Annotated in this window: 48 protein-coding genes and 1 pseudogene; 42 read left to right on the forward strand and 7 right to left on the reverse strand. The window is 43.4% G+C overall.

Annotated features, from left to right (window positions below; all coding sequences use genetic code 11):
* The 9 genes from ABIN22_RS22005 to ABIN22_RS22045 all read left to right on the forward strand — a co-directional run.
* Positions 1–435 (forward strand): hypothetical protein (locus tag ABIN22_RS22005; RefSeq protein WP_346911264.1); only part of this gene is annotated, 435 nt, incomplete at its 5' end.
* Between the two features lie 354 nt (positions 436–789).
* Positions 790–2,178 (forward strand): MATE family efflux transporter, encoded by a 1,389-nt coding sequence (locus ABIN22_RS22010; RefSeq protein WP_346911266.1) that lies wholly within the window; start codon positions 790–792, stop codon positions 2,176–2,178.
* Positions 2,179–2,250: 72 nt separating this feature from the next.
* Positions 2,251–2,607 carry a winged helix-turn-helix transcriptional regulator gene (locus ABIN22_RS22015; RefSeq protein WP_346911268.1) on the forward strand — a complete coding sequence of 119 codons (357 nt, stop codon included), beginning with the start codon at positions 2,251–2,253 and terminating at the stop codon, positions 2,605–2,607.
* Between the two features lie 83 nt (positions 2,608–2,690).
* A complete protein-coding gene (locus ABIN22_RS22020) occupies positions 2,691–3,107 on the forward strand; it encodes a pyridoxamine 5'-phosphate oxidase family protein (RefSeq protein ID WP_109731931.1) in 417 nt (138 codons plus the stop codon).
* A gap of 331 nt (positions 3,108–3,438) precedes the next feature.
* Positions 3,439–3,924, forward strand: coding sequence for a hypothetical protein (locus tag ABIN22_RS22025; RefSeq protein ID WP_346911269.1), 486 nt, complete (start codon positions 3,439–3,441; stop codon positions 3,922–3,924).
* Between the two features lie 99 nt (positions 3,925–4,023).
* Positions 4,024–4,863 carry a helix-turn-helix domain-containing protein gene (locus ABIN22_RS22030; RefSeq protein ID WP_346911271.1) on the forward strand — a complete coding sequence of 280 codons (840 nt, stop codon included), beginning with the start codon at positions 4,024–4,026 and terminating at the stop codon, positions 4,861–4,863.
* Between the two features lie 523 nt (positions 4,864–5,386).
* Positions 5,387–5,902: a type III toxin-antitoxin system ToxN/AbiQ family toxin gene (locus ABIN22_RS22035; RefSeq protein WP_118619464.1), complete on the forward strand. Its 516-nt coding sequence runs from the start codon at positions 5,387–5,389 to the stop codon at positions 5,900–5,902.
* A gap of 222 nt (positions 5,903–6,124) precedes the next feature.
* Positions 6,125–6,874: a GNAT family N-acetyltransferase gene (locus ABIN22_RS22040; protein ID WP_346911273.1), complete on the forward strand. Its 750-nt coding sequence runs from the start codon at positions 6,125–6,127 to the stop codon at positions 6,872–6,874.
* Positions 6,875–6,968: 94 nt separating this feature from the next.
* Positions 6,969–7,799: a class I SAM-dependent methyltransferase gene (locus ABIN22_RS22045; protein ID WP_118619460.1), complete on the forward strand. Its 831-nt coding sequence runs from the start codon at positions 6,969–6,971 to the stop codon at positions 7,797–7,799.
* Positions 7,800–7,904: 105 nt separating this feature from the next.
* Here the strand turns inward: ABIN22_RS22045 and ABIN22_RS22050 are convergent, their stop codons facing one another.
* Positions 7,905–9,353, reverse strand: a complete 1,449-nt coding sequence (locus ABIN22_RS22050) for a GntR family transcriptional regulator (protein ID WP_346911275.1) — start codon at positions 9,351–9,353, stop codon at positions 7,905–7,907.
* A 272-nt stretch (positions 9,354–9,625) separates the two neighbouring features.
* Here ABIN22_RS22050 and ABIN22_RS22055 point away from each other — a divergent pair, with 272 nt between their 5' ends.
* The 8 genes from ABIN22_RS22055 to ABIN22_RS22090 all read left to right on the forward strand — a co-directional run bounded on the left by ABIN22_RS22055 (position 9,626) and on the right by ABIN22_RS22090 (position 22,950).
* On the forward strand, positions 9,626–11,734 hold the full coding sequence (locus tag ABIN22_RS22055) for a putative bifunctional diguanylate cyclase/phosphodiesterase (protein WP_346911277.1): 2,109 nt from the start codon (positions 9,626–9,628) through the stop codon (positions 11,732–11,734).
* Positions 11,735–11,757: 23 nt separating this feature from the next.
* On the forward strand, positions 11,758–15,150 hold the full coding sequence (locus ABIN22_RS22060; protein ID WP_346911279.1) for an EAL domain-containing protein: 3,393 nt from the start codon (positions 11,758–11,760) through the stop codon (positions 15,148–15,150).
* A 66-nt stretch (positions 15,151–15,216) separates the two neighbouring features.
* A complete protein-coding gene (locus ABIN22_RS22065; protein ID WP_346911281.1) occupies positions 15,217–18,438 on the forward strand; it encodes a hybrid sensor histidine kinase/response regulator in 3,222 nt (1,073 codons plus the stop codon).
* 78 nt (positions 18,439–18,516) lie between these two features.
* The gene (locus tag ABIN22_RS22070; RefSeq protein WP_346911283.1) at positions 18,517–20,664 is read left to right on the forward strand and encodes a sensor domain-containing phosphodiesterase; all 2,148 of its coding nucleotides are present in this window, start codon (positions 18,517–18,519) and stop codon (positions 20,662–20,664) included.
* A 207-nt stretch (positions 20,665–20,871) separates the two neighbouring features.
* Entirely contained in the window at positions 20,872–22,119 is a 1,248-nt protein-coding gene (locus ABIN22_RS22075) for a methyl-accepting chemotaxis protein (protein ID WP_346911285.1), read from the forward strand.
* A gap of 2 nt (positions 22,120–22,121) precedes the next feature.
* Positions 22,122–22,256, forward strand: coding sequence for a hypothetical protein (locus tag ABIN22_RS22080; RefSeq protein ID WP_346911287.1), 135 nt, complete (start codon positions 22,122–22,124; stop codon positions 22,254–22,256).
* Between the two features lie 128 nt (positions 22,257–22,384).
* Positions 22,385–22,579 carry a hypothetical protein gene (locus tag ABIN22_RS22085; RefSeq protein WP_346911289.1) on the forward strand — a complete coding sequence of 65 codons (195 nt, stop codon included), beginning with the start codon at positions 22,385–22,387 and terminating at the stop codon, positions 22,577–22,579.
* A gap of 29 nt (positions 22,580–22,608) precedes the next feature.
* Positions 22,609–22,950 (forward strand): MFS transporter, encoded by a 342-nt coding sequence (locus tag ABIN22_RS22090; RefSeq protein ID WP_346911291.1) that lies wholly within the window; start codon positions 22,609–22,611, stop codon positions 22,948–22,950.
* Between the two features lie 84 nt (positions 22,951–23,034).
* On the opposite strand, the gene ABIN22_RS22095 is transcribed toward ABIN22_RS22090, so the two are convergent.
* A complete protein-coding gene (locus ABIN22_RS22095) occupies positions 23,035–23,607 on the reverse strand; it encodes a flavin reductase family protein (RefSeq protein WP_346911293.1) in 573 nt (190 codons plus the stop codon).
* Between the two features lie 132 nt (positions 23,608–23,739).
* Between ABIN22_RS22095 and ABIN22_RS22100 the strand changes: the two genes are divergently transcribed.
* The 8 genes from ABIN22_RS22100 to ABIN22_RS22135 all read left to right on the forward strand — a co-directional run bounded on the left by ABIN22_RS22100 (position 23,740) and on the right by ABIN22_RS22135 (position 28,827).
* Positions 23,740–24,075 carry a winged helix-turn-helix transcriptional regulator gene (locus tag ABIN22_RS22100; RefSeq protein ID WP_118619734.1) on the forward strand — a complete coding sequence of 112 codons (336 nt, stop codon included), beginning with the start codon at positions 23,740–23,742 and terminating at the stop codon, positions 24,073–24,075.
* Positions 24,076–24,136: 61 nt separating this feature from the next.
* Positions 24,137–24,469 carry an inorganic diphosphatase gene (locus tag ABIN22_RS22105; protein ID WP_118619446.1) on the forward strand — a complete coding sequence of 111 codons (333 nt, stop codon included), beginning with the start codon at positions 24,137–24,139 and terminating at the stop codon, positions 24,467–24,469.
* Between the two features lie 61 nt (positions 24,470–24,530).
* Positions 24,531–25,043, forward strand: a complete 513-nt coding sequence (locus tag ABIN22_RS22110; protein WP_346911295.1) for a GNAT family N-acetyltransferase — start codon at positions 24,531–24,533, stop codon at positions 25,041–25,043.
* 40 nt (positions 25,044–25,083) lie between these two features.
* Entirely contained in the window at positions 25,084–25,419 is a 336-nt protein-coding gene (locus ABIN22_RS22115; RefSeq protein WP_118619442.1) for a hypothetical protein, read from the forward strand.
* A gap of 48 nt (positions 25,420–25,467) precedes the next feature.
* Positions 25,468–26,103: a CatA-like O-acetyltransferase gene (locus ABIN22_RS22120; protein WP_346911297.1), complete on the forward strand. Its 636-nt coding sequence runs from the start codon at positions 25,468–25,470 to the stop codon at positions 26,101–26,103.
* A 16-nt stretch (positions 26,104–26,119) separates the two neighbouring features.
* Positions 26,120–26,695 carry a DUF6434 domain-containing protein gene (locus tag ABIN22_RS22125; protein WP_346911299.1) on the forward strand — a complete coding sequence of 192 codons (576 nt, stop codon included), beginning with the start codon at positions 26,120–26,122 and terminating at the stop codon, positions 26,693–26,695.
* Positions 26,696–26,701: 6 nt separating this feature from the next.
* The gene (locus ABIN22_RS22130) at positions 26,702–27,148 is read left to right on the forward strand and encodes a GNAT family N-acetyltransferase (protein ID WP_346911301.1); all 447 of its coding nucleotides are present in this window, start codon (positions 26,702–26,704) and stop codon (positions 27,146–27,148) included.
* 206 nt (positions 27,149–27,354) lie between these two features.
* Positions 27,355–28,827, forward strand: a complete 1,473-nt coding sequence (locus tag ABIN22_RS22135) for an MATE family efflux transporter (RefSeq protein WP_346911303.1) — start codon at positions 27,355–27,357, stop codon at positions 28,825–28,827.
* A 45-nt stretch (positions 28,828–28,872) separates the two neighbouring features.
* Here ABIN22_RS22135 and ABIN22_RS22140 read toward each other — a convergent pair whose 3' ends face one another.
* The gene (locus tag ABIN22_RS22140; protein WP_346911305.1) at positions 28,873–29,751 is read right to left on the reverse strand and encodes a LysR family transcriptional regulator; all 879 of its coding nucleotides are present in this window, start codon (positions 29,749–29,751) and stop codon (positions 28,873–28,875) included.
* Positions 29,752–29,939: 188 nt separating this feature from the next.
* Between ABIN22_RS22140 and ABIN22_RS22145 the strand changes: the two genes are divergently transcribed.
* The 7 genes and pseudogenes from ABIN22_RS22145 to ABIN22_RS22175 form a co-directional block, all read left to right on the forward strand.
* Positions 29,940–30,173 carry a hypothetical protein gene (locus ABIN22_RS22145; RefSeq protein WP_109731859.1) on the forward strand — a complete coding sequence of 78 codons (234 nt, stop codon included), beginning with the start codon at positions 29,940–29,942 and terminating at the stop codon, positions 30,171–30,173.
* Positions 30,174–30,192: 19 nt separating this feature from the next.
* Positions 30,193–31,167, forward strand: a complete 975-nt coding sequence (locus ABIN22_RS22150; protein ID WP_346911307.1) for an alpha/beta hydrolase — start codon at positions 30,193–30,195, stop codon at positions 31,165–31,167.
* 547 nt (positions 31,168–31,714) lie between these two features.
* Positions 31,715–32,467 carry a Fic family protein gene (locus tag ABIN22_RS22155; RefSeq protein ID WP_346911309.1) on the forward strand — a complete coding sequence of 251 codons (753 nt, stop codon included), beginning with the start codon at positions 31,715–31,717 and terminating at the stop codon, positions 32,465–32,467.
* A 12-nt stretch (positions 32,468–32,479) separates the two neighbouring features.
* The gene (locus ABIN22_RS22160; RefSeq protein WP_346911311.1) at positions 32,480–33,148 is read left to right on the forward strand and encodes a response regulator transcription factor; all 669 of its coding nucleotides are present in this window, start codon (positions 32,480–32,482) and stop codon (positions 33,146–33,148) included.
* Positions 33,145–34,236, forward strand: a complete 1,092-nt coding sequence (locus ABIN22_RS22165; protein WP_346911313.1) for a sensor histidine kinase — start codon at positions 33,145–33,147, stop codon at positions 34,234–34,236. Before ABIN22_RS22160 ends, ABIN22_RS22165 begins: the two co-directional genes overlap by 4 nt.
* 216 nt (positions 34,237–34,452) lie before the next feature.
* Positions 34,453–34,608 carry a hypothetical protein gene (locus ABIN22_RS22170; protein ID WP_181368730.1) on the forward strand — a complete coding sequence of 52 codons (156 nt, stop codon included), beginning with the start codon at positions 34,453–34,455 and terminating at the stop codon, positions 34,606–34,608.
* Positions 34,605–35,075: pseudogene (locus ABIN22_RS22175) on the forward strand (ABC transporter ATP-binding protein); the annotation flags it as partial. The gene ABIN22_RS22170 and the pseudogene ABIN22_RS22175, both read left to right, overlap by 4 nt.
* A gap of 322 nt (positions 35,076–35,397) precedes the next feature.
* Here the strand turns inward: ABIN22_RS22175 and ABIN22_RS22180 are convergent.
* Both ABIN22_RS22180 and dinB read right to left on the reverse strand, forming a co-directional pair.
* The gene (locus ABIN22_RS22180) at positions 35,398–35,976 is read right to left on the reverse strand and encodes an SOS response-associated peptidase (RefSeq protein ID WP_346911315.1); all 579 of its coding nucleotides are present in this window, start codon (positions 35,974–35,976) and stop codon (positions 35,398–35,400) included.
* A gap of 22 nt (positions 35,977–35,998) precedes the next feature.
* Positions 35,999–37,249, reverse strand: coding sequence for a DNA polymerase IV (dinB, locus tag ABIN22_RS22185; protein ID WP_346911317.1), 1,251 nt, complete (start codon positions 37,247–37,249; stop codon positions 35,999–36,001).
* Between the two features lie 359 nt (positions 37,250–37,608).
* Here dinB and ABIN22_RS22190 point away from each other — a divergent pair, with 359 nt between their 5' ends.
* A complete protein-coding gene (locus ABIN22_RS22190; protein WP_346911319.1) occupies positions 37,609–38,049 on the forward strand; it encodes a hypothetical protein in 441 nt (146 codons plus the stop codon).
* Between the two features lie 246 nt (positions 38,050–38,295).
* Here the strand turns inward: ABIN22_RS22190 and ABIN22_RS22195 are convergent, their stop codons facing one another.
* Both ABIN22_RS22195 and ABIN22_RS22200 read right to left on the reverse strand, forming a co-directional pair.
* Positions 38,296–38,550: a helix-turn-helix domain-containing protein gene (locus tag ABIN22_RS22195; RefSeq protein ID WP_346911321.1), complete on the reverse strand. Its 255-nt coding sequence runs from the start codon at positions 38,548–38,550 to the stop codon at positions 38,296–38,298.
* A gap of 409 nt (positions 38,551–38,959) precedes the next feature.
* Positions 38,960–39,196 carry a helix-turn-helix domain-containing protein gene (locus ABIN22_RS22200; protein ID WP_109733544.1) on the reverse strand — a complete coding sequence of 79 codons (237 nt, stop codon included), beginning with the start codon at positions 39,194–39,196 and terminating at the stop codon, positions 38,960–38,962.
* Positions 39,197–39,315: 119 nt separating this feature from the next.
* On the opposite strand from ABIN22_RS22200, the gene ABIN22_RS22205 reads away from it, so the two are divergent.
* The 9 genes from ABIN22_RS22205 to ABIN22_RS22245 form a co-directional block, all read left to right on the forward strand.
* On the forward strand, positions 39,316–39,720 hold the full coding sequence (locus ABIN22_RS22205) for a hypothetical protein (RefSeq protein ID WP_346911323.1): 405 nt from the start codon (positions 39,316–39,318) through the stop codon (positions 39,718–39,720).
* Positions 39,721–39,749: 29 nt separating this feature from the next.
* Positions 39,750–40,124, forward strand: coding sequence for a DUF5720 family protein (locus tag ABIN22_RS22210; protein ID WP_346911325.1), 375 nt, complete (start codon positions 39,750–39,752; stop codon positions 40,122–40,124).
* 158 nt (positions 40,125–40,282) lie between these two features.
* Positions 40,283–41,191, forward strand: coding sequence for a ParM/StbA family protein (locus ABIN22_RS22215; RefSeq protein ID WP_346911332.1), 909 nt, complete (start codon positions 40,283–40,285; stop codon positions 41,189–41,191).
* A 29-nt stretch (positions 41,192–41,220) separates the two neighbouring features.
* Positions 41,221–41,466: a plasmid segregation centromere-binding protein ParR gene (locus ABIN22_RS22220; protein ID WP_430517212.1), complete on the forward strand. Its 246-nt coding sequence runs from the start codon at positions 41,221–41,223 to the stop codon at positions 41,464–41,466.
* 185 nt (positions 41,467–41,651) lie between these two features.
* Entirely contained in the window at positions 41,652–42,119 is a 468-nt protein-coding gene (locus ABIN22_RS22225) for a hypothetical protein (RefSeq protein ID WP_346911327.1), read from the forward strand.
* A gap of 123 nt (positions 42,120–42,242) precedes the next feature.
* Entirely contained in the window at positions 42,243–43,445 is a 1,203-nt protein-coding gene (dcm, locus tag ABIN22_RS22230) for a DNA (cytosine-5-)-methyltransferase (RefSeq protein WP_346911336.1), read from the forward strand.
* 68 nt (positions 43,446–43,513) lie between these two features.
* Positions 43,514–44,473 (forward strand): amidoligase family protein, encoded by a 960-nt coding sequence (locus ABIN22_RS22235; protein ID WP_346911338.1) that lies wholly within the window; start codon positions 43,514–43,516, stop codon positions 44,471–44,473.
* Between the two features lie 7 nt (positions 44,474–44,480).
* A complete protein-coding gene (locus ABIN22_RS22240; RefSeq protein WP_430517213.1) occupies positions 44,481–44,993 on the forward strand; it encodes a gamma-glutamylcyclotransferase family protein in 513 nt (170 codons plus the stop codon).
* Positions 44,994–45,068: 75 nt separating this feature from the next.
* The coding region (locus ABIN22_RS22245) for a SpaA isopeptide-forming pilin-related protein (RefSeq protein ID WP_346911329.1) at positions 45,069–49,088 on the forward strand (4,020 nt) is incomplete at its 3' end.

Genomic DNA, 49,088 nt, shown 5'->3' on the forward strand with positions numbered 1-49,088 from the left:
AAAGTAGAGACCTTGGACAACAAAGTAGAGATCTTGGACAACAAATTTGTGGACTTAGATAACAAGGTTGGAACCTTAGACAACAAAGTAGTAGATTTAGGCAATAAAGTAGAGACCTTGGACAATAAATTTGTGGACTTAGATAACAAAGTTGTGGTTTTAGATGGCAAATTTAGCACCTTGGACAACAAAGTTGATACTATAAAGCAAGAACTCATTGACCGTATGGAAAAGATGGAGGCAGACATTCTGAATACTTGTCTGGGTTATACAGACGATCGAAATGAGATTATCATGAAAAAGCTTGACAATATCCAGAGTACGGTCAATACGTTAACTAGAATGGAAACAATCGATAATGACGTTTACAAATTGGTAAATAAGCGAATTGATGAGCTTGCTGAAAGAGTTGAGTGTTTAGAGCACGTATCATAGTCAGCGACTACATATACCACGCAATCAATGAGTGTAAAGTCTATTAAGTTATCAAGCAAGTTTTAATTCTTTTATAATTAATCCATTAAAAAGATGAAAAGGGGTGAGTACAATGTTGCTATATGGGAAGTTTTGCATTGGATCTGGCTCTGCACGATCACATAAAACAGGACATTGTGCGGAGCCCAATCAGATAAACAGGTTTCTTTGAAAGGCAGGGCTGTATAAATCAGATGATTCTGGTTTAAGAGCCTTATTTGTGTTACCTTTTTTGATGAACTGAAATGATTGGAAATTTGGCCGTGGACAATGTTTTGTCTGCGGCCTTTTGCTATTTTGAAAGGATTATTTAATATGGAAAATCAGGAACAGGATTTAACGGTGGGGAGTGTTCCCCAAAAACTGATACGATTTGCGATTCCTTTATTGGGCGCAAATTTATTACAGTCACTTTATAGTATTGCGGATATGCTGGTGGTGGGGCGTGTTGTAGGAAAGGCCGGGCTTGCCGCTATCAGCAATGCATCCATGTTAAGTTTCATAATTAATTCTATTTGTATTGGTGTCACAATGGGAGGGACCGTTTTAGCAGCCCAATATAAAGGGGCAAATGATGAACAGGGGCAAAAGGAAACGATTGGAACCTTATTCAGCTTGTCTTTTATTGCTTCCATCCTTGTTACGGCTGCCGGCTTACTTTTATATTCTCCTCTTTTTTCGCTCCTCCATGTACCTGTGGAGGCGATGAAAGATGCCTGCGGTTATATGCAGATCATCTGCATGGGAACGGTATTCGTTTTTGGATATAATGCGGTTTGTTCGCTTATGAAAGGATTTGGAGATTCCAAAAGCCCGTTATACTTTGTGGCCGTGGCTGCAGTTATAAATGTTTTTTTAGATTTGCTGCTAGTCGGCCCGATGGGGATGGGTACAAAGGGCGCTGCTTATGCTACTATTTTTTCACAGGGGATATCCCTGGTTGTTTCAGTTATACATTTGAAGCGAAAGGATTTTATATTTGATTTTAAGCTGGAAAGTTTTGCCATGCAAAGAGAGAAATTAATTATCATTTTGAAGGTAGGCCTGCCTGCTGCTGCCCAGATGGTAATTGTAAACATCTCGTATCTGCTGGTCACCGGCATGTTGAATACCTTTGGGGTTTCGGTGGCGGCGGCTTCCGGCATAGGACTAAAAGTAAATACCTTTGCAGGCATGCCGTGCTGGGCGGTCGGACAGGCTGTAACTGCTATGGCAGGACAGAATATGGGAGCAAAGGATATGGAACGAGTAAAGAAAACTACACGGTACGGATTGTTGATAAATATTTTTATTACGTTTATTACAGTTGTATTCGTCCAAATTTTTTCGGAAGCCATCATTATGCTTTTTGACCCGGCCAGTACGGACGTCATCACAGAGGGAGTCATGTATCTTCGGATCTGCTGCAGTATAAACAGTCTGGTTTATGCGGTGATGTATACGCTGGATTCCTTTGCGATTGGCGTGGGCTCTGCGAATATTGCTATGTGCAATGCTTTTTTAGATGCCATGATCGTGCGCCTGCCAGTTTGCTGGTTTCTGGCATTTCCCATGCAAATGGGTTTTATGGGAGTTTATATTGGTCAGGCACTTTCTCCTATTCTACCTGCGCTGGCAGGTGTGATCTACTTTAGAGGTAAGTCATGGGAGACAAAAAAACTAATTAACAGTGAAGAAAATCATAGAAAAAAATGGAAAAGGTAGAGTGGGGACTTTTAATCTGCTACAATAAAAACAAAATCACATTAATATTATTTAATTTACGGAGGTATTTGTATGAAAATGCGGGACAGTTATACATGCCCATTGGAATTAACGCATGATATTATACGTGGAAAATGGAAGCCCATCATTTTATGGCAGCTGGGGAAGGGGGCCGTTTCCCTTTCAGCTTTGCAGAATGATATCGCCGGGATCGGACAGAAAATGCTGTTGCAGCATCTGGGGGAACTGCAGGATTTCGGTATGGTACAAAAAGAACCATATGAGGGCTATCCTCTTAAGGTGGAATACTCCCTTACAGATAAAGGCCGGCGGATGCTGAGTGTCATTACTGCAATGCAGGAAATCGGAATTGAGTTAATGAAAGAGGACGGTAAGGAAGAATTTTTGAAAAATAAGGGATTGATATAGGTGCACACAAAAAAGTGTGTAATGTACAATCGTTCCGTGCTCTGTTAGAATAAAAATAAAAAACAGGGGAGGGTTTTACCATGATGAAAAATCCAGAGCAGACCATAGGAAATATGGCAGATAAAAATAGTACGGCTTTTATCTGCTATATTGATAATGAGGGATTCCCGGTAACAAAGGCAATGCTGAAACCGAGGATACGGGAGGGAATCAAGGTGTTTTGGTTTCATACAAATACATCCTCAAATAAAGTGAAATTTTTGCGGGAAAACCCAAAAGCCAGCGTTTATTTTGTGGATAAACGATTTTTCCGTGGAGCAAGCCTGATGGGAACTGTGGAAGTATTAGAAACAAATGAGGCGAAAGAAATGTTATGGCAGGAGGGTGACACGATGTATTACACAGAAGGTGTAACAGACCCTGATTACTGCGTCCTGAAATTCACGGCCGTTAAAGGCAGATATTATAGTAATTTCCATTCAGAGGATTTTGAGATTTAACAGACACAGCGAAGCGGATTGTCAATATCCTGTTATTTTTACGGAACAAACAGTAAAAGCAGGCGGGCCGGTCAATGGCAGATAAGTGGGCATATGCCAGTCATTGACGGCCCGCCTGTCTTTTATTAGTGGAATATAAAATGTGGAAACAATTTTTAATTTAGTGGAAAAATAAGATCTGGAAACAATCTCCTGCTTTACAGGATAGGGGAGGATGATAAAATACATTATACGACCTATCCGAAAGGTGCAGTAAAAGAGAGGTAATATTCTGCTATTTAAGTTATAATCAGAAAAATACAGACAAAAAAGCAGAGAGGAATTAATGATTATGGAGAAGACAGAGTTTAACGATTTTATTGCCACGGTTCCGGCGGAGAACCAGGATTTTGTAAAAGAGTTACATGACAGGTTAATGGAGCATGGATGTAAGATAGAGATTAAGACTGCCAAAAGCGGTTACATGGTTTCTTACATATATAATAAGAAGACAGTCGCCAATTATGTATTCCGGAAAAAGGGCATGCTTGTGCGGATTTATGGAGTTCATGTGAATGAGTATGAAGAGGTTTTGGAAACACTGCCGGATGAGATGGCCCGCTCGATTCAGAAAGCGCCTATATGTAAGCGTATGGCAGATCCGAATGCCTGTAATCCGAGATGTTCAATGGGCTATGACTTTTGGATGAAGGGTGAGCACTACCAGAAATGCCGCAGCAGCGCTTTTATGTTTCTTGCCTGCCCTGAAAACAATCCGTTTATCCGGACATTATTATTAAATGAAGTGGAAGCATGGGAAAAATCAAACTACGAGTAGCGAGATGATGGGAATTCTCTACTTGTGCCATATCTTGCAAGAAAAATTTACGCCGGGATGGTAAAATTATTTAATATGAAGCATAGGAGGTAAGCTGGCATGAGTGGAAATCAGGAACAGCGCCATATTTATTATGACCGTGATCTGGGAATAGAGGCATATCAGTTAAGCGGCATTGTACAGAAGTTTCCAAATCATTTTCATGAATATTATGTGATTGGGTTCATCGAGGGCGGAAAGCGCCACCTTTGGTGTAAGGGGCAGGAGTACGATTTGAATGCCGGCGACCTGATTTTATTTAATCCAAGGGACAACCATTATTGTGCGCCTATAGGCAGGGAACTGCTGGATTACCGTGCCGTGAATATTCACACCGATGTCATGCTCGGCATTGCCAGAGAAATCACAGGGAAGGATTACATTCCTCATTTCACACAAAATGTCGTTTATCAAAGTGAAATTGCGCTGTCAGTAGCAGAGGTGTATGAAGCGATGCTTTTGGATATGCCAAAACTGAAAAAAGAAGAGTCCTTATTTTGCCTGATAGACCAGATTCTGCAGGAATATGCCGCCCCGTTTGAAATGGTTGGAGATGACGGGCCGGGAGAGAAGACAAAAATGCTTTGCAGCTACATGGAACAGCATCTGGCTGAAAATATTGCATTGGACGATCTGGCGTCCATGATTGGGGCCGGAAAATCTTACCTCCTGCGGTCTTTTACAAAAGAAGTGGGGGTATCACCATACCGTTATTTGCAGACCATACGCATAGAGAGGGCAAAGAAACTGCTGGAACAGGGGATTGGACCGATCGATGTCGCGGGAATGACGGGCTTTTCCGATCAAAGCCATTTTACAAACTATTTTAAAGAATTTATCGGGCTGACGCCAAAGCAGTACCAGAGGATATTTAGTGATACATTGCCGGCTGGGGAATAAAGGTATGTGGTTCAAGGGAATCTATGGTGCGCTAAGAAGGTATCCTTAATAAAATTTTTATTGATTTTTCCAGAGGAACTTCATATAATATAAGTGAGCAAAGAAATTTGTTCGGTTTAAGTGCATTGTTACTTTGAGTGCAAACCCTTAATTTAAGTGCTTCACTACTTTGAATGTGAACCTTTAATTTAAGTGCTTCGCAGCTTAAAATGCGAATCGATAATTTTCGGGGAGATAAGTAGCTTATCTCCTTGTTAATTTTATCAGAAATCTCAAAAACGTCCATATATCATAAATAAAATATTTTTCTTTAAATTTCATTTACAACAATGTTGTATTTTCCCGTATTGAAATGTTCAGCTTTTAAATAGTTTTTATTGTCAAAGTTGGTTGTTTTATTATACCAAAATAGCGTGTTATAAAGAGGAACAATATCATCAGTATAGTTTGTGCAGTCTGGTTTTCATACACTAATACTGCCCCTTGTAAAACGGTATGTGTGATTATACTATGGAGGATAAAAATGGATTTTTACCGTATAAATGAGGAATACACTAGGTTTCTACAAAGATACGAAAAGGAAAAAAGAGGAGTTACGAAAGTGCCGAATACCTGGTATACAGGCCGTAATAAGTTTGCATTTGGTGCTGTTATGCAAGTAAATAATATGAATTATTATGTTTCTGTATCATCTTTTGATAAGAAGCAGGAGGCAAATATTTTGATTCGTGTGCCAGGAGATGAAAAAGAAGTAAAAGGTTCCTTGCGATTTAATTATATGGTTCCTGTACCCGATGAATGTCTTGAAAAATTAGTAATCAAGGATGTTGAAGACGAGAAATACCGACTATTGTTAAATAAAGAATATCAATTTTGTATGCACAATGCAGAGAAAATTCAGAAGAAGGCTAATAAAATATATGCGATGGTTACATCAAATCGTAAGCAGATTTTAACAAACAACAGTTGTGCATTTCATATTTTAGAAGATGGATGTCGGGAGTACATAGAGAAATACTTGAAAAGAGATTTTAAATAGTTGAGTCTGTAAGATGCATTTTAGTTCCTCCCTGAAAGTTGAAGGCTATGAGAAACAAAGAATTGTATATAAGAGTAATTGATAATTAGTAGTTAAAGAAATAAAGGACGGATGCCATTAAATATTAAGACAGAAAAAAATTTCTATGATAAAATAAAAGAATATAAGTTCCGGTTCTCTCCGCCCAAGGAAATTATAATTGAAAACGAGGTAAATTGAAATATGAGTGAAGAGTTTGTAAATTTGACGGCAGAAAATCTCGCCAATGAACATTTGTGCTGCATTATCCGTACCAAAAAGCTGCATCCGGGTGTGGAGGCTAAAAGACAATGGATTTCTGAAAGGCTAAAAGAAGGACATACTTTTAGAAAACTGGAAGTAAAAGGGACCGTATTTATTGAGTATGCCCCTTTGGAAACTGCATGGGTCCCCATTACGGGAGATAATTATTATTATATTTATTGCCTGTGGGTTTTAGGCGATTATCGGGGGAAGGGGTATGCAAAATCGTTAATGGAGTATTGTATTGCGGATGCGAAGGAAAAAGGGAAATCCGGAATATGTATGCTTGGGGCGATAAAGCAAAAAGCATGGCTTTCAGACCAGTCTTTCGCGAAAAAATGTGGTTTTGAGGTTGTAGATACCACTGACAGTGGATATGAGTTACTTGCGCTTTCTTTTGATGGAACAGTTCCGGCGTTTAATCAGAATGCAAAGTTGTGTGCGATTGAGAGGGAAGAACTGACCATTTATTATGATATGCAGTGCCCTTATATTTATCAAAATATTGAAATCTTAAAAGAATATTGTTTTGAACACGATATCCCGTCTTCATTTATTCAGATAGACACGCTGCAGAAAGCAAAGGAGCTGCCTTGTGTTTTCAATAACTGGGCAGTATTTTATAAGGGGAAATTCGAAACGGTAAATTTGTTAGATGTTGCACATTTGAAAAAAATACTGAAGAAGTGAAAGAAAAGAGGCGGTGGTACATTATGATAAGTGGTAGCGCGCTCACAGAAGCACCATTGTATAAGAAAAAGCGAATGCTTTTGGAGGAAGTATTATGATGAATGAATTAAGTGGTTATTTAAAGAAACCACAGCTATATGCTCCAAGTACAGGAGATTTCTGGAATGACATACATATATCAAAGGGGATGCTGGCGGCGCATTTGAATCCACTTGAGGACGCGGCAACCCGCAGGCATGAATTTCTAAACAAATCAGTCGAATGGATTTCTAAAATTGCCCCGCCGTCCCAATACAAATTCTTACTTGATTTGGGATGTGGTCCCGGTTTATACGCCCAGCGTTTTTACAATGCAGGATACTCTGTGACAGGAGTGGACTTTTCCAAACGTTCTATAGATTACGCAAAAGAACAATCATTACTGCATAACGCTGCAATCGAATATTTTTATCAGGACTACCTGACGATTGATTATACAGAGCAGTTCGATGTAATAACGTTAATTTACTGTGACTATGCAGTGATGCCGGTATCTGACCGGCTTCATTTATTAAAGAAGATTTATCGGGCATTAAAGAAAAATGGGAAGTTTATTGTTGATGTTTTTACACCGATTATGAGACAGAAAGAAAGCCGGTCATGGGAATGTTGTGAGGCAGGCGGGTTTTGGTGCGAAAAACCACATATTTGTTTGGAGTCTGTATACCAATATGATGACGAGGATGCTACGGAACTTCGCCAATGTGTTGTTTTAACTGATGAAACTATAAGCTGTTATAATGTCTGGGATCATTTTTTTACTAAAGAAAAGCTGCTGTCAGAAATCCAGGGTGCAGGTTTCTTTATGTTTGAAATTTATGGTGATGTAGCAGGAAAGGAATATTCAGACACAGGCGAAACGATTTGTGGTGTTTTTACAAAGTAAAGGTTTGAAACATTGTTATATCTTTCGTGTAATAGAAAAAAAGCAGAGGGCCGCGCCTGTGGGCGTATGGCTACTCTGCTTTTTTGTTTCCTAATAGATTAACCCTTAATCGAAGGTCGGCAGCATGATGGCATCGGCTTCATGAATACCACCGGCAATGAGTTTTTCTTTTCCAGCCTTAAAGATATCAAGGGCCAGATGCTGTAGTTCTGTGGCAAACAGCTCAGAATCTCTTTCTTCCAGACTTTTCAGCAGGATTATGGTTGACCGGGAATCAAATCTAAAATCGTATGGTTTCATATCATTGAGCGGATACCCCAGATACTGAAAGTACATCAGTCCGCCCAGTATCTGACGTAAAGCTGGCGATTGTGCGTTCTCTTTCAGCAGGACGAAACAGATACCGAATGTCATGTAGTAGTCCTTGGACATCTGAATATTTTTCAGCCAGGATATGGTACTTTGAATGGAAGTATCCGCCAGCGTAGGAAAAACAGACCGGGCTGCATCTTTACAGATTATCAGGATAATCTGCATGCTTTGTAAATATTGCAGCAGGGCTTTTTTCAGGTTGGGGGTAGAGAGTTTGGAAATCGGCGCCGGGTTATCAAATCCCACCAGTACCCGTGTCCCTTTTCCGGGGATCGTCTCTACAATTCCGATGTCGCTGAGTATTTTCACTGCCCGGCGCACTGTAATTAATGGCATAGAATACTGTTTCGCCAGAGCAGTAAACGAGGGGAGGAATTCCTGATTCCCCAAAGAAGAGTAAATTTGCCGGAGAAGTTTCATGGCCAGATTAAAACTGACCAGCGGACGTTCCGAGAAATAATTCCACTCATAGGGGATCGGCTTGGCCGGATTCTCAGGCACAGGCAGCGTATCATAATACAGGCGTACCCCTTTGATATGCTTCTGGTACAGACGGGTCAGCAAATCTTTTAGCTGTACATAATCAGATGCTTTACGTAGGGAAAGTATCTGTGCAGTTACCTTTTTTAAATAGGTCATATAACCATATGTATACGCGTTGTCCCCCAGATGCATAATCGTGGGGTGTCCGAAGAAATTTGTGCTCATATATAAGTTGAGAAACAGAGGATTTCCCAGGGCTTTCAGGATATGAAGAAAGAAATCAAAAAACGGATATTCATTGTAAGGTGACATTCGTTCAAAAATTTCTGTCAGCTTTTTCAAATCTTCTTTATCGCATAATTTCAATCCCTGCAGCATAACCTCCGGCCATATCAGCAGCATCGTATTACACAGGTCCAGCAGTGCATCTTTTGTAGCATAGCTGTAAGCCCTGTATTCTGTCCGGCATTCCTCTTCTTTAATATCATAAGTAACAATCGCACTCCGCCCCTGGCTCAGAGATACATAATTCTCTTCCTCCAGAAGCCTCAGGGCGTTGTGAATGGTGGCACTGGAAACATTAAAGGTTTTGCAAAGATCGGGCACAGTAGGAAGACTCGATCCGGTAGGATATAAGCCGAAAAGAATACAGTTATACAGATGTTTGTAGGCTATATTGTATAGATTTAATTCATCCAAGTTTAATTCATCCTCCTAAAGATAACATTTTCTTTAATATACCACATATTCTCCGAAATACAAAGAAATGGGAAAGCCGTAACTACAAAGATATTTATATTTTAACATTTTTAACACCATTAAAGGGACTATTTTATTGAATAATTTATAAACATAGCTTATAATAAAAAATATTAAATGAGCACAATAAAAATTAATAAGAACAGTTTAAACGATGGATAGATATACAGAAATAACTATTATAACCCTACATGAAAGGGGAGAATGTGAAAATGAAAAAGTATGAACACAGCCCATCGGGAAGTAACTTTGTGGAAAACGATGAGTATAATCTTCTGATGACTTCCATGCGTGTTAGTGTAAGCAAACATCTTCTGGATGATCATTTTACGGTTGTGTGGGCGAACGATTTTTATTATGACCTGATTGGATATCCGAAAGAAGAGTATGAGGCGGTATTTGAAAACCAGTGCGACCGCTTTTTCCGCAGTAATACAGACGATTGGGATGGGATCGTGGCAGCTGCTATGGGGGCGTTCGAAGCCGGTGAGTTACGATACGAGCATATCACAAGAATGCGCCATAAGGATGGCCATATGATCTGGGTCAGGCTGGTTGGAACATACACGGAAGATGTCATTGACGGATACCACATTGCTTATACTGTGATGAGCGATATCAGCGATATCATCCGGATGCAGAAAGAACAAACAGTTACCTACAACAGCATCCCCGGTTTTATCGCAAAATTCCGGATCAGGGAAAGTCAGATTGAACTTGTGGATGCCAATGAACGATTTCTTTATTTTTTTGATCATCGGGAGCAGAATGCCCTGGTAAACTTAAATACACCGGAAAATGAGGCGGCACTAAGGGAGTCCTTTCCTATCATGCGAAAGGGAAAACCAGTCCGGTTTACGATGGAAGCACGGGATAAAGAAGGACATGCTGTCTGGCTGCAGTTAAACGGAGATTGTATTGATACGATTGACAGAGACCCGGTCTATCTGATGGTTTATATAGACATTACTGACCTTACACGGCAGCGGGAATTACAGAAGGAAACCAATATGCGGCTGGAGCAGCTGGCATTTGTGGACCCGGTGACCGGCGGCTTTAACCGTACCTGCTTTGAACTGAAAGCCGAGGAGGCGATAAAAGCAGCACCGGCCGGAACTTACGCCTTGGTCTGGATGGACGTACAGAAATTCAAGCTTCTCAATGAAATGTTTGGTGTTGAAAGCGGAAATGAGGCGTTGAAATACATACATGGCGTGATCCGCAGTTCTCTGGAGGAGGGGGAATATGTGAGCCGCACTTCTGCGGATAACTACAGCCTTCTGCTCAAAGCTGCGCAAAAAAGGGAAATAGAGGCGCGTCTGAATGATATTGCAGAAAAGGTCAACCACTTTAACAAGGATGCGGAACAGAAATATATCCTTTCCCTGACAGCAGGCGTCTATTATGTGGAGGATCCAAAGCTGCCCATCATGCAGATTCAGGACCGGGCAAACGTAGCCAGGGAGAATATCGTCAGGAAAGCAGATGCAAAGCTGTGTATCTGCATGTTTTATTCTGAGCTGGATCAGCTACGGCTGATGAAGGAGAAAGAAATCGAAAACCGGATGCGTGATGCGCTTGAAAAAGAACAGTTCGTCGTGTATCTCCAGCCGAAACAGTCGCTGCGCGATGGGACCATTGCGGGAGCAGAAGCACTGGTACGGTGGCTTGACCCGGAGAGAGGTCTGATCCCGCCCAATGATTTTATCCCTTTGTTTGAAAAGAACATGTTTATTGTAAAGCTGGACCTCTATGTGTTTGAGCGTGTGTGCGCACTGCTGCGGAAATGGATCGGTCACGGTGAGAAGCCGGTGCCGGTTTCCGTGAATATGTCCCGGGCACATCTGCTGGACCGGGATTTCCTGAAGCGGTACGAGGATATCCGCCAACGGTATAACATTCCGGCAGAACTGCTGGAGATCGAACTGACGGAAACACTGGTATTTGAAAATCCGGACGTGCTGATGCAGGTCATCGATACGTTCCACAGAGGCGGGTATCACTGCTCTATGGACGATTTTGGCAGCGGTTATTCTTCGCTCAATGTGCTGAAAGATATTGACATTGATTCCATCAAGCTGGACAAGGCGTTCTTTGGTTCTGAAGAAATGGACAACCCGCGGGAACGGGATGTGGTCACTTCTGTGCTTGAGCTGGCGGCCAAGCTGAAGATGACTACGGTTGCAGAAGGTGTAGAAACGGATGCACAGAAGGATTTTTTGAAAGGGACGACCTGCGATCTGCTGCAGGGATATATCTTTTCCCGCCCAGTACCACCGGAGGAGTTCGAGCGGATGACTTTTGGAAGAACGCTTTCATAAAAGCGGTTTAAGGAGGTGTTCCTATGGATTTGTTCGATATAGACTCTGACCGGATGGAAATGTTTTTATATAATGCAGTAGCATCGATCAGCAGCGATTATATATATGTCTGGGATCTGGAAACGGATGTCCTCTCGGCATCCCCCAATATGGTCTCTGACCTGGGGCTTGCCGGAAACCGCATGACCAACTGTCTGAAAACGGGGATTAAGTGGATCCATCCCCATGACCGGGCAAGGGTGCGGGATCTGTATGGGGCGTTTATCAACTCTGAAGAGGACACCCTGGATTTGGAGTATCAGGCATTGACGGCAAACGGCACCTACATCTGGCTGAGTGGCCGAACAAAGATCAAACGCAATAGTGCAGGTAAGCCGCTGCTGATCGTAGGCACACTGCGCAATATGGAGCAGTATGAGGGTGTGGATCAGGTGACCGGTCTTTTGCGGCACAGTTACAGCCGTGAAAGGTTTGAAAGTACACTGGAAGGCAGGGCAGGCTTTCATGGGGAGCTCCTGATTTTAGGAATCGATGGATTTAAAAATATCAATATACTCAACAGCCACAGCTTTGGGGATCTTGTGCTGCGCACAACAGCCCAGGATATCCTAAAGATGCTCCCTGAACAGGTGAAGCTCTATCGGTATGATGGGGATCAGTTCCTACTCTCTGGAAATAATGTCCGGCGGGAGGAGATGCTTCAGATCTACGAAAATATCCGGCAGTATGCCTCTGAACCGCATCGGACAAACGGCAGCACCTACCGGTTTACGGTGTCCGGAGGGATCATCGCATATCCGGAGGAAGCGCACAGCTGGGTAGAGCTGGAGAAAGGGGCCTGTGCCGCGCTGAGACAGGCAAAGGAAAATGGGAAGAACCAGTGTGTGGAATTCACAGCAGGGCTGCTTGATGAACTGCAGCTTTCCCATTGCCTGGCACAGAGCATAGACAATGGTTATCAGGGATTTCGTCTGGTTTTCCAGCCGATTTGTGGAACAGATACTCTGGAGATACTTGGAGCGGAGGCCCTTTTGCGGTACCGGATGCCGGACAGCAGGGAGATATCACCGGCAGAGTTTATCCCCCTGCTGGAGAGCAGCCGCCTGATCCTTCCGGTGGGATTGTGGGTGCTTGAGCAGGCCATCCGTGTCTGTAAAGTCTGGACGGAACTAAAACCGGATTTTGTAATGGATGTCAATGTGTCCTTTGTGCAGCTGCGTGATTCCGGATTTTGTGATAAAGTGGCGGCATTGCTGTGGAAGTATGGCCTGCCCGTGCGGAATCTGGCCTTGGAATTGACGGAGAGCTATTTCATAACGGATGATGCCAGGGTGAATGCTTCGCTGGAACGCTTAAATGAAATGCGTATAGAGCTGTCTATGGATGACTTTGGCACCGGCTATTCCTCCCTCGGGCGCCTGTCTGAGATCGGCATGGATGTTGTGAAGATCGACCGCTATTTTGTCAAGGCACTGCATATCAGCCAGTATAACCATGACTTTGTGGAGTCCGTTATCCGGCTGTGCCACAATCTGGGAAAAGCGGTCTGCATGGAAGGCGTTGAGACAAAGGAAGAGTGGGAGACTATCAGCCTGCTCAACGCAGATATGGTTCAGGGTTTCTATATTTCCAGGCCGGTGGAACAGGAGGAATTTTTTCAGAACTATCTTACCTCTGCCTACGACAGCAGGAACCTGATAAGTTCTATTAATAAGGAGAAGCTACAAAGGGAACTGGAAAACAGCAAGGAACTGCTGTTTTCCATGCTGAACGCGACGCCTCTGTGCCTCATGCTCTGGAACCGCCAGTTTGAGATCATGGCCTGTAATGAAAAGGCAGTCCAGCTGTTTGGAGCAGAAGGGGAAACGGAGGTGGCCGAATACTTCTACCGCTTTTCTCCCCTCCGTCAGGCAGACGGCCGTACTTCCGTTGAAGTTGTACATGAAAAGCTCATGGAGGCCTTTGTGACCGGACGTTCTGAATTTAAATGGATGCATTGTGATAAAGATGGAGGCAGTATACCGGTAGAGGTAGTATCAGTACGGATCCCGTACAGGGGGGACTTTGTTGTGGCCAGTTATACGCGGGATCTCCGCGGAGAAATCGAATTAACGGAAAAACGATGGAAGTTTAGGATGCGGCTCAAGGCGCTGCTGGACGCGACTCCACTCTGTCTGAACCTCTGGGATAAAGAGTTCCACAACACTATGTGCAACCGCGAGGCAGTGGAACTTTTTGAACTGGAAAGTGAACAGGAGTACCTCGATCATTTTAATCTGTTGTCCCCTGAACGGCAGCCGGATGGCAGTCTGAGCTCTGAGCGGTCGAAAGAGAGGATCCAGGAGGCGATGCAGATGGGACGCATCCAGTTTAACTGGATGCACAAAAAACTGGACGGAGAACTGATCCCCGCTGAAATAACGTTGGTGCGCATTGAAGGGCTGGAGGAGGACGGCAGCGTAATGGTGGCTGGTTATACCAGAGACCTCCGTGACCAGATCAGAGCTGAAAAGGCAGAGCGTCTGATGGCAAGGCGTGTTCGTGCAATGGTGGATTCCTCACCCCTCGCCTGTGTCCTGTGGAACATGTGTCAGGAAGCTCTGGACTGTAATCAGATCGCTGTTGAGATGCTGGGAGCCAGGGATAAAGAGGAAGTCCTCCATGACTTTGACAGTTTTATGCCGCTTTATCAGCCGGATGGTTCTATCAGCACAGAAAAGAGAAAGAAAACGATGAGCGAGATCCAGGAAAACAGGCGCTATGTTTTTGAATGGGTTTATATGAACCGGAGTGGGGAGCACATCCCATGCGAGGTCACACTGGTGAAGGCGGTAATTGGAGATGATGATGAAGATATTATTATCGCCTACAGTCGTGATCTGCGTGAGCTGAAGCACTCTCTGGACCTCATTGAACGGCTGAGGCAGCAGGCCTGTTACGATGCTTTGACTGGCTGCTTAACCCGGAAATATTTTATAGAACTCCTTTCCGAGCGGCTTCAGAATAGAATGAAGGAGACTCCTGTTGTACTGGGACTCCTCGATTTGGATGGTTTTAAGAATGTCAATGATACCTATGGACATGAGGCAGGTGATATGACCCTGAAACGTGTCATAAAAAGAGTAGGAGAACTGTTGCCGGAAGACGCAGTGATCGGAAGGTTCGGCGGTGATGAATTCCTGCTTCTGCTATATGAAACAGAGCAGGGGAGTGTCTCCAAGTTGCTGCAAGGTCTTGTGGGGCGGATATCACATATGCAGCTCGAATATCAGGGGAATCTTTTTGCAACCTCCGTCAGTATTGGAGCTGTTTTCCAAACCCCGGATGATATCTGTCCGGATGACCTGATCCGCCGGGCAGATGATGCCCTCTATCAGGCTAAGAGAAACGGCCGTAACAGAAGCGTTCTAATTTAAGGGTGTTTAGAGTTACTACTATAGTTGGAAAAGCGGCTTACTTCCGCTCAGCTGTTTTCAAACAGAATGGATCCAGTTATTAAAATAAAGAATACGATGGAGGAGAGCCAGGTGGAGATTAATCTAAGTTATGAGCAGCTCAATAATGAATACAGTATGCTGATGGGAGTTTTAGGTGCCAGTGTCAGTAAGCATCTTGTTGACGAGCATCTCACATGCATTTGGGCCAACGATTATTATTATGAGCTGATCGGTTACAGCAGGGCAGAGTATGAGGAACGGTTCCAAAATCAATGTGACCGGTACTTTGAAAATAATCCGGAAGGGTGGAAAATACTCACAGATAAAATAGAGGCCAGCCTGTCGGACGGGAAAAAAGGGTACTCGGTTTATCTGCCAATGGTCCATCCGGACGGCTCCTCATTTTGGATCAGGCTGCAGGCTGTCTTTACAGAGGAATATATAGAGGGGTATCGGGTTGCCTATACCACAATGGTGGATGTGACGGAAATGATGCAGGTGCAGAAAGAGCAGCTACGCGCACAGAAAAACTATGAGACGATGACGCGCGAACAGGAAATGCTTATGAGTGCACTCAATGTCAGTGTTAGCTCCCATTTGCTGGACGAGCACTTTACCTGCATCTGGGCGAATGAATTTTATTATAAACTGATCGGTTATCCCAAGTCAAAATATGAATCCCTGTTCCACAACCATGCGGATGAATATTATAGCAATAACCCTGAGGGCTGGGACATGCTTGCCAAAAAAGTCGCATCTGTTTTAGAGAAGGGGGAGGACAAATACGAGCTGATCGTCCCAATGAAATATGAGGATGGCACCAGTTACTGGGTAAAACTGGTCAGTTTTTTTACAGATCAGTATGTGAACGGCTACCGTACATCCTATACCGTTATGACAGATGTGACAGAGCTTGTACAGACGAAGAATGAACTGGAAATGATGATGCAGGCAATGAAGGTCAGCGTCAGCAAGCACAAGGTGGATGAACATTTCTCCCTGGTCTGGGCCAATGAATTTTATTATCAGCTCATCGGGTACACCAAATCCGAATATGAGGCCAGATTCCATGACCATTGTGACGAATATTTCATGGATAATCAGGAGACCTGGGACATCATCTGCAGCAAGGTTGACAGCATGTCTGCGGCGGGAGAGGATAGTTTTGAAGCATATCTGCCGTTAAAGCTGCCGGGAGGATCTTCAAAATGGGTAAAGATGGTGGATTTCTTTACAAATGAATTTCAGGATGGGAAAAAGCTGGCTTATACCACCATGATTGACGTCACTGAACTGCTGCAGGCACAGCAGGATAAAAGCGTTGCTTATGAACACGTACCCGGTTTCATTGTAAAATACCGGATCTTACCGGACCGGTTCATGATGATCGATGCCAGCAGCCGCATAAAGGATTTTTTTGATATGGATCTGGACAACCTGTCTGCTGTTGATTTTATGGAAGTGTTACATCCGGAGAGCCGTCAGACTATTGATTCCCTGCTTCCGGATTTACGGAACAGAGAGGCGCTGGAGCTGGATGAATCCATCCGTGTCAAAGACAAATTTGGCAGGGACTGCTGGCTTCAGCTCCACGGCACCTGTATTGATCCCATTGCCGACGACCCGGTTTATCTGGTGGTCTTTATTGACATTACGGATATTACGGAACTGAGAAAGCTCCAGCACCAGCTGGAGGAGCGCACGGAGATGCTCAACACAGCACTGGAGTCTGCGAAACTGGCAAATGCGGCGAAGTCGGATTTCCTTTCCCGCATGAGCCATGATATCCGCACACCTATGAATGCGATCGCCGGGATGACGGAGATCGCGGATGCCCACCTGCAGGAACCAGAACGCGTAAAGGATTGTCTGCATAAGATCCGGCTCTCCAGCCATCACCTTCTGGACCTGATCAATGACGTACTGGATATGTCACAGATTGAAAGCGGCAAGGTTTCCATTCATGCGGCCTCTTTTTCGCTGCCGGATCTGATCAGGGAGATCATTATGATCACTCTGCCAAATGTGCGTACAAAATATCATGATTTCAAGGTTCATCTGCGGAATATCCGGCAGGAACATTATTATAGTGATGAGCTGCGTCTGCGTCAGATATTGCTGAACCTTTTGTCTAATGCCTCGAAATTCACACCGGAGTATGGGCAGATCGTATTTGAAGTGGAACAGATTCCAGAAAACTCGACACTTTCCTTTACTATCGCAGACACCGGCCCCGGCATAAACGCAGAATTTCAAGAACATATTTTTGAGACATTTGCAAGGGAACGTGACAGCCGTACAGACCGGATCGAGGGCAGCGGCCTTGGACTTGCCATTGTGAAACGGCTCACTGAGCTGCTGGGCGGTAACATTCAATTGAACAGTCTGCCCGGACAGGGCACCACTTTTTATGTGACACTGCCTATGCAGCCCATCGGGCATTCGACTGTTGATTTTACCGGTATAAACGGTATGCTCCTGCTGGTGGATGCAGACCCGGTTGTCCTTATGGATGCACAGCAGGCTCTGAGTGATCTCGGAGTTGGGGCAGACTGTGCGGAAAGTGTTAATGAGGCATTATCCCATATCCGTGACAGGCATCAGGCAGGCGAAGAATATCAGATGATCATTATGGATTGGAGAATGCTCCGGATGGATGGGCTGGATGTGTCAGAGCAGATTCGAAGAGAATCTGTAGGTGAGCTGCCGCTTCTGGTCGTGTCCGCTTATGATTGGAGCGAGATCAAAAATGAGATGACCACGGGGATTGACGGATATATAGAAAAGCCCTTTTTCCAGTCTACATTCAGGAATTGTATGCTGAAGTACCTGAAGGGTGAAGAAGCATCAAGTCATGAAAATGTGGTATACGATTTCCGAGATAATACATTTCTGCTTGTAGAAGACAACGAGCTGAACCGTGAAATTGCTTTAGAACTGCTGGGAAGCTTTGGCGCCCGGCTGGAGGTTGCTGTAAATGGAGAGGAAGCAGTCAGGCTTTTTCAGGCCAGCGCTCCCGGTTACTATTCTCTGATATTGATGGATATTCAGATGCCGGTGATGAACGGTTATGAGGCTGCCCGTGCGATCCGGGCACTGAGCCGTCCGGATGCCGGGACAGTACCGATTATTGCAATGACAGCGGATGCTTTTGTTGAGGATATCCGAAACACAAAGGCTGCAGGGATGAATGGCCATATGGCAAAGCCATTGAGCTTTGATACTCTGGCCCTGGAGATCGAAAAGTATTTGATTTCTGCGGAATGATTAAACGAGGTTTCCATTCTGTTATATGCCAAAGAAGGCAAAGATTAATTACAGATCTGATGATTAGGGGGGTATACTGTGAGAGAATCTTTCTTTGAACAAGCTATCATCAACCAGCAAAATTTGGTAGCGTATGCTACGGATACGGCTACCAATGAAATAATATATATGACTCAAGCAGCAGCGACCCTATATGGATTTGAGGATGTGCAGGAGATATACGGAAAAAAATGCTACGAGTTGATTCAGGGTCTGGATACGGTCTGTCCATTCTGTACAAACAGTAAATTGATACCAGGACAGCCCTATCATTGGGAGCATTATAACGAAAAGATTCAGATGTGGTTTGATATTACAGATATTTTAGTTACATTTGAAGGCAAGAACTGCCGGCTTGAGATTGCGCGTGATATCACGGACGAGAAAGAAAGGTTTGACCGTGTTTCCAACCGGCTCACAATGGAAGAAACCTTGGTTGAATGTATTCAAACGCTTTCCAGTGAACCGGATGTGAACACGGCGGTGAACCACTTTCTGGAGATTATCGGCCATTTTTATATAGCGGACCGGGCATATATTTTTGAATACGAAAAGGATCATATCAAAAATACCTTTGAATGGTGCGCTCCCGATATTCTTTATCAAATGGATATGCTGCAGGAAATTCCCATTGAATATGTTAGTGAGTGGAACGATAAATTTGAGCTTGACGGAGAGTTTTTTATCACGTCATTGGACAAGGATCTGTCTGTGGCTTCACCAGAGTACCGCATCTTAAAGGACCAGGGGATTGAAAGCCTTGCCGTTGCTCCGCTCAGAAAAAATGGTCAGATTATCGGCTTCCTTGGCGTAGACAATCCTACGGAAAGCACAGAGGATCTAACGCTTCTGCGCAGTGTATCCAGCTTTGTGTTGGAGGAAATGGAGCGGCGCAGGCTGATTCAGAATCTGGAGCAGTCCAGCTATACGGATTTACTCACCGGCCTGCAAAACCGGAACAGCTACATAAAAATGCTGGACAGGCTTTCTGAACAAACTCTGCAGTCATTAGGCGTTATCTATATCGACATCAATGGGATGAAAAAGATAAATGACAATAACGGTCATGAGTATGGGGACAGAGTGATCAAAAAGGTGGCAGATACCCTGAAGTCTCACGTAGGATGTGATGCATACCGGGTAGGCGGAGATGAGTTTACGGTGCTCTGTGTTGATATCAGTGAACAGGATTTTCATCGGCTTACAGAAAGCCTGATCCTGGATTTTGGCAGGAACAAAAAATATGATGTTTCCATTGGCCATACCTGGAGGGAAGGAAATGTATCCCCCGATGAAGAGATCCTGAAGGCTGATGATCTGATGTATGCAGAAAAGCAGCGGTATTATCACGCAATTCTGCAAGGAAAGAAAACGGCACGCACTGGTATCGCCACGGAGCTTTTAAGGGATATATCTGACCACCGCTTTGAGGTCTATTACCAGCCGCAGATCTGCCTGAAAACAGGGCGGATCATTGGTGCAGAGGCTTTGGTACGGAAAAGGGATAAGCAGGGAAAGCTGATCCTGCCGGACCATTTCATTCCCAACTATGAGAGGGAGCGCGTCATCCGCCATTTGGATCTGTTAGTATTCCGGATGGTTTGTGCCGATCTGCAGAGATGGAAAAGCCAGGGGATTGAAACCCATATCTCCTCAAACTTTTCACGTATTACGCTGATGGCCTCTGATATTATGACACAGATCAGGCAAATCTGCCGGGAATACGGTGTCCCTGCGCAGAATATCACCATAGAGGTGACCGAAAATATCAGTAAGCTGGAGCCACAGCAGTTACTCAAGCTAATGAAACAGATAGCTGCAGAAGGATTCTCTGTTTCCCTGGATGATTTTGGTGCCAAATATTCCAATCTGTCGATCCTGACTACACTTGAATTCAGTGAGATCAAATTTGATAAATCCCTGGTGGATAAATTAAGCAGTGACGTCAAAAGCCGTATTATTATGAAGAATACGATGCAGATATGTAAGGAGCTTCCGATGACACGTTCTTTGGCAGAAGGAATTGAGACGGCAGAGCAGCTGGATCTGCTGCATCAGTATCATTGTGACTATGGACAGGGTTATTACTTTGCCAAACCCATGAGTTCGGATGCGTTCTTTGAATTAATAAGGAAGGAACACATGCATAAGGGTACCGGATTACTAACAGGAGGAAAAAATCTGTGAAGAATTTGAAAGTCAGTAGGAAACTTATTATCTCTTACGCATTTGTTTTGACATTATTGGTCATTTGTATTGCAGTGAGTATTGGAAACCTGGTAAGGATAAGGTCAAAAGTAGAGAACTTTTATAAGGGGCCCTTTAAAGTGCTGAACGCAGCTAATACCGTGAATTCCAACTTTGAGGCAATGCAGAAAGGAGGCTGCCACCTATATGGAAGCCAACAATGTTATCACCATCCATAAGGCACAGGCAGAATTGGATGAGCTCATTGACATTGCAGATAAGAAAGCAGATGCTCTGATTGTCAACCTGCGTGCTGAACAGACGAAATTCATTGTTATGTTGTCGGCGTTGGGGGTTGCCAGTGTACTTGTGAGCATTCTATTTGGTATTTATATAACCCGCAGTATTACCAGACCGATCAAGGAGTTGGAAGCAGCGTCCAGGCAGATGGCACTGGGACACTTGAAAGTCGATATTAAATATATCTCAAAGGATGAACTGGGAAGCCTTTCCAACAGTATGCGTGAAATGTCAGATAAGATTTTCTATTATATGGATGAGATTTCCAAGGCTATGCAGCAGCTGGCGGAGGGGAATCTGGAGATACCCAGTTACGAAACATTTCAGGGGGATTTTCTGCCTGTACAGGAGGCTCTTCTTATTGTGATTAATTCTTTGAATGAGACTATGACAGAGATTAATATGTTCTCTGACATGGTAGCCAGCGGATCCGATCAGGTTTCCAGTGGTGCACAGGTGCTTTCTGAAGGTGTAATCTCCCAGGCCGGCTCGGCAGAAGAACTGGCAGTAACCATGTCAGAAATATCACAGCAGGTGAGTGAAAATGCGGAAAACTCACAATCGGTAAAAGAAGCTGCAGGTGAGATGGCTGCAGATCTTCTTGAGTGTAATCAGCAGATGCAGGAAATGAAGGATGCAATGGAGGAGATCAATGGATGCTCTATACAGATTAGAAGTATCATTAAAATGATCAATGATATTGCATTCCAGACGAATATATTGGCACTCAATGCTGCCGTGGAGGCGGCCCGGGCAGGGGAATCAGGCAGGGGCTTTTCAGTTGTGGCCCAGGAAGTGCGTAATCTGGCCGGTAAGTCATCGGAAGCATCAAAGAGTACAGAGGTGCTGATCCAGCAGTCTCTTTCAGCTGTTGATCTTGGAACGAAAATAGTGGAAAAGACGGCAGCGTCAGTAATGAATGTTGTTAATGGCACTGATGAAATGATAGCTAAAATAAACCAAATCGCGGAGGCATCTAAAAAACAGGCTGCCGCGACGGAAATGGTATCCGCAGGCATCGACCAGATATCCGACGTAGTACAGACAAACTCTGCCACAGCAGAGGAGTCAGCCGCTGCGTCTGAAGAACTCTACGGGCAGTCTCAGCTTCTGAAAAACAAGGTGAGCCGCTTTAAATTGCATGCTAACAAATAGATATGGCAGGGAAGAATGCGATTCCGATGCTAATGCCTGCTGATTCCTCTCCTCCTATTCTGGGCGTCTTTTTCCCGACTGGGGTTCTGAAAGATGTTGTCCCCAATGACTTCCTCATTGCCATCCAGAGAAACTGACCATCAGGAATTTAGAATTGTTGGGTGATTGATTATTTTATCTGGAGTTGACAGATTATCCGGTATCTGTCATTCTAAACATAAAGCTATTTATGACCCTGTAATTCATGGCTTAATTAAAGGCATTATTGGGGGAATACTATTCATTTATCGGTTATGCAGCAGGGCTGGTTTACAGACTGGCATTAATCTTCGCCGGATCATGGTCGGGTATTCTGTTTGCAAGAATCGTTGACTGTTTTGGAAAAGGCATTCGAACCGCTCCGAGAGATGTTATGGCGGCAGACAGTGCTGATGCAAAAGAAGATGGTCAGATAAAATAGGAAGAAAGAATGTACTGATCTTAGGCTATATGATATTTGCAACGGTATATGCAGTGTTTGCATTAGCAGCAAATAAGGCTATGATCGTATTTGCGTTTATTCTTTACGGTATTTATACGGCGGTTATCAGTGGGGTAGAAAAAGCATTTATATCTGAAATAGCTCCAGAAGGGTTAAAAGGTACTATGCTGGGGCTTCACTCTACGTTAATCGGTGCTGCCTTACTTCCAGCAAGCATTATTGCTGGATTGCTTTGGGATAATGTTGGAACATTTGCACCATTTTTGTTCGGCGCCAGCCTGTCGCTTATGTCCGCTGTTGTCTTAAAATTTGGATTAAAAGAAAAACGGGTATTGCATAAATATGAATGACATAGGGAAGCTAAGAAAAACTGTCATTCATTGCAAAATGCAAAGGGACACCTCATTATGTGAAGCGTCCCTTGTGTCCAGTTTTTATTTTTTCATCAGTGGTGCTCCGGTACTCCAGGCCTGCCCTACTTTTTCCCCAATAGCGTAATAACCATTCTGGAACTGATCAAAAACGAATGCATTTAGTTTTGACGGGTCAACCTTTCCGCTCTCGTCCAGTACAGATTCATCTGCAAGGACACCTACAATCTCACCAATTACATGAAAGCCGTATACCTCGTCTCTTGCTTCGACAACCTTACACTCCAGCGTGAGCGGGAATTCATTCACGATAGGGGCATCTACTTTCTGGCTTTTAGTGGCAGTCAGTCCGGTACGCTCAAATTTATCGGACATTTTATTGCCAGTTGCGATACCGAAGAAATCGGCGGCCTCAATGTGAGGAATATCGGCAATACTGAGGGTGAAAGCATTTCGCTTCTGGATATTTTCAGATGTTTTGTGCCCTTTACTGATATTCAGGGATACCATATTTTGTGCACAAATACCACCCCAGGCCATATTCATAACATCAACTACATCATTATCACCGTAAGTTGAAATCATCAGAACAGGCATCGGAAATAAATACGGCTTTACTCCTAAATCTTTTTTCATAAACAACCTCCATTTAAAAATAATTGAATCAATACTTTACATATCTGCTGAGACCATTATAATATAGATAGAAGTAAAAACAAGTACCTACATTAAAGTAAGGTACTTACCTAAAAGAAAGTGGTAATGTTTATGATATCAAAATATATAGAGAATGCGAATTTCGAAGAAACCGGATTTAGCTATACCTTATCGCTGATATCTGGTAAATACAAAATGATTATCCTATATTGTCTGATGGAATTTGAAACTGTCCGTTTCAATGAACTTCAGCGATATTTGAAGAAAATATCTGATAAAACATTAAGCCAGAATCTTAAGGAATTAGAGTCTGACGGCCTTGTACTGCGGAATGTATACCCACAAATCCCTCCAAAGGTAGAGTACAGCCTGTCAGAAAAGGGGAAATCTCTAATGCAGGTGCTTGACCAGTTATGCATCTGGGGGGAAGAACATCGTGAAGATTAGTTGAATATGTGTTTATTCCCGCGAGCGGCGAGCATTAGGCGGGGCTACAGAGGGACTGACTATGATTGGTGATATTGTAAAAGTAACAGTTGACAGACCATTAGGGACCTTCCATCCTGTACATAAAGATATCTATTATCCAGTTAACTATGGTTTTATAGAGGGAGTTATGGCACAGGATGGAGAAGAACAGGATGCCTATATATTGGGTGTCAATCATGCTGTCAAAGAGTTTACCGGAAAAGTAATTGCAATCATACATAGATATGATGATATTGAGGAAAAATGGGTTGTCGCACCAGATAACTGTCATTTTACGGAAGCGGAAATCTGGGAGCAGGTAAAGTTTCAAGAACAGTATTTCAAATCGGAGGTCATAATGACCAGAATATAAATCCTGTTTTCTTCTCAAAAAATTCATTCGGACTATTCAAAAAATGTTATGGTGATAAAAAATGAACTTAGCAGCAAAAAATATTCATAAGAAAATGCCGGATTATACGGCTATTAAAAAACTGTACAAACGCTCTTTTCCCCGTAAGGAACAGATCCCTTTATGGATTCTGAGAATCATGGTACATCGTAAGACTATTCACGCAAAAGCATTTTACGATGGCGATAAGCTATGTGGATTCGCTTATGTTATTGAGCAGGAAAAGATACTGTATATTCTATATCTTGCTGTTAGTAACGCATTGCGGGGGCAGGGACATGGCTCGGAAATTATAAAATGGTTAAGGGATAGATATCCGGATAAAACTATTTTACTTGAAGTGGAAGCACCTGATGAAAATGCGGATAATGCTGAAGCGAGGAACAGGCGCATAAAGTTTTATAAAAAGAATGGAATTTATGAAACGAACGAGTTTTTCTCAATGCGTGGTGTAAGATATGAGATATTATCGTCTGAGGAGAACTTCGTGCGGGAAGATTATGATGCTTTTTGGAAGAAGCTATTTAGAAGTTGATGCCGGTATGTTATATTTACGGAACCAAAAAGGAGGGAATATGACTACTTTTATATGTTTTGCAATTGCAATGGCTATATTGTATATAATGCAGGTATTTAGTGGTGGATTTGATTTTGAAGAATTATTATCATTTATAATAATGATGGCATTATTGGGGGGACATGTTTATTTATCTACCAGAAGAAAGGTTTTTCTAGGAGGAGTAATCCCGACACTTCTTATACTATCGTTTTATCCGGTTTGTAAAATGATAAATCCTGTTGGCAGCCAGTTGTTTATTTTAATTGGCGGCTATCTTGTAGCTATAGGATGTTGCCTTTATATTTGGTATAAAGCACGAAAGGATAACAGAAAAAGGAACGATAAAGTATAAATATTCCAGTGTGCAGAACTGATTAATTTAATTTTGGAGGGAAAAGATATGTCTAATCAGTACAGAGTGATTGATGAAAAAACATGGGACAGGGCAATGCACTGTATGGTTTTCAGGAACAGTATTGAACCAGCATTTTGTGTGACATTTGAGGTGGATATTACAAACTTTAAACGCGTGGTGAAAGAACGGGGGCTTTCTTTTACAATGGCGATGGTTTATGCTGTCTGTAAATGTGCAAATGAGATTGAGGCATTCCGCTATAGGTTTGTAGATGGACAGATTGTACTGTTTGACAGGATTGATACAGCATTCACGTATTTAAATAAGGAGACAGAACTGTTTAAAGTAGTGAATGTTCCATTTATAGATGATTTGGAAGAATATTGCGGAGTTGCACTGAGGACAGCGGAGGAACAGAAAGAATATTTTACGGGGCCGTTGGGAAACGATGTATTTCAGTGTTCACCTATGCCGTGGGTCACATATACGCACATTTCACATACGAATTCAGGAAAAAAAGACAATGCAACACCTCTTTTTGACTGGGGAAAGTATTATGAAAAAGATGGAAGAATCATGATGCCTGTCTCTGTTCAGGCGCACCATTCTTTTGTGGATGGTCTACATATAGGACAATTTGCAGAAGGTTTGCAGAGTTATTTGGATAAAAATATACTATAGAGGAAAGAGGATAAATATGACGGAAAGACCTGTTTTGGACAGAAATTTAAATAGTAAAACATTTCGTGATTTCTATTATTTGAAAGAAGAGTTGGTGGATTTTTGCAGGAAAAATGGTTTGCCCACTTCCGGGGGCAAGATAGAGATAACAGACAGGATTGCATATTTCCTTGATACTGGAAAGATATTATCTGCGGCAGCCGCCAAGAAAAAGGCTGTGGTGATATCCGATATTCGGGAGGATACAAAGATTGAACCTGACTTTGTCTGTTCAGAAAAACACAGGGCATTTTTTAAAGAACAAATTGGGAATAGTTTTTCTTTTAATGTTGCTTTTCAAAAATGGTTGAAAGGCAATGCAGGCAAAACTTACAGGGATGCGATTGCGGCTTATTATCAAATTATAGAAGATAAGAAAAAAGGGAAAACAAAAATTGACAGGCAATTTGAGTATAACACTTATATACGTGACTTCTTTGCAGATAATCAGGGAAAATCATTGGAGGATGCTATTAGGTGCTGGAAATATAAAAAACAGCTGCAGGGGCATAATCGCTATGAGCAGTCGGATCTTGCAGCATTGGAGGATTAGAGGTGTATGATGCAGAATATAACTGTCAGGGAACTAGAGAAAGAAATGGAGGAGGAAGCGCTGTCACTGGTTTGGAAGGTTTTCAATGAATACGAATCACCAGATTACACAAAAGAGGGAATAGATGAATTTTATAAGTGCATACACGATATAAATTTTATAACTCAACTTCGTTTATTTGGCGCTTTTGACCGTGAAAAATTGATTGGTGTTATAGCATCGCGTAGCGAAGGGACACATATCGCATTATTTTTTGTGGATGGAAAATATCACAGACAGGGAATCGGCAGACAGTTGTTTCAAACATTACGAAAAGAGTGCCATTCTGATAGAATGACAGTAAACTCGTCGCCGTATGCGACCCCAGTATATCACAAACTTGGCTTTCGGGATCTTGATAAAGAGCGGGTAGTAAACGGCCTGAGATTTATACCGATGGAATTGCGGCTATAGTAGAAAATAAGGATAAATTTTAATATCCCTCCCAAAAAACCTGCTTGACTTTTCTCGAAAAATTATGTTATTCTAACTGGGCTGGACAGCTTAGTGCGTAGAAATTCCAAACGATTTCTACGCACTATTTTTTTGTCCTTCGCAGTTTTTAGGCAGCTTTTCTCTGATAAAGACTCCGCAATATGTATAACAGGAGGATTATAATCATGGAACTATCAAATCAAAATCGTACACTAGGTGAGGAGAAAATATCAAAGCTACTGGTGAAATTTTCGATTCCCTGCATTCTATCGCTGCTTATCAGTGCGCTCTACAATATTGTCGACCAGATTTTTATCGGTAATAGTGACCTAGGATATCTCGGCAATGCGGCAACAGGAATTGTCTTTCCCATTCTCATTATCGCACAGGCCTTTGCATGGTGTATCGGTGATGGCAGTGCCGCCTATCTCAGTCTCTGTCAGGGGAAAAAAGATACGAAGAATGCACATCGCTGTATTGGCAGCGGTGTTACTGTCACGCTGGTACTCAGTATAATCATGCTTGTTCTCTGTGCCATTTTTAAGGAGTCGCTGCTTCGGCTGTTCGGTGCTTCTGATCAGACCATCTCGATGGCGGTGGAATATTTCACCATCGTACTCAGTTTCTTTCCGGCCTTCATGCTGATGAACATGATGAACGCTGTCATCCGCGCGGATGGAAGCCCGGCAGTTTCAATGGTATCTATGACGCTTGGGGCAATATTGAACATCATTCTCGACCCAATATTTATCTTTGTCTTAAACCGGGGGATTGCAGGCGCTGCCTGGGCGACAGTCATAGGGCAGACGTTTTCTTTCCTTGTCTGTGTGCTATATTTTTTCAAAACAAAGAGTTTCCGCCTGACTAAAGAGAGCTTTGTACCGCATTTTAAAATATTCAGTAACGCTCTGAAATTAGGTGCCTCGTCTTTTATTACACAGATGTCCATTGTCATGATTTCTCTGGTCTGCAATATCATGCTGGCAAGATACGGTGCCCTGTCGATTTATGGGCAGGATATTCCCATATCAGTGATCAGTATTGAAACAAAAGTATTTACCATTGTCATTAATATCGTTGTAGGTATTGTCCTTGGAGGGCAGCCAATTCTCGGTTACAATTTCGGTGCGAAAAAATACGTACGCGTCAGGGAAACATACCGCACAATCCTGACTGCAACGCTTGTTGTCGGAGTCATTGCTACCCTGATCTTTGAGTTTTGCCCGCAGGTTGTGATCAACATCTTTGGCTCTGGAAATGATGCACTTTATCTTGAATATGCACAGCGTACATTCCGGGTATTCCTGTCACTTGTCATCTTTACCTGCGTGATTAAGATGTCTTCCATTTTCTTTCAGGCTGTAGGCAGACCGGTTATGGCGGTCATTGCTTCTCTTACCCGTGATATTGTGTGTTTTGTGCCGCTTGTAATCCTGATGCCCTCTTTATTTGAACGGAACCAGCCGGGCAGCGGCATCAACGGAATCCTGTTTGCCGCACCTGCCGCTGACATCATTGGGATGATTGCTGCCATGTTTCTGACTGTACGCTTTTTCAGAACATTGGGAGACGAGAAAGGAACTGAGTCTCTTTTAGAAGGAGGGAAGAATCATTCATTACAAAAGAGTGCTATTGTTACAGCAGCCTTTAAAGAGTAACATCAGGTTCGCTACAGATAGTGTATTGAAGGCAAAAACATCCTGTCATTCCGGCAGGATGTTCTTCAGCTCATTAATTAGCAAGTTTGCGATTGGTGTAAAAACCTGATACTTTTTCCAGATTACATACATTTTTGTCTCCAAAGCGGGGGATAAAGGGCGGAAGCATAAACCACTGTCAGCCCCTGTATCTGCGAGCCTGTCAAATGTCAGCATAGATCCGAGCCCTTCTTTTACAAAAACGGAACCATTATAAAAGAGGTTCGTGGTACCGGTAAAATTCAGCATATCAACTTTTTCACCGCACCATCTCGGGATATCCACCTTAATTGCCTGATCAGAGCAAATCAGGTCTAATCCCAGCAAGTCATCAACGACAATCGTCTTTTTCTTTGTCAATGGATTGTCTCTTTTCATTAACAGCCCCCATACATCACATCCCGGAATTTCAATATAGTTATATTTTGACAAACTTGGGGGTTCTGCAATGACGGCAAAATCAAGCAGGCCTTTATCAAGCTTTTCTGTCACCTGTTCCGTATTCCCACTTGAAAGGTGATAGCGGAGCAATGGATAGTCAGCTTTAAGCTGGCCGATTGCTCTTGCCAGATATTTTATTAGGTAGGATTCTGCACACCCAATCTGCACGTCTCCCCCCATGATATTATCAAGTGCCTTGAATTCATCGGTTGTCTTATCTACCATTTCCAGAATATCTTCGGCCCTCTTCCTCAGGAGCATGCCTTCATCTGTGAGGGTGAGTGTCGTACTTCCGCGTTTAAACAGTTTTTTTCCCAGTTCCTTCTCTAATTCCTTCATCTGTTTTGATAAAGTCGGCTGAGAGACATGAAGTGTCTCAGCTGCCCTTGACATATTGCCTTCTCTGGCGATTTCTATAAAATAGCGCAATACCCTGATTTCCATAAAAGACACCTCTATTCTGCTTAAATTTATGAATGTGGATGATGTTCTGAACAGATACGTGTGCTGTCAGAATACAGGATCATTATAACACGCCGCAATATTCTTTAAAAGAATAACATGATATGAATTATAAATATTAGACATATCATCAGGCGCTGCCTATAATAAAACTAAAGGAGGTAGTGAATATGGCGGAAGCATCGGATACGCTTGGAATCCTGTATCAAAACCTATTGGATGCAGGCTGTGATGAAAAAACGGCAGAATGTTGTATGGCTTATGCGAAATGCGGGGAATGGAGAAAAATGCTGCCATTGCTTTCCAAACATAAAACAATACTTCTGGAAACTGTCCATGCAGGACAGAAGCAAATTGACTGTCTTGATTTTCTGATTTACAGAATTAACAGGGAAGACTTTTAGTAGAAAGAAGGGACTTATAATGATGGAAAAATTAAGTTTAGTAAAAGAATGGGATAAGACTTTTCCGCGCAGTGAAAAAGTAGACCACAGCAAAGTGACTTTCCATAATCGTTATGGTATCACACTGGCGGCAGATATGTATGTACCGAAAGATGCGGAGGGCACTCTTGCGGCCATCGCAGTATGCGGGCCTTTTGGTGCCGTCAAAGAGCAGGCTGCCGGATTGTATGCACAGACGATGGCAGAAAGGGGATTTTTAACGATTGCTTTTGATCCCTCTTTTACAGGAGAAAGCGGCGGAATGCCAAGATATGTTGCCTCACCGGACATCAATACAGAAGATTTTCAGGCGGCAGTGGATTTCCTTTCCATTCAGGGAAATGTTGATCCCGAAAAAATCGGTATCATCGGTATCTGCGGCTGGGGAGGAATGGCATTGAATGCGGCGGCCATTGATACCAGAATCAAAGCGACGGCTGCTTTGACCATGTATGATATGAGCAGGGTCAATGCCAAAGGGTATTTCGACTCAGAGGACAGCGAAGAAGCAAGATACGAGAAACGCAAGGCTCTGAATGCACAGAGGACTGCTGATTATAAGAATGGAAAATATGCACTTGCCGGGGGCGTGGTCGATACACTGCCTGAAGATGCACCTTTCTTTGTAAAGGATTATTTTGATTATTATAAAACAGACAGAGGATACCATGCAAGATCACTGAATTCCAATGGTGGCTGGAATGTTACGTCATCCCTGTCATTTCTTAACATGCCTATCCTGCAGTACAGTCAGGAAATCAGAAATGCAGTGCTGTTAATTCATGGTGAAAAGGCCCATTCCTGCTATTTTAGCAAGGATGCCTTTGAAAAACTGAACGGTGATAACAAGGAACTTATGATTATACCGGGGGCAGTCCATACGGATTTGTATGATCAGACGGATATCATTCCGTTTGATAAGATGACACAGTTCTTTAAGGAATATTTAGTATGAAAACGAAATACTGTTCATCCTTACTATCAGGAAAATGATGTGATTCCCTACATCCGGATTTACTTAAGCTTCTTTTTGATAATATGCATTATAATAAGAAGAACTGCGATAATTATGGCGGTGAACACCCCTCTTATCTCAATACTCAAATACCAGGGGGCTGACTGCCATGCGTATAAATCAGGGTGTGTTTTATAATCGTAGTATTGATAAATACTGCTCCCAATGAAGACTCCTACGAAACACCACGATACCATTTTCAATATATTATATAGCTTCCTCATTAATCACTCCCACTTTTCGTAATGTATTTTGGGCAATACTCTATTAATGACAGTATATTATTTACAGAGACTATCGTCAATCCCTTTAAATAGTAGAGGCAGGCGCATATGCAGGGGGTAAACCGCAACTATACGAAAGCCGGTACCGGGAAAGTATAGGATTCCAGTTGATTAAAGATAAACCTTTGGCTATAATAGGAAATAAATCATAGGAAGAGATACAATAGTCTGTTTGAATATATATTTGTAAAGGAGTGTGCTATATGGATGATATCAAAATGACGGAACTGCTGAAAGAGCGGTTCCGTATTGAGATGGAAAAACAGGATAGGGGAGGGGTATATGCACTCACACAGAGGAAGATGGCATATAATTCTAACCGCATAGAGGGAAGCACGCTGACAGAAAAGCAGACGGCCTCTATTTTTGAAACAGGAACAATCCGGGCAGACGGAAGTGTTTTTAGGACAAAGGATGTGGAGGAGATGACCGGACATTTTACAATGTTCAATTACATGCTGGATACTTGCGAGGAAATACTGTCCCAAAGACTGATTAAGGAATACCATTACCGCTTAAAGGCAGGTGTGTTTGAAGATATTGCAAATGGATATCCCATAGGGGAATATAGAAACAGAAGAAATATGGTTTCCGATATTATGACCTCAACTCCAGAAAATGTTGAGGAAGATATGAAAGTACTTTTGGAAGACTATAATAGCAAAGAGCCACATTCTTTAAAGGACCTCGCAAAGTTTCATGCCCGATTTGAAAAAATTCATCCATTTCAGGATGGGAATGGGCGGGCAGGCAGGATGATCTTGTTTAAAGAATGCCTGCGAAGCTGTGTAATGCCGTTCATTATAGGGGATGACAGGAAAGCAGAATATTATGAATGTCTGAATAATGCCCAGCAAAATGAGGATTATGAACCACTTATCCGGTATTTCGGGCAGGAGCAGGAAAGGTATGTTGAAATGGTAAAAGATTTTATCATTCCGGTTGCTAAAAAGTAAAAAGGAGCTTGTATGGCAAATGTTTTAGTAGTTGAAGATGAAAAAAGTATGCAGGATATCATTGTCGAATATATGCAGAGGGGCGGACATACCTGTTTCACCGCTGACGACGGTGTGGACGCTTTAATGGTTTTGAAAAATAATCCAATGGATTTGATGATACTGGACGTGATGATGCCCCATCTGGACGGTTTTTCCGTCTGCAGGATGGCGCGTGAAATGAGCAGTATACCTGTGATTATGCTGACGGCCAAAGGCGGCGAGGACGATAAACTAAAAGGCTACGAGTATGGAGCCGACGATTATATGACAAAGCCTTTCAGTCCAAGGGTGCTGCTGGCAAAGGCAAATGCCCTGCTCCGCCGTTCTTCTTCCGCACCCTTGGATGCATTGAATGCTGGAAAAATTACGATGGTGCCGTCCTCCCACAAGGTATTCATAGACGGGCAGGAAATCACGCTTACCCATAAGGAATACGAACTGCTGCATTTCTTCATGGTAAATCCCGGACAGGTTTTTACCCGTGACCAGCTGCTGAATAGGATCTGGGGTTATGACTTTGAGGGGACCACTCGGACAGTAGACACCCATATCAAAACCCTGCGGCAAAAATTAGGCGGCGAGGGGAAATATATCGTTACCCTCATACGTTCGGGCTATAAATTCGAGGTGGCAGTATGAAATTAGATGAGATATTTACATTGCGTACAGTCCGTAAGAAGATACTATTTGTTTCTAAACTGGCAGGCATCCTGCTTATTCTTTCTTATATTCTGTCAACCAAGTTGGAAATAGATACGGATGTTTCATTTGCCATTTGGTTTGTCTTCGTCATTGCCATTGTTCTTGTCGTCGATTTTCTAATGGGGCACTTTATTTCAAGGCCTGTTTCTAAACTTAATCAAACGGCCCGAAAGATGGCAAAACTGGATTTTTCCGCCCCTTGTACCATCACGGCCAATGATGAATTTGGACAACTGGCAGCAAGCCTCAATACGATGGCTGATAATCTGCAGCAGGCTCTTGCAGAACTAGGAGCGGCTAATGAACAGCTTGAAAAAGACGTTGAACAGGAGCGGCGGCTGCTGGCCGAGCGCAAGGAGCTGGTCGATAACCTGTCCCATGAAATGAAAACTCCGCTGGGTATTATCCGTGCCTATGCCGAGGGGCTGCAGGATGAGACAGATGAGGCCAAAAAACAAAAGTATTCCGCAATCATTATAGCGGAGACCGAACGAATGGGCAATCTAATTACGACCCTGCTGGATTTATCTGCCCTTGAAACAGGAGTCTGCCCGCTTGCTCCTGAACGGTTTGACTTTGTAGAGTTTTTAGAAACTGTCGCAGGGAGGCTGCTGATCGATACACCGGACGCCAATTATATTCTGCAATATGAACTTCCTGAACACAGCGCCTATGTTGATGCAGACAAGGCCCGTATGGAACAGGTTTTAGACAATCTGCTCGTAAACGCTAAAAAGAATGTCCGGCCGGGCGGTATTTTAAAACTGTCTCTTACAGAACAAACGGGAGTTTTACATTTCTCTATCTACAATCAGGGCCCTGTTATCCCGCAGGAAGATCTGACTAAGATCTGGACAAAATTTTACAGGGACGGCAACTCAAAATACAGCGGCTCCGGTCTGGGTCTCGCTATTGTTGCGCAGATACTGTCTATGCAGAAGCTGGAATATGGCGTAAAAAATCTTTCCGACGGCGTTCAATTCTACTTTTCAATTCCTACAATTGAGTTAAAGACCCCAAAGTGAGCTGTGGGAGTATATTAATTTAATTTACAGCCCTGCTTTCGTATGTGAAAGCAGGGCTTTTTCCGCGTAGAATTGGTTACAATACACCCCTGTGGGCATGCACAGTAACCAGAATTTCACACCAGTTTCACCGCGGCCTCACACGGACTTCACTGCATTTTCTTAAATTTACTTCAACAAGAGGACTTTGATTCCCGAATAAAAGGAGGTCATACTATGGAATTTTTAGGTTTAGCATGGTACTGGTGGTTAGTAATCGCGGTGGTGCTGGCAGTCTCTATCCCATTTAAAGTCAAGTTTATGAGGTGGTGGAACAAGCGCCGGCAGGAAAGGAAAGAGGAGCAGCACGGGAAGTGGGGTGATGAAGAATGATCGAAGTAAAAGATTTGACATTCTCCTATGGAAAAGATAAGCAGGCTCTGCATGGCCTGAACTTCACTGTGGAAGATGGGGAAATCTTTGGATTTCTGGGTCCGAACGGCTCCGGAAAATCAACGACCCAAAAAATTTTGACCGGGATTTTGAAAGGGCACGGCGGCAGTGTGTCTCTGTTTGGACAGGATATTTCTGCAGCGCATACGCAGGAGTTTTTTCAGAAGATCGGGGTATTGTTTGAGCTCCCGTATCTGTATGCTAACCTGAGTGCCATTGACAATCTCAAATATTTTTCTTCTTTCTATCCCAAAGGACAGCTGCGGGATATTGAGGAGGTTTTGGACGAATTGGAGTTTAAGCCTGACTTTTTAAAGAAGCCAGTTTCTTCCTACTCGAAGGGGATGCGGCAGCGGGCGAGTATGGCGCGGGCACTGATTAGCAACCCCAGACTCTTGTTTCTGGATGTAAACTGGGGTAACAGTTTTGGCTGTGTATCAAGTGTATAGAGTTAAAAAGAATGGAATATAGGTACTGTATACACAGTTGATAGGAAAATATGTGTATGAAGTAATGTAGTATTTAAATATCTGGTATGAGAGAATATAGTCTCATTACCAGCTTTTTTATTGTTAGATATTCACAGAATGAGTGTTTCCTGTTTGATGTATTCTGTGGATGAATAATCAAGTAGGAATGCAGCAGTGTTGTTTTGCAAACACCAGGTTTGAACAGAACTTCATACCTACTTATTTAGTGTAAAAGTGAGAGGGACATTTCCGTATTTAATTAGGCAGATACTTCTCGTTGTAACACCGGCATAGTGGCATGGAGGTATGACAGAGCAAACTCTTCAGACATAATCCAATCTTCAGCCATTTCCTTTTTCAAAATGACAGGCATGCGGTTATGGACATCCGCAATCGAATTGTTGGCATTGGTTGTCAAAATGACAAACTTGTTTTCACCATTAAACTCATTAAATATGCCTGCCATATAAAGTGTATGATCATTGGGAAGGTTAAAAAGGTACTTGGTTTTTGTACCACTCTGTGACCATTCATAAAAGCCTGTGCTGGGAACCACACATCTGCGCGTATGCAGACTCTTTTTAAACATGGGACGGCTGTCTGCAGTTTCAGAGCGGGCATTAATGATGACACCTTTTGCCCCAAACCGTGGGAATCCCCATGTGCTGAGTTCTGGTTTTATACCGTTTTCTTCCAGACATAGGATTGGTGCTGTGTTTGTAGGAAAAATTTCACCATGTTTCATATTGTTTCCGGGATATCGATTGTCGAGTGATTTGACAAAACGCATAATTTCCTGATTTTCTTCTTCTGTAAATAAACTATATCTTCCGCACATCGTTATGTCCTCCTGAGATTTATTATTGGGATTGCCCTTTTAAAAATGCTTCTGGATATATTGTATGCTCTGCAATCGGATCAAGGCGGGAAAGTTTATCATCCATGAGCATAATACCACGTTGTATGGAGTAATGACCATAGCGCTGCCGTATCTTATCAATGCTCCGCTCTAGATCCTCCTGCCTCTGATCTTTAGCTGCCTCTTCTAAAAAGGAAAGCTGACGGTACTCCATATACGAAAGCTTGCAGGCGCGTACACCCAGACTGCGTACCGGATTTGCCGGACGGTTATCCTGGTACAATGCAAAGGCTTTTTCAAAAATCGACTGTGAGGTACAGGTGGGGATATGAAGCCTTCCCTGCCGTTCATAGGAAGTGAGCGTATTGTCCCGGATGCTGATCTGGACGCTGCGGCAATAAAAATTCTCTTTACGCATTCGCTCCGCCACGCTCTCGGACAGTATATATAAAATGATTTTTATATCTGTATCAGTAACCAGATCATGGGGCGTTGTGGTGCTGTTGCCTATGGTTTTAATGATACGGTGGGAATAGGTATGTGAGACAGGAGAACGGTCAAGACCATTGGCAAATGCCCAGAGCATCAGTCCATTTTTCCCAAGTAACCGCTCTATAAACATAGGGTCTGTACGTGCTAAATCACCAATGGAACGGATGCCATGTTTTAATAGTTTAGCGTAGGTTGCTTTCCCTACATAAAGTAGCATGTCGGCCGGAAGCTCCCAGATTTTTTCTTTAAAGTCCTGCCCAATCACGGTGGTGGCATCCGGTTTTCTCATGTCACTGCCCAGTTTTGCGAAAATCTTATTATAGGAGACTCCAATACTTGCAGTAATACCAAGTTCCTGTTTAATCCGGGTACGGATTTCATCAGCGATAACCTTACCATTCCCGAAGAGGTTGGTGGATTCACTCACATCCAGCCAGCATTCATCCAGACCAAAAGATTCTACCCTGTCTGTGTATTCCTCATAGATTTGGCTGGCAGCCTGGGAAAATTCAATATATCGGTCATATCTTGGTGGCGTAAATATAATATCAGGGCATTTCTGTCTGGCCATCCATAGAGGTTCACCTGTTGTAATCCCATATCTTTTCGCTTCATAATTCTTTGCCAGGACAATCCCGTGACGTGCATCTGGATCACCGGTCACTGCCATAGGTTTTCCACGCAGGCTGGGATTGTCCAGAGATTCGACAGAGGCGTAAAAATTATTCATATCGGAATGAAGGATTACTGACTGTTGCATATTAATCTGTTGCTCCTCAAAGTTTTATAAGAATATTATTTGGTATAACTCAGATTTTTATGTGATAGAATACGAAGATACTTAAAATGAAAGCAAAAAATTAGTAATAGCGTAATGCGGAAGGAAGAAATTTGGCATACTGTATCAGTGATTCTGAGGGGATGTTGGTTGTGCTGTAATATAGCTCCAAATTATTGGTAGATAGTGTGAATAGCTTTTATTTTTCAAAGTAGTATAGTAATTGCTGAAAGTGATAATCAGAGGTTCACTCAATAAGAGAGAAATCTAACAGTAAGATATAATTGTTGTTATGGTAAGTGGAGCAGAAGCAAAAAATTTGAAATTAACGGGGTGAAAAAATGTTAAAAGATATCGCTCTTATATCAGAGGAAATTCGGTTGTGTGAAGCCAATGACGTCGAAATTCAATATTACAATCTGAAGGGGGAGACCCCAATTTTACACATGTGCCCAGGAGATTTATATGTTATTTGTAATGTACTACACGATTATGTTTCCTTATTAAAAGAATTTATGGAGTGTGTAGAGGAAGAGAAAGAATATACCCATGCTTTTTATGGGTACCATGCTACCCGATGCAAGAAGATTCAGGAAAAAATAGAGGTAGCATTGAGCTATAGTACAGAGGAGGCTATAAGAAAGTGTAGGAAAAAGAGAAAGAGGGAAGATGACGTAGGGGAAGACGCACTGGTCATTATAGCCAAAAAGCGCGCTAATCGTGCCCAAATAGAACCGGAAGAGAAAGGTGAACTAGGTAACGAGGTTAACAGAACCAATTAAAGCGACAACCGAAGTAGAGCAGAAGAGAGCGCCATAATAATTGGATTCTTTGCTGTTTTAATTTTAGCATGGGGACTAAGGTAGTTCCCTACAACGGATTTATTGTATTTAAAGATGTGGACTAAAAAAGCTAAGTATAATTTATATGGTTGATCTTTCTAAAATATAAATTATTTAGGCGGAATTTATAATACAACACTATTTTTATATGAATTGTGGATGTCAGGGATAAGATGGCTAGGAAGATTAGTCACTGTCCCTTCCATCAATCAGGTATTCATAGGATACATTGAAAATTTCACTAAGGGCTTTCAGTTCCAAATCCGTAACATACCTTTTATTTGTTTCAATTCTGGTAATCACGTTCTTGTCCATATCATAGCCTGCCAACTGTAATTTTTCAGCTAAATCCCTCTGGGAAAGACCATTCTCCCTGCGGAGCTCAATCAGACGCTGGCTGATCAGATTCTTTTCACCCGTTTTTGTACGTGGTTTTGGCATAATCCATCCTTTCCTGCAATATTCCAAAAAAATCTTGTCTCACTTTTTGCACTTTTCTATTGATTTTACACGGAAAAGATTGTAAAATCGGTTGTAAAAGTGAGACAAAATGCCAGACAGGAGAAAAAACGGATGAAGAGAGTTGAAGATATGAGATATGGTGAAAAAACCTAACAGACAAATGGAGAAGAGTTATGGGGATAATATTGTGACAGAGGCGAGAACACAAATAAGTTTGAAAATGATCTTTTATAGTATGGGCAATGTGGATGTACTTAATACCCATAGAAGTGCTACGTCAAAAGAGATATAAATATAAAGAATAGTAACAGCCGACTGGTATAAAATGTGCAGTCTCTTGCTGCAAGCAGACAAATATCAACTGCAATCAAAGTGTTGAGTCAAGTTTTTATAGCAGACCACGGAAGAAGGCATTAATGTCAGTATCAAAAATTTTGGAAAGAGCGACCAGCTCGCTGACTTTGATATTCATGCGATTTGTTTCCAACTTTGCATATGTGCTTTTTGAAATCTCGATGCCCATTACGCCCAGTTTTGCGATTACATCATCTTGTGTCAGTTTGCACTGGTAACGTATGGCTTGAATATTTTGTCCGATATCCATGTCCGGTCTTATTTTCTGCATAATGTAACCCCTTTATAAGAAAAATGTTTCGCAATAAGGAAACTTTAGTATTGATTTTACTGGTTTTATTTTCTATAATGTTTCGTAATAACGAATTATTTGTAGCAGGGAGGAAAAATATGCAGCAGGTGGATATGGAACGGTTTGCATTTCTGTATTTATGTGGTTATAAAGATGAAGCAATCTTAACAGAAAATGAGAGGATGACTTTCATGGACTTTGACAGACTGACTTATCTGACGGACATTCTGGGCTTTACTTATTACAACCTAGAAATCTGGAATAAATATGTAGGCCAGTTCAAAGAGCAATTTAATGCACTGATACAACTCATCAATGACGATTATCCTGATGAACTGAAAAGCCCTGATCAAGATCCCGGGTACAGGCTGCATGATATGTGGCTTCATGATTTCTGTAACAACGCACCAACGGAAGAGTTGCAGGAATGGCTGACACATTATGTGGAAGAAATCTGTGAAGAAAATGGATTGGAATACGAGGAAGAAAACTCTGAAGACTGATAAATATAAGTAGTGAAACAGGCAGGCACATGGTTAGAAAAACCAAGCGTGATGCCTGTTTTTTGTTGGGGATTCGAGAGGAGGTGATAAATCTGAAGAAGATGGAAATTAGTGTATACGAATTGCTGGCGGCCGCCAGGGGAGCACAGGGAGTGGACTATGTGAAAGGGGATGGAATACTCTGTCAAAAACGCTTCCGGGAAGACACAGCCCATATGGTCGAGTTTCTAATTATAGAGGATCAGTCTGCTCTGGTAAGAAAAGGTGAATACCATAGACGGTTCTTAACAGAGGAGGAATACCAAAACATGTTGATGTTGAATAAACATGGAAGTATTCAAATCAAGAAACATGCAGAGAGATGTGGGGAGTTTCTCCACTATTTACCTGTTCCAGGCTCATAATGCATCGAACCAGCACTTACAAGACCCTACCTACTGGGAAAAAAGAAAAAGGCCTCCCCCAACACGAAATTTACTAAAAGGCAATAGGAACTGGGTAGTAGTTTGAGAGGAGGGGAAAATTCTTCCATACCTAAAATGACAGAAAGGATGTGATAACAATTATTATTGGAATAGATCATGGATATTATGCTATGAAAAGCTCCCATGTTTGTTTCTCAACAGGGCTTACCGCTTATGATTATGAGCCTTATACGATGCAGAATGTCCTGCAGTATCAGGGAACATATTATGTCTGTGGTACGGGACGGCAGGCGCTAATGAAAGATAAAACAGCCAATGACAATTATTACCTGCTGACTATGGCAGCAATCGCGCAGGAGATCCGGTACCGGAAAGCAGAAAAGAAGACCAGAGTTGTCCTCGCAGCCGGTCTCCCTCTTGCCGGCTTCGGCAGGGAGAAACAGCCGTTCCGGGAATATCTGTTCCGCAAAGAACAGCCACTGTGTTTCCACTATGAAAATGAAGGCTATGAAATCCAGATTGAAGATGTAAAACTGTTCCCCCAGGGATATTCTGCCCTGGCACTGCACCCGGAGTTTATAAATGGAGAGCCTTCTGTGCTTTTGATCGATGTAGGGGGATGGACGGTGGATCTGATGAGGCTGGATAACGCTGTTCCCAATGCGGGCACATGCCGCAGCCTGGAACTGGGTGTCATACGGTGCATTGACGAGATCATGGAGCAGGTACGAAGACGGACAGGACTGTCTGTAACGGATGTTCAGATTGAGCGTGTCCTGGGAGGGAACCCCTGCAGCATGGAGAAGGAAGCAAAAGAAATCATCCTGCGCTATGGCAGGCTGTATACGGAACGGATCCTGTCTTCCGTGATGGAGGCGGGATTTGACTTAAAAGCGATTCCTTCTGTATTTATGGGAGGAGGTTCAGCCATCATAAAACGCCATGTGACACCGCAGGATGACCTGTGCCGGCAGATTTTCCTGACAGACGTCCATGCCAACGCTTCCGGGTATGAACGCATTGTAGGGCAGATGTGGGCGAAGTGAAACGCCCCATTTTTTCCTTTCGCCCCAACATGGATATTGCAGAGCACAGGCAGGCGTGGGAGATCCTGTCGCATGTTCCGGAGGGGCAGAAAAACCAGTATCTGGTCCAAGCTATACTAAAAGTACAGGAGCGCGACTATCTGGAGAAGGTGATCCGGGAAACTGTTCGGGATGAACTGAAAAGTGGCAGGATGACACATCCTGAAGTACCGACGACAGATACAATCCCGGATCAGATGTTGGATTTTTTATCAAAACTGGATGACAATGTTTAAAGGAGGTGGTGCCGATTGAGGGGATAATTGCGTCCGATTTGGCAGACTCAGTCCCATATGGATACATTATTGCATATGCTTCGTTTCCGGGGATTTCAATGGCTGATCTTTGTTGGGTATTGTGAATAGCTTTCCATGCATCTTTGGAGTATGTTGTGTATAACAAAACGAAAGGAGAGACGCATATGCCAGAGATGAAAAACATATGTGGAAAAATCCCCCTGGACCTGCATGAAAAGGTCAGACAGGAGATTGAAGAAACGGAGAGCAGTACACAGAAATTTATACTTCAGGTCATTGAAGAACACTTCAGCAAAGGAGAGATGAGGATGAGCATGGAAATGAGGACAGTCGCAGTACAGGTAACTGAGGAACTATTTGGAAGGCTGAAAGCAGTCATAATGAAAAAAGGATGTAAACAGAAAGAATTTTTGCTTGCCATTATCGAGCAGGCAATTGAAGCAGAAGAGGCAAAATTCAGGCAGGAAACGGAAAGCAGACCGCAGTGCAGGGAAATCCCGGAAGAAGCGGAAGAATGCCCGGAAGAGCCGGATGAAGAGCAAGATGCAGAGGAAAGTGAACCGGAGCAGGAGGAGATGACTCAGGAAGAGACAGAACCAGAGGAACAGCCGGAGAATGAGGAATCAGCTTAGAAAGGTGAAGCCGGATGATAGGAATAAAAGAAATCAAATATTAAAAATTGAGGAAGAGACGGTGTGGAGAAATCCATGCCGTTTCTTTATCGTTAATGAGGAGCAACCATATAAAGGAGGTCGATACATGCAGCCATAAGATTTTTTGATTTATTCAGCGGGATTGGAGGATTCCGCGAAGGACTGACCAGAGCCGGGGGATTCACCTGCATAGGACATTGTGAAGCGGATGTCCATGCAGATAAGAACTACCGGGTACTGTTTGATACGGAAGGAGAGTGGTTCTGTAATGACGCAAGAAACATTGACACAGGAGACATGCCAGACTTTGATCTGCTTTGTGCAGGATTTCCCTGCCAGTCATTTTCAACTGCTGGAAAAAGGGGAGGCTTTGCAGATGCCAGAGGGACGCTCTTCTTTGAAATTACCAGACTGCTTAAAGACAAGCGGCCTGAGTATTTTCTCCTTGAAAACGTACCCGGACTGCTATCACATGACAAGGGGCGGACGTTTTACACCATCCTTAGTGCACTTTCTGAACTGGGGTATTGTGTGGAATGGAAAGTGCTTAACAGCAAGGATTTCGGAGTCCCGCAGGCAAGAAAGAGAGTGTATATTGTCGGATATCTTGATGGACGATGTGCCGGAAAAATACTTCCTTACCCAGGAGCAAACCCGGCAGCTCCTATACAACTCCTTCCGGGCAGGCAGGGGAGCAGAGTCTACCACCCTGCAGGAGTGAGCTGTACCCTGACATCAGTAACAGGTGGGATGGGAGGAAAGACCGGATTGTACGAAGTGGGTGTGCCGATTAAGGAAAACACCAAAAAGGGATATAAAATGGCCTACCCTGGCAACAGCATTGACCTTGGGTATGCAGGGATAAATACCAGAAGGGGCAGGGTAGGAGAAAGAATCGCCCATACACTGACCACTGGCAGTTCCCAAGGAACCCTGCATTCGGCAGACCTAAGTGCTCTGGAGAAAATGGGGACAAGGGCTATTTATACCCCAGATAGGGCGAAACCCCGGCAGAAAGGAAAAGGACACAGAGTGAGGGAACAGGAGGAGCCAATGTTCACGCTCACAACGGTAGACAGGCATGGTGTTATCCATCATGGGAGGATCCGGCGCCTGACACCGAGAGAGTGTCTGCGTCTGCAGGGGTATTATGACAGGCAGATTGACCGAATGGAAGCAGATACCTCTGACTGTCAGCTATATAAGCAGGCTGGGAATGGGGTCACGGTCAACGTAGTGGAAGCCATTGGGAGGCGGCTCCGGGAAACAGACATGGAAGTAAAGAAGAAAAAACAGGAGCTTTAGATGGAAAAACAGGAATTTGCTACAGGGAAGAAGTCAGGCCACATTCTGAAAAGTAAGAAAGGTAGTGACTGCTTATCGATTTAAAAGAACAATACTATGGCACAGAGATTGAAATGACCGGGCTCACCAGAGAGCAGGCAGCTAGATCAGTTGCAGAGATGTTCGGTACGACACCATACTATATTGGTACTTACTATAAAACTTGGGGAGTCACGGATTTAGAAGGGAAAGAATGGAAATTTACTTATGACAGAAGTATCCATGCCCAAAGACGGGAAGGCAACCGTTATATCTATGCAGGAGACAGCTATAAAACAGAGATGGTCAGTCCAAAGCTGGAATACTCAGAAATGGCAAAGCTGCAGAGTGTTGTGAGATGCTTGCGTAATCATGGAGGGATGGTAAACGCATCTTGTGGGATGCATGTCCATGTGGATGCAGTAAACCATACTCCGAGAAGCCTGAAAAATGCTCTGACCATCATGTATTCTAAGGAAGATATCCTATTCAAGGCGTTAAAGGTCAATCCGTCCAGGGTAGAACGGTGGTGTAAGAAAGTACGGGAAAATGTGCTGACAGACATCCGCAAGATGCCGTCAGGCAACATGTCGATGGATCGACTAAGGAGACTTTGGTATGAAGAACCGAAAAATAGTAACTATTCCCACCGCCATTATGACTATACAAGATATTATGCCCTGAACCTCCATGCGGTGTTTGACAAAGGAACAGTGGAATGGCGGTGTTTCAACAGTACGCTTCATGCCGGGAAGGTGAGGGCAAACATTACGCTTGCCCTTGCCATTTCTGCACAGGCAGTCAACCAGAAATGTGCCCACATGAGAAAAACCGAGATCACGGAGAATCCCTGTTTTACCTTCCGGACCTTCCTGCTTCGTCTGGGGCTGATCGGACAGGAATACAAGAATGTCAGGGAACATCTGCTTGCAAATCTGGAGGGTGACAGGGCATGGCGGTATGATAAAAGCAATTATGCGTGTCTGAGAAAAAATGAAGATACACGGTAGGAGGTGTTTGAATATAGAAGAGAGATATTATTTTGCCTATGGCAGCAACACGAATTTAGAACAGATGGACTTCCGGTGTCCAGAGGCTGTAGTTGTTGAGAATGTCCGTCTGGAAGGCTACCGTCTGGCATTTTGTGGAAGGAATCCGGGAAATGGAGTGGCAACAATCCTTCCGGAGGAGGGAAGCCACGTAGACGGTGTGCTTTGGAGGATCACTCCACGCTGTGAAGAGAATCTGGATCGTTATGAAGGGTATCCGCACCTGTATGGAAAAGAGACTGTCCGTGTTCGTAATACAGAGGGTATACAACAGAATGCAGCGGTTTATGTCATGAATGCCCCTTATAAGGACTGCCCGGCCAAACCTTCAGATTTTTATTTAAAAGGGATCCTGGAAGGATGCAGGCAGAACCAGCTGCCAGTGGAACCTGTCATGGAGGCTGTGAAGCGCACGAAAAAGGAGCTGGGACAACAAAAAAGGAATAGCAGGAGCCGTGCCGAAAATGGACGGAGCAGATGACCGCAGGGAACAGGTATCCCTGCGGTTTTGCAATATAAAAGGGCACCTGTGTCAGCGGGTGGAAAGGAGCATGATATGAAAATCAAGAACATGAAAACGAGGGCAGTGGCATTGGGACTTGCCCTGCTAATGGGGATGAGTACACTGGGAAGTGCTGTGACCTATGCAGCCGAAACAAGTGAAGCATCCGAAACTGCCGATGAGCCAGCAGCGGTCGAATTGGCAGATACAGAACCGGCAGCGGCAGAAGAAAAAGCAGCGGTTGTGGCAGAAGATATTACAATGGATGTGTCGGATGACACATTTCTGGTGGAAAGCTGTATGGATGGGATTACTTATAATTCCAGTCAGGAAGAAGTGACACTTGCAGAGATTAAAGCAGAAGATGGCAGTGCATACCAACCGGATCAGGCAGGAACTTATATTGCCAAATACATGGTTGTTCCCAAAGACAAAAGGGATCCTTATTTTGTTACCCGTAAGGTTATTCTGACAGATACAGAAGGGCAGGCCCATACAGAAGATAACGGCGGAAAGAAACAGAAAGAGGACACCAATTCTGAAGAAGACTCGGAGGAGGCTGCAAACTCACAGCCGGAGATTCAGGTAATCAGTACCGATGAAAAGGATACAGACGAAGCACTCCAACAGCTAGAGGACAATATTGTATCAGGGAACGTTATGATATTTTCTGGCGCAGAGACCAATTTTACAGCCAGATCAGGCGTCACCTTGGAAAAGGGAGAAGATATTTACTACCCTAGCTATATCGGTAATTACCTGACGTGTTGGTTTTGGGTAAATGGGAAGGTTGCATATTGCTTGGAATCCCACAAAGCAACTCCTCCTACCGGCGAGTATATAGGACAGGTACTAGATTCCAATAAAGCACTGCAGAAAGTCCTCTATTATGGATATGGCGGTGCAGGGGATGTAACAGACAGCTATTTATCTGGAAAAAGTGCGGAGGAAAAATATGTTTACACCCATATCGCTGCCAGTTATTCTTATGCAGGGGAAGCAGCATTCACAGGATGTGACTATAATGATCTGGTCAATGCAGGGGTGATCGCTTATATTGATTACCTGACCGGGGTGGAAGAGCCGCCAAAAGGGGAACTGTCCTTGTCGAAAACAGATGTAAAGGCCGTCCGCAGCGGTAATGTACAGAAGACTCCGGAAATGAAACTGAATGGAGATCACAGGAACCATATCTCCATTACGATTCCCAAGGATGTGACGGGATATAATCAATCAAAAGGAACTTCAGCCACAAATGGAAAGCTTCAGGTCTATGGAGGAGATACGTTCTATATGGAAGCCAAGATGACAGTGACTGGAAATTATACATCTGGAAATTTAAAGGGTTCTGTCGGAGAGACATGGAGAACACTGGTACTCACAACAGGAGAAGCCAATCAGGATATCGGTGTCTTTGAATCCGAAAGTGCACAGCCTGTGAGTTTTAAAGTTGACTGGCTGGGATTGGCTAGGATTGATCTGGAAAAGAAGGATGCGGAAACGCAGCATGTACTGTCAGGTGCCATATATGGAATTTATACGGATTCCGCATGCCAGAATCCTCTAATGCAGATGCCAGCCACCGATGCCAATGGGAAAGCAGTCAGTGATTATTTTGATGCAGGCTTAAAAACTGTGTATGTAAAAGAAATCACAGCCAGACCCCTGTATACCATTGATAAAACCATATATCCGGTTCGGGTTTCAGCAGGAAAAACAGTTCAAATTGATGTTGTGGATACTCCGGTAAAAGGGAAAGTTACAGTGAGAAAGGCAGACATCGAAACCCAGACCTTCCTTCCCCAGGGCAATGCCAAGCTGCAGGGAGCAGTCTACGGGCTGTATGCGAAAGAAGATATCCAAAAGCCGGATGGGTCAGGTGTTCTGTATAAGAAAGGAAGCCTTATCCAGCAGAAAACCATTGGGGAGAGCGGAGAGCTCGTGTTTGAGGACCTCTGTCTGGGGGAAATGTTTGTAAAAGAACTCAGTGCGCCGGACGGGTACCTTTTATCTGCGGAGGAGATGGATGCCACTCTGACCTATGCGGGACAGGAGAAAGCTGTCGTGGCGAAGACGGTTACCGTGTATGAGCAGGTACAGAAGCAGGCATTCCAGATCATTAAAGTATCAGAAGATGGAAGTCAGACAGAGACAGATTTGGTTAAAGGGGCTGAATTTACAGTCTATCTGATCAGTGAACTGTCTAAAGTAAGAAATGGAAGCCTGAAACCGTCTAATGGGTCAAGCTATACAGCGGAAGATTTTACAGCCTATGATTTTACCGGGGAAAAGCCAGCAGTAACTTATGAAAATGGTAAGGCAGTCAATGTTCCTGTTTTAGTGACCGATGCCAAAGGATATGCGAAAAGTGTGGAGCTACCGTATGGCTCTTACGTCTGTGTGGAAACAAAGACACCGGCGAATCTGAAACAGGTCAATCCCTTTGTTGTCACAGTCGACCGTGACAGCCGCGAGCCGCAGCAGTGGCGTATCTTTGATGACCGACCGTTTGATTTTTTGCTAAAGATCATCAAGAAGGACGCACAGACAAACCAGACGGTTCTGAATAATTCCGCCATTTATAAAATTTTTGATTGTGAGAAGGAGGAATATATAGAGCAGACCATCAACTATCCGGAAAAGAAGAAAATCTCAGAATTTTCCACCAACAGCGAGGGATATCTAGTCCTGCCGCAGGCATTGAAAGCAGGACATTTCCGGATTGAAGAAATCTCTGCGCCGGATTCTTATGTGAGGCAGGGGTTTGAACAGAGTTTAACAGATGGTGATGCGGCCATATCTCCACTCGATATCACAGATAAGGGCGTCTATCAAAAGAATCCAAAGGAAGGGATTGAACTGGTCATCAATGCCGATACCCCGCACCAGATCGATCCGGACACCGGTGCCTATCTCGTAGAAGTTACCCAGTATAACGATGAGCAGGTAGGAAGTCTGACACTTAAAAAGGTCGGGGAAAAGCTTATAGAGGTAAAAGGGGAATCCATTCTTGAAAAGGTGGCAGGATTTTTCTCTAACCTGAAAGATGCAGTCATCGGGGCAGAAACCGACAGCACAGGGGTCAGGCAGGAGTTTGTCTATAAAGAGGCCGGTGTGGAAGGAGCAGTTTTTGAATTGTATGCAAAAGATACGATTTATTCCCCGGATGGCTCCACAGATGAAAATGGGAATCCCATCACCCGTTACCAGAAAGATGATCTGGTGGCAACCCTGACAACGGATGCCGATGGGATCAGTGTAGTCAACAACCTGCCATTGGGCAGTTTTTATTTGAGAGAGACCAAAGCAGGAGATTCTTTTGTTCTGAATACAGAGCAGAAAGAATTTACCTTGTCTGCGGAGAATGATACGGCTGCAGTTGTTTACGAAACTGTGGATTACAAAAACGAACGGCAGAAAGTGGAACTTTCCATCCAGAAAAAAGACAGTGTATCCGGTAAGCCTCTGGAGGGTGTTGTTTTCGAATTATATGCAGGAGAAGATATCCTGTCTGCACAGGGAGAGGTACTGGTTCCAAAGGATACCCTGATTGAAACGAAAGCCACCGCAGAGGACGGGGCAGTTACTTTTGACAGCCAGCTGTGTCACGGAAAATATTATGTGAAGGAGCAGCATGTGCCCGGATATCTGCCTAATGAGGAGATTTGGGAATTTGAAGCTGTTTATGAAAATCAGGATGACAGTATCATCAGCCTCACAAAAGAAGTGGAGAACCAGCCCACAGAGACGCATTTCACTAAGACAGACCTGACTACTGGGGAAGAAGTGGAGGGAGCCACCTTACAGATTCTTGACAGTGAAAAGAATGTCGTGGAAGAGTGGACCAGCACAAAAGAGATGCATGTGGTCTATGGTCTTCCCGCAGGTGATTATATTCTGCATGAAGAGCTGCCTCCCCTTGCAGATGGATATGTTTCTGCAACAGATGTGGAATTTACCGTGTTGGAAGACGGAAGTATTCCAGAGGTAGAGATGAAGGATGAATACTCTAAAGTGGAGATATCCAAAACGGATCTTACAACCGGGAAAGAACTGGAAGGGGCAAAGCTGCAG

The sequence above is a fragment of the Faecalicatena orotica genome (assembly GCF_905197545.1).
GTDB classification, from domain to species: Bacteria; Bacillota; Clostridia; order Lachnospirales; family Lachnospiraceae; genus Faecalicatena_A; species Faecalicatena_A orotica.

Coding starts and splice junctions, on each gene's coding strand:
- ABIN22_RS22010 (WP_346911266.1), top strand. CDS start 790: ATGGAAAATCAGGAACAGGATTTAACGGTGGGGAGTGTTCCCCAAAAA.
- ABIN22_RS22015 (WP_346911268.1), top strand. CDS start 2,251: ATGAAAATGCGGGACAGTTATACATGCCCATTGGAATTAACGCATGAT.
- ABIN22_RS22020 (WP_109731931.1), top strand. CDS start 2,691: ATGAAAAATCCAGAGCAGACCATAGGAAATATGGCAGATAAAAATAGT.
- ABIN22_RS22025 (WP_346911269.1), top strand. CDS start 3,439: ATGGAGAAGACAGAGTTTAACGATTTTATTGCCACGGTTCCGGCGGAG.
- ABIN22_RS22030 (WP_346911271.1), top strand. CDS start 4,024: ATGAGTGGAAATCAGGAACAGCGCCATATTTATTATGACCGTGATCTG.
- ABIN22_RS22035 (WP_118619464.1), top strand. CDS start 5,387: ATGGATTTTTACCGTATAAATGAGGAATACACTAGGTTTCTACAAAGA.
- ABIN22_RS22040 (WP_346911273.1), top strand. CDS start 6,125: ATGAGTGAAGAGTTTGTAAATTTGACGGCAGAAAATCTCGCCAATGAA.
- ABIN22_RS22045 (WP_118619460.1), top strand. CDS start 6,969: ATGATGAATGAATTAAGTGGTTATTTAAAGAAACCACAGCTATATGCT.
- ABIN22_RS22055 (WP_346911277.1), top strand. CDS start 9,626: ATGAAAAAGTATGAACACAGCCCATCGGGAAGTAACTTTGTGGAAAAC.
- ABIN22_RS22060 (WP_346911279.1), top strand. CDS start 11,758: ATGGATTTGTTCGATATAGACTCTGACCGGATGGAAATGTTTTTATAT.
- ABIN22_RS22065 (WP_346911281.1), top strand. CDS start 15,217: ATGGATCCAGTTATTAAAATAAAGAATACGATGGAGGAGAGCCAGGTG.
- ABIN22_RS22075 (WP_346911285.1), top strand. CDS start 20,872: ATGGAAGCCAACAATGTTATCACCATCCATAAGGCACAGGCAGAATTG.
- ABIN22_RS22080 (WP_346911287.1), top strand. CDS start 22,122: ATGGCAGGGAAGAATGCGATTCCGATGCTAATGCCTGCTGATTCCTCT.
- ABIN22_RS22090 (WP_346911291.1), top strand. CDS start 22,609: ATGATATTTGCAACGGTATATGCAGTGTTTGCATTAGCAGCAAATAAG.
- ABIN22_RS22095 (WP_346911293.1), bottom strand. CDS start 23,607: ATGAAAAAAGATTTAGGAGTAAAGCCGTATTTATTTCCGATGCCTGTT.
- ABIN22_RS22100 (WP_118619734.1), top strand. CDS start 23,740: ATGATATCAAAATATATAGAGAATGCGAATTTCGAAGAAACCGGATTT.
- ABIN22_RS22105 (WP_118619446.1), top strand. CDS start 24,137: ATGATTGGTGATATTGTAAAAGTAACAGTTGACAGACCATTAGGGACC.
- ABIN22_RS22110 (WP_346911295.1), top strand. CDS start 24,531: ATGAACTTAGCAGCAAAAAATATTCATAAGAAAATGCCGGATTATACG.
- ABIN22_RS22115 (WP_118619442.1), top strand. CDS start 25,084: ATGACTACTTTTATATGTTTTGCAATTGCAATGGCTATATTGTATATA.
- ABIN22_RS22120 (WP_346911297.1), top strand. CDS start 25,468: ATGTCTAATCAGTACAGAGTGATTGATGAAAAAACATGGGACAGGGCA.
- ABIN22_RS22125 (WP_346911299.1), top strand. CDS start 26,120: ATGACGGAAAGACCTGTTTTGGACAGAAATTTAAATAGTAAAACATTT.
- ABIN22_RS22130 (WP_346911301.1), top strand. CDS start 26,702: ATGATGCAGAATATAACTGTCAGGGAACTAGAGAAAGAAATGGAGGAG.
- ABIN22_RS22135 (WP_346911303.1), top strand. CDS start 27,355: ATGGAACTATCAAATCAAAATCGTACACTAGGTGAGGAGAAAATATCA.
- ABIN22_RS22140 (WP_346911305.1), bottom strand. CDS start 29,751: ATGGAAATCAGGGTATTGCGCTATTTTATAGAAATCGCCAGAGAAGGC.
- ABIN22_RS22145 (WP_109731859.1), top strand. CDS start 29,940: ATGGCGGAAGCATCGGATACGCTTGGAATCCTGTATCAAAACCTATTG.
- ABIN22_RS22150 (WP_346911307.1), top strand. CDS start 30,193: ATGATGGAAAAATTAAGTTTAGTAAAAGAATGGGATAAGACTTTTCCG.
- ABIN22_RS22155 (WP_346911309.1), top strand. CDS start 31,715: ATGGATGATATCAAAATGACGGAACTGCTGAAAGAGCGGTTCCGTATT.
- ABIN22_RS22160 (WP_346911311.1), top strand. CDS start 32,480: ATGGCAAATGTTTTAGTAGTTGAAGATGAAAAAAGTATGCAGGATATC.
- ABIN22_RS22165 (WP_346911313.1), top strand. CDS start 33,145: ATGAAATTAGATGAGATATTTACATTGCGTACAGTCCGTAAGAAGATA.
- ABIN22_RS22170 (WP_181368730.1), top strand. CDS start 34,453: ATGGAATTTTTAGGTTTAGCATGGTACTGGTGGTTAGTAATCGCGGTG.
- ABIN22_RS22180 (WP_346911315.1), bottom strand. CDS start 35,976: ATGTGCGGAAGATATAGTTTATTTACAGAAGAAGAAAATCAGGAAATT.
- dinB (WP_346911317.1), bottom strand. CDS start 37,249: ATGCAACAGTCAGTAATCCTTCATTCCGATATGAATAATTTTTACGCC.
- ABIN22_RS22190 (WP_346911319.1), top strand. CDS start 37,609: ATGTTAAAAGATATCGCTCTTATATCAGAGGAAATTCGGTTGTGTGAA.
- ABIN22_RS22195 (WP_346911321.1), bottom strand. CDS start 38,550: ATGCCAAAACCACGTACAAAAACGGGTGAAAAGAATCTGATCAGCCAG.
- ABIN22_RS22200 (WP_109733544.1), bottom strand. CDS start 39,196: ATGCAGAAAATAAGACCGGACATGGATATCGGACAAAATATTCAAGCC.
- ABIN22_RS22205 (WP_346911323.1), top strand. CDS start 39,316: ATGCAGCAGGTGGATATGGAACGGTTTGCATTTCTGTATTTATGTGGT.
- ABIN22_RS22210 (WP_346911325.1), top strand. CDS start 39,750: ATGGTTAGAAAAACCAAGCGTGATGCCTGTTTTTTGTTGGGGATTCGA.
- ABIN22_RS22220 (WP_430517212.1), top strand. CDS start 41,221: ATGGATATTGCAGAGCACAGGCAGGCGTGGGAGATCCTGTCGCATGTT.
- ABIN22_RS22225 (WP_346911327.1), top strand. CDS start 41,652: ATGCCAGAGATGAAAAACATATGTGGAAAAATCCCCCTGGACCTGCAT.